Below are 56,836 nucleotides of genomic sequence, written 5' to 3'. Positions count from 1 at the left end.
CGACGATTGCGACGTTGGTCATTCAGACGCTCGCGGGATTCACGCAGATTGGCGCTGGATCGGTGTCGCGCACGCCGCAAGACAAGATGACCGACGTCATTTGCGTATTCGACAAGATGTCGTTCGTAATGCAGCTCGACGTCCGCGCTGGCAATCGAGCATACGATCACACCGCCGCAATCAATGCAGCCGTTGCGACCGGTAGACCAGTGCTGCTCCCGTACGGCGACTACAACTACTCTGGCGAGCTAAACATCACGCAAGGTGGTTTGATCGGAGAAGGTTGGGGATTCGACAATAACGCCAAATGCACGCGGATCTGGTTCAGCAATCTCAACGGCGTGCGGGGAGGGGTCACCACGCGTATCGCAACACGGGCGCAGCAACGCCCTGTCCTTCGAAAGATGTGGATTAAAGGTGCCTCGTGGGATCCGGTGACGGGCGCAAATGCAAATGGCCTGGATATTGAAGCGCCCATCGATATTGAGGACGTTTACGTATCGAATTTCAATGGGTATGGCGCGTATTTCCACAACGACAAGAGTGGCAACGGTCCGTATCAGTCGTTCATGCGCAACTTGCGCTGCGACTACAACGCAAAGCATGGGGTAGTCGTCGGTACCGGTGCAAACGTCCTCGCATTCATCAATCCGGTAGCATTCTGGAATGGTTCGCCGAGCTATGGTGTCGCGCCGACTGTCGCTGGAACGGCCGATGGCTTCCACGTCGAACGTGACGGTGACGGAAATACGGGTGACGGATCGGGGCTCTATTATTCGTACCTTCCAGAATCGTTGACGGTCATCGGCGGTGACTGCTCGTATAATGCAAATTACGGTTGGAACTTCAAGCAACTGTTCAACTCAGGGAATATCTGCCCCGGGTATGCCGAAGGGAATCTCTCGGCAAGCGGTAAGCAGGCTGCGATCGGGAGCGCTGCGCAAAACTGCACAATTCGGTTCGCTCAACTTGCTGGGGGTGCGGCAAGTTTGGACACGAGTGCGGCAACCTATACCCCATACTGGCCGTACCTTCAACTCTGGGTCGGCGGCACGCAAGTTTTGATGAGCGGCGGGGGGGTGCTCCAAAACTACAGCCTTCGGGCCAGTGGGCCGGCTGTCGCGCAAAACACGATGCTCACGGATGACGGTTCTGGGAACTGGACGTACTTGGCTCAGAATGCGACTCCTGACGGCACGACGATTGCTGCGAGTGGCTACAACACTGTCGCAACATTTCGAGGCTTCGGGAACGCCGCATTTGGGATCGGATGGGGTTCGTTCTTCCTGAAGATCGCTGGCAACTTCGTCGGTTTGCCGGTGCGCTGGTATCAGTCGCAAGGTAACAACTGGAACTCGCCCTACAACCTTCGTGGATCGTCTGCTTCGATGCCTTCGTCCGGCGCATTCACGCAGGGCGATTGGTTTGACAATTCTGCGCCGTCTCTCATGGGATCGGCTCCGAATAACTACTCAGTACGAGGATGGACTCGCTTCACCACTGGTTCCGGTAACGCCTCATTGACGGATTGGGGAACCGCTTATACGTTGCACGTCGCCCCGGGCACGATGGTGTCACAGAACGCAAACGCAGTAAGCGTGACCGGAGGAACCATCGATGGCGTGACGATCGGAGGCATCACCCCCGTCCCCGTTATCGGAACATATCTCAGGCCGACGGCGAAATACAACCCATCTGGCGTCGGAGCGGCCGGCACTCTTGAGCAGGATTCCAGCATCCCGGGATCGCGCATCCTTACTGGCGATGGAACCGGCTATCAGTTCCGAGTTGGAAGCCGAAATTCGTCCGGCGTGGTCACTGACTACCTGGCTATCACCGAGTCATCCGGCGTCAATTTTCTCGGCGCCGTGAAGCTCGCTAGCTTTGTCGTCGCGACGTTGCCGACAGTGGGAACGAACGGACAAATTGCATACGCGTCGAACGGCCGAAAAACTGGCGAGTCGGCTGGATCTGGAACCGGCGTTATTGTCTATTACAGCAATTCCGCATGGCGCGTGTTCAGCACCGACGCAGCGGTCGCCGCTTAACGAAGTAATTGGAGAAAGTGAATGGCTGCAAAGATGGTACGAGTCTTGAACGAGGTTCTGGTCAGGTACAACTTGGGAGGGCAATTCCAAGGCGCACACGCACGGTATGTCACCTACCTGACGCAGGACGACGGAGTGACACCGGCTGGCCAACCTGTTCTTGACGAAGCAACGCCAGCCGATTGGTCAGACCCGGAGCTATTGGCGTATTTGAACAAAGCGACGTTGCAGATGCAGGCGGACAACGCGGCTTTGTCTCAATCTGCCGAACAAACGCAGGCTGAAAACGCTGCATTGAAGTCGCGGGTTTCCGGATTGCAAGCGGAGGTCACGTCGCTTAACGCGCTCGTCTCAACGCTTCAAGCTGAAAAGGAAGCGCTGACCACGCCAAGCGCGACCGATTTGTCGCAAGGGGCTGACACAATCAAATCGGTCGCGTAATTACCGCATCTATCAAGACGTAAAGGTCTGCGGTGCGGCGGGGGATTCGCTGGCATTTTCGATAGAATCCCACCGCCGAGTGACGTAACGTCCAGCGCGCGCACGCGCTGCATCGTCGCTAATGACTTTCGCCGGGCAGCCTGCCACGGTCACGTTAGGCGGTACATTACGCGTGACAACGCTACCCGCACCGATCGTGACGTTATCGCCAATCGTGACGTATTCGACGATGCAGACATTCGGGCCGATATAGACGTTGTTTCCGATCGTCGCCGCCTTCCCATCGTTCGATCCGATCGTCACACCCTGCGAGATATTGCAGTTTGCGCCAATGACGGCGGTCGGATTGATCACGATATTGCCTACGTGTCCGATATAGAAGCCTGGGCCGATCTTCGTGCCCGGCGAAATCACGAACCCGTATTTCCGCTGCTTTAGGCGAACGACGTGATTCATGATCATGCGTGGCAGTCTGCCCCGCGCTGCATTTGCAACGCGATACCAGAACATGAAATTGAAGCCTTCGTTTATGAGGAACTGCTTGACGAATGCCTTGACGCTGGTATTCCCGGTATGTCGGTACAGGTCGCTTTTGATGAGGTCGGCAGTTTTCATTTTTGAGTCTCCAGTGGTCTGCGCATTCTACACGCTCACAACCTCGAATTGCTCGCCCTCTTCCCGCAATCGAGTCAACTGTAAGAAACGGCCTAGCGCCATCTATTGCTGGCGCTGACATCCCCCCGCCACAAACCACAGCCGCCTCCGCGCGGCTTTTCTTTTTCCCGGTCGCGCGCCGGGTTTTTCGTTTCTATGACCCAAGCACATACCGAGCGCGAGACGCTATCAGTCGAAGTGAATATCCCTTCGCATGAAGATCGCAAGACGACTGCGCTGTTCGAGCGCACGCGCAAGCAACTGATCGAGCGGGAAGGTGGCCGCTGTTTCGTCTGCAACGCGACCGCCGAGGAATCCGGACATCCGCTTGAAGCGCATCACCATCCGATCGAGCGGTCACTGGCCGAAATGATCGACTGGGAGCGTTTCAAGTTCGACGCTCAGGCCGGTTACTGGGGCTCGCACATCAAGGCCTTCGACTGGACCAGCTTCAGCAACTGGGAGCAGTTCGTCGACGACATGACCGTCAATGGGCTGCTGCTCTGCAAGGCGCATCACATCGGCAAGGACGAAGGCATCCATGCGCTGCCCTTCCCAATCTGGATCGCCCAGCGCTACGCGCGCGAGGGCTACCAGTTCAGCGACGTCGAGATCATCCACCACGCAACGTAGGAGCACCGCACCATGCCCCAATCAAGCATTCAGACCGGCGCCATCACGCTAACCGCCGCGTCGCTCGTCCCGATCATCGACTGGGCCGCGCAGGCCATGCATGTGTCGATTCCGGTCGACGCGCAATTTCAGATCGCAGCCGTGCTGATCACCGTCGGCCACGCCGTATCCAACGTCATTCGCGCGCGCATCGGCGCGAAGTCGGCTGCAGCCGCACCGGCCGCTCAGCAGTAACCCGCCCGCCGCAGGTCGCGGCACCTCTCCCGAAAGGACTCACCCATGAAGAAGCTCATGCTGCTCGCGGCAGGCATTGTCGCGTCCATCGCACTCATCGCCGGCTGCACGTCGGCGCAACAGCAGAATCTCGCGCAGCTCGCCGCGACCGCCAAGTCGCAGGTCGCGCAGGCATGCGCGGTCGTGCAGCCGACGCTGCTCGACCTGAGTGCGACGCTGCCGGCCGATGCGAACCTGAAGCTGCTCGCTGACGACAACGGCAAGCTGTGCGCCGCCGCGGCCACGCTCGACTCGACCAACGTGCAGAGCCTGGTCAACACGGTCATCCCGCAGGCGATCGGCTTGGTTGGGCTGCTGCCGGTCGATCCGGGCGTGCAGGCGACGATCCGGCTCGCGTTCGGCGCTGCGTCGATCGCGCTGTCGAACTGGTTGGCGGTGTATGGCGCGCCGGCGGCGACTGCGCCCGCATCCGCGCCGGCCGCCGCGTCGACGCCGCTCGCAGGCGCGCCGCTGCAATGACCCCGCGCGATTACGCACTGCTCGCGCAGGAGGCGTACACCGCAGCGCCCGACATCGGCATAGCGGACAGCGCCTCGCGCGCGATCGTGCGGCAGACGGCGGCCGGTCTTTGCGTGGCCTTTCCCGGAACCAACAACGTGGACAGCGTCGGTGCGGATCTCGACGTTATGCCGATCGAGGTGCCGGGCATCGGCATGGTGCATCGTGGGTTCTGGGAGGCATGGCAGGCGATCGCAGTGCCGGTGCTCGCCGCGATCGGCGGCCGGCCGGTGACGCTGGCGGGGCATTCGCTCGGCGCGGCGATCGCGATCATGGCCGCGGCGTCGATGACGGTCGGCGGGAACGCACCGGCGGCGGTCTATGGCTTCGAACCACCGCGCGTGAGTCCGTGCGGGAACGTCGCGACGCTGCTCGCGCGCGTTCCGCTGAGCCTGTACCGGAATGGGAATGACATCGTGCCGGATCTCCCCCTGGACTGGGAGCACGCCGGTGCGCTGACGCAGATCGGCAAGCCATCCTTCCCGTTTCCGAATGTAACCGACCATGCGATCTCGCGGGTGATTGCGGCGCTGGCGGCGTAGCGTTTTGCGGAACAAATCGCAGATTGCGGAACTGGGTTGACCGCCAAAATATCTCGCAAAGGCTCGCCAGTATTGCTTAATCCCGATTCTCATCAGACGCAATTCAGCGGACGGTCAGTCCGCTGCGTTTCGCCAGTTCTCCCACTTTCAGTCGCATTCGGGCCTCCGTTCAGTGCGCACGCTGAAGTCTGGAACGTTACGCTACGTGAGGGTCAAGCGGGAAGATGGGCAGGGCGCGCGGGCGGCGGCCCCGATGCGACGGGCACGGCCACGCAGGCGCCGCAGTCGCGCGCCTGCGTGGCGATCGACGCGTTACTGCGGCGTGGGTGCCGCGTCCACGCCGGCGGCGCGGGCTTCCTTGGCGGGCGCCGGGCTGCCGGGCGCAGGGTGGTCGGACGGCGCGGGGGCGGACGCCGCGTCCCCAGGCGGCGTGCCCATCGCCTGATAGAGCCGTGCCGTATCGGCCAGCCGCGCGCCCGTCGCGCGGATCTCGTCCAGCCGTGCATTGCGGTACTGCAGCTCGCTCGCCCGGGAGGACGACGGCGGCAGCGCGCCGAGCCGCACGCGCGCGGCCGTGTCGTCGTACGCGCCGCGCGCGGCGCTCGCGGCGCGGCCCGATGCGTCGAGCGCCTGCGCGTCGTGCTCGAGCGCCGCGAGCGAATCGGCGACGTTCTGGAACGCGCCGAGCACCGTCTGCTTGTACTGGTCGACCGCGGCCGCGTAGGTTTCCTTCGCCGCGCGGCGCTGCGCGAGCAATGCGCCGCCGTGGAAGATCGGCTGGCTCAGCGACGCACCGACACTCCAGATCGCGCCGGCGCCCGACAGCATCGCCGGCCAGCTGAAGCCGCCTTGTCCCATCGACGCCGACAGCGACAGCTGCGGGAACAGCTGCGCGGTCGCCACGCCGACTTCGGCCGCGGCGGCCTTCAGCGCCGCGTCGGCTGCGCGGATGTCGGGCCGGCTCTGCAGCAGGTCCGACGGCACGATGACCGGCACCTGCTGCGGCAGATGCAGATCAGCGAGCGAAATATCGGCGGGCGGCTGGTCCGGCGTGCGGCCGACCAGCACCGCGAGCGCATGGCGCGCCGAGTCGCGCTGCTGGCGCAGCGCGGGCAGGCTGGCCGCGAACGTGTCCGCGCTCTGCCGCGCATTCAGCGCGTCGGTGCGCGACGCGGCGCCGAGCGCGTAGCGGCGCTCGGCGTCGTGCGCCTGCGCGTCGGCGAGCGCGACAAGCCGCTCGGTCGTGTCGATCTGCGCATTGAGCACCGACGCGGTGATCGACGCGGTCACGATGTTCGCGGCAAGCGCGCGCCGCGCGGATTCGAGCTGGAACGCGCTGACGTCGACGCGTTTTGCGAGCGCGCGGTTCGCGAAGCGCGCGGCGCCGAACAGGTCGATCGTGTAGTGCGCTTCGAGCTGGCCGACGAACGTGTCGTACAGCAGCGTTTGCGCGCCGAGCGCGGGAATCGGCACGCCGAGCGCACGCTGGCGCGCGGCCTGGCCGCCCGCGTCGATCGATGGCAGCAGCGAGCTGCCGATCTGCGCGCGCAGCTGCTCGCGCGCGGCGTTCAGCGTGTGCGACGCGGCGCCGAGCGTCGGGCTGTTGCGCAGCCCTTCGTCGACGAGCGCGTTCAGCGCGTCGGAACGGTACTGCTTCCACCAGTCGGGCACCGGCTGCGCGCCGACTTCAAACTGTTGCGCGACGCCTTGCGCGGCGACGGTCTGTTCGACTTGCGGCACAGCGCCGTAATGGGCGGGCGACGGCATCGCGGGCGCCTCGCCGCTCGGCGCGAACCACGCGCAGCCGGCGAGCGACACGAGGCCGGCGGCCGTTATCGCGCACGCGGTTTTCGTCATCAGGTTCTTCGACAGTTCCATGATCAGACTCCCGATGGCGTGGCAGGTGGCGTGGCGCCGCCGGACGGACCACCGTTGCCCTGGGCGTCGCGCTCGCTGCTCTTCACGCGGAACCACGTGGCATACAGCGCGGGCAGGTAGAACAGCGTCAGCACGGTCGCGCTCGTGATGCCGCCCATCAGCGCGGTCGCCATCGGCCCGAAGAAGTTCGAGCGCAGCAGCGGGATCAGCGCAAGCACGGCGGCCGCGGCCGTCAGCGTGATCGGGCGGAAGCGCCGCACGGTCGCGCCGACGATCGCGTCGAAACGCCCGTGGCCGGCCGCGATGTCCTGCTCGATCTGGTCGACGAGGATCACCGAGTTGCGCATGATGATCCCGAACATCGCGATCACGCCGAGCATCGCGACGAAGCCGAATGGCTGCCCGAACAGCAGCAATGTGCCGACGACGCCGATCAGCCCGAGCGGCGCGGTCAGCACGACCATCAGCACGCGCGAGAAGCTCTGCAGCTGGATCATCAGCAGCGTGAACACGGCGATCGCCATCAGCGGCATCTGCGCGTTGATCGACTTCTGTGCCTTCGCGCTTTCCTCGACCGAGCCGCCGATGTTGATCTGATAGCCGACCGGCAGCTGCGCGCGCAGTGCATTCAGCTTGCCGTCGATCGCGTGCGTGACGTCGATGCCCTGCGCGCCCGCGCGCACGTCCGACTGCACGGTGATCGTCGGCTGGCGGTCGCGCTCCCACACGACGCCGTATTCGAGCGTCGGCTTGAAGCGGCCGAGCGAGCCAAGCGGCACCGGGCCGTTCGGCGTCGGCAGCGCGAGGCCGGCAAGCTTCGCGGGATCGACGCGGTCGGCTTGCGGCGCGCGCAGGTCGACCGCGATCAGCTTGTCGCGCTCGCGATACTGCGTGACCGTCGTGCCCGACAGCGTCATCGCGAGGAAGCTCGACACGTCCTGCGACGTCACGTTCAGCTCGCGCGCCTTCTTCTGGTCGAGCTCGAAGCGCACCGAACGCTCGGCCGGCTCGTCCCAGTCGAACTGGACGTTCACCGTGCGCGCGTCGCCGCGCATCGTCGCCGCGACTTTCTCGGCAATGCCGCGCACGGTCGCGATATCGTCGCCGCTCACGCGGAACTGCACCGGATAGCCGACCGGCGGCCCGTTCTCGAGCCGCGACAGGCGCCAGCGCACGGCGGGGAAGCGGTCGCGCAGCGTGGTTTCGAGCCAGCTCGCGAGCTTCTCGCGATCCGCGACGGATTTCGCGGTGATCACGAACTGCGCGAAGTTCGGCAATTGCAGCTGCTGGTCGAGCGGCAGGTAGAAGCGCGGTGCGCCGCTGCCGACGAAACTCACCGCATGGTCGATTTCGGGGCGCTTGTCGATCACCTTCTCGAGGCGCTCGGTCTCGCGCAGCGTCGCCGCAAACGACGCGCCTTCGGGCAGCCGCAGGTCGACCAGCAGCTCGGGCCGGTCGGAACTCGGGAAGAACTGCTGCGGCACGAGCGAGAAGCCCATCAGCGACACGACGAACAGCGCGCCGGTGATCAGCAGCACGACGAAGCGCCGCTCGATGCACCAGTGGATCCAGCCGCGCAGCCGCGTGTAGAAGCGCGTGTCGTAGATGTCGTGTTCGTGGTCGTCGGGCAGATGCGCTTCGTGCGCGTGCTTCTTGCGCTCGGGCAGCATGTGGAAGCCCAGCAGCGGGATCAGCACGACCGCCGCGAACCACGACGCGATCAGCGCGATCGCCGACACCTCGAAGATCGAGCGCGTGTACTCGCCGGTGCTCGACTTCGCGAGCGCGATCGGCAGGAAGCCCGACACCGTGACGAGCGTGCCCGTCAGCATCGGGAACGCGGTGCTCGTGTAGGCGAACGCGGCGGCGCGCGCGCGGCTGTAGCCCTGTTCGAGCTTCACGGCCATCATCTCGACCGCGATGATCGCGTCGTCGACGAGCAGGCCGAGCGCGAGCACCAGCGTGCCGAGCGACACCTTGTGCAGCCCGATGTCGAACAGGTACATGAAGAGGGCGGTGACGGCGAGCACCACGGGAATCGAGATCACGACGACCATCCCGGTGCGCAGGCCGAGCGACACGAGGCTCACGACCAGCACGATCGCGACCGCTTCGGCGACGGCTTCGAGGAAATCGTCGACCGAGTGCGACACCGCGTGCGGCATGCTCGACACCTCGGTCAGCTTGAGCCCGGCGGGCAGTTGCGCCTGCAGTGCCTGCGATTGGGCATCGAGCGCCTTGCCGAGCCGGATCACGTCGCCGCCCGGCTGCATCGTCACGCCGATGCCGAGCACGGCCTTGCCTTTCGCCGCTGAGCCGGCCGCGCCTGAGGCGGCCCCGCCTGAGCCGGCCGCACCTGAGGCGGCCCCGCCTGAGCCGGCCGCGCGCATCTGCGTGACGGGTGGGTCGTCATAGCCGCGCTTCACAGTCGCGAGATCGCCGAGCCGGAACGTGCGGCCGTTGATGCGCAGCAGCGTATCGGCGATCGCGGCGACGTTGTCGAACTGGCCGCTCGGACGCACGAACACGCGGTCGTCCGCGGTCGTCAGCACGCCGGCCGACGACACGTCGTTCTGCGCGTTGATGGCCTGCCCGAGCTGCTGCGGCGAGATGCCGAGGCGCGTGAGCTGCGCGTTGTTGACCTCGATGAAGATCCGCTGGTCGGGGTCGCCGAAATAGTCGACCTTGCCGACGCCCGGCACGCGCAGCAGCACGGTGCGCAACTGGTCCGCATAGTCGTGCAGCTGCGCGGGCGAGAAGCCGTCGCCCTCGAGCGTCCAGATGTTGGTGTAGACGTCACCGAACTCGTCGTTGAAGAACGGCCCCTGCACGCCGGGCGGCAGCGTGTAGCCGATGTCGCCGACCTTCTTGCGGATCTGGTACCAGGTCTCGGGCACGTCCTTTGCGGGCGCCGAATCCTTCATCGTGAAGAAGATCAGCGATTCGCCGGGGCGCGAGTAGCTGCGCAGGAAGTCGATCGCCAGAGTTTCCTGCAGCTTGCGGCCGATCCGGTCGGTGACTTGCTCCTGCACCTGGCGCGCGGTCGCGCCGGGCCAGAACGTGCGGATTACCATCACGCGGAACGTGAAAGGCGGGTCTTCGGATTGCGCGAGGCGCGTGTACGCTAGGATGCCCGCGAGCGTCGCGAGCACGATCAGGTAGACGACCAGCGCCTGGTGGCGCAGCGCCCATGCGGACAGGTTGAAGCGGCCTTCTTCGCGAACCGTGCTCATGACGCGAAGTCCTCCGGGTGCAGCGGCGCGATCGCGCGGACCTTCTCGCCCGCGCTGACCGTGTGCACGCCCTGCAGCACGACGCGCTCGCCCGGCTGCAGCCCGTGCGACACGGTGACGGTGCGCTCGTTGAAGCGCGCGACGTCGACGCGGCGCAACTCGAGCGTGTCGTCCTTCGCGCGCACGACCCACACGGCCGGATGCTGGCCGTCATGGAACAGTGCGGTCGCGGGCAGCGTGATGGTCGCGGCGCCGTCGGCGGCCGCGGCGCCGTCGAACGCGACGTCGGCCGTCATCCCGAGGCGGATCGCCGGATCGGGCGGTTCGAGCGACAGCTTCACGCGGTACGTGCGGCTTTGCGGATCGGCGGCCGGCGCGACTTCGCGCACCTTCGCGGCGAACTGCCGGCCCGGCAGCGACGGCAGCGTGACGGCCGCCGCGTGGCCCGGCGCGAGCGACGCGAGGGCCGCTTCCGGCACGTCGCTGACGACGTCGACGTCGCCCGCCCACGCGAGCTGGTAGACGGGCTGCCCGGCGGATACGTTCTGGCCCGTATCGGCCTGCTCGGCCGTGATGTAGCCGTTGTGATCGGCGACGAGCGTCGCGTAGCGGAGCTGGTTCTTCGCGAGCGCGAGTTGCTGCTGCGCCTGGTCGCGCTGCGCGAGCGCCGACGCGTATGCGTCCTCGGTCTGCTCGAGCTGCGCGGTCGCGATCAGGTTTTCGCGGGCCTGCGCGCGGTCACGGTCGAGCTGCTGCTTCGCGAACGCGAGGCGGTGCGACGCGGCGTCGAGCTGGGCCTGCGCGCTCGCGGCGTTCTTCTCGACATCGGACGGATCGAGGAGCGCGACGACCTGGCCGGCCTTCACGGTGTCGCCGAGCCGCACCTTGCGTTCGACGATCTTGCCGGCGATGCGGAACGACAGCGGCGTCGCGTAGCGCGGCTGGATCTCGCCGGGCAGCGTGCGGGCGGCCGCGACACCGTCGGCGTGGGCCGGCAGCGCGACGACCGGGCGCGGCGCGGGCGGATCGGTGTCTTTCGGGTGACAGGCGGCGACGAAGAGCGCGACGCCGATCAGCAGCGCAGCGCGGGAACCGGAGCGATTCACGAAACCCCCAGATGACGAAACAACGGAGCGAAGCCGGCAAACGGCGGGCGCTTGCCTGGAGCAGCGCACAACGGCGCGCGGACACGATCTTTCGGATACTTGGGCGGATTCTAATACACACCTGTATCCGAATGCAAAGATGAATTTGAAAGCAAATTGGTGCTAGACTTCGCGCCATGAAACCAACGCGCTTAACACGGGAACAGAGCAAGGATCAGACGCGAGAACGTCTGCTGAATGCCGCGCAGGAGATTTTTCTGACGAAAGGCTTCGTTGCCGCGAGCGTCGAGGACGTTGCGGCCGCGGCCGGCTACACGCGCGGTGCGTTCTATTCCAATTTCCGCAGCAAGGCGGAGTTGCTGCTGGAGTTGCTCGAGCGCGACCATTCGGCCGTGCAGGCTGAGTTCCAGGCCATCTTCAACGGCGGCGGCACGCGCGAGCAGATGGAGGCGACGGTGCTCACGCATTACAGCCGGCTGCATCGCGACGACCGCTGCTATCTGCTGTGGGTCGAGGCGAAGCTGCAGGCCGCGCGCGATCCGAAGTTCCGCGTGGACTTCAACCAGTTCCTGCAGGAAAAGCGCGAGCAGATGGCCGAATACATTCGCCTGTTCGCGGAGCGTTCGGGCACGCCGCTGCTGCTGCCCGCCGAGACACTCGCACTCGGGCTGATGGGCCTGTGCGACGGCGTGCAGTCGTACTACACGGCCGATCCGCAGCATGTGTCGGCCGATGCGGCCGAGGCCGTGCTCGCGGGGTTCTTCGCGCGGGTGGTGCTGGGGCGCGCGCCGGGCTGACAGGGGCGTCTGGCTGGGGAGGTGCCGAGCCGTGCACGGAGAGTGGCGCACGGCCAGGGGTGAGCGGCCAGTGGCGCACCAGACAACTCACGCACGGTACGCGCCGTGCCGCGCGCTGTAACGGTTGCGTCAGCGCTCGCCGGTCATCCGCCGGTACGCGTCGAGCAGCGACGTCTTGTAGACGACGCCCGCGAGCGTCGGCTCCGCCTCGCTTTCGATCACCGGCAGCCGCTCCCCCTGGAAGCACATGAAGTGCTCGAGCGCGGTGCCGAGCGGCATGTCGGGCGTGAGCAGCGGAAATGGCGTGTGCACGTAATGGGCGGCTGTCTTGTCGGCCGTATCGCGTTTGTCGAGCAGGTCGGACGTGATGTCCTTCAGCGCGACCGCGCCGCGGAAGCGCCCGGTGTCGTCGGTCACGTACAGGTATTTCACCGGGTATTCGAGGAACACGCGCGTCATGTCGGCGACGCTCGCGGTGAGCGGCACGACCGTCTGCGCCGGCTGGATCAGCTCGCGCATCTGCGTGGTGCGGATCCGCAGGCGTTCCTGCGCATCCTGGTGGTGGCGCAGCGTGATCTCGTACATCGACGTCGTGCCGGTCGCACGCGCGACGAAATACGCGACGACGCACGACACCATCAGCGGCAGCACGACCTGGTAGCTGAGCGTCATCTCGAAGATCATCAGGATCGCCATCAGCGGCGCCTGCGTCGCGCCGGCCATGAATGCGCCCATGCCGACCATCGCGTACGCGTAGTACGCGGACGTGTGGCCGGGCCACAGCATGTCCATTCCGAGCCCGAACAGCGAGCCGAACACCGCGCCGACGAACAGCGTCGGCGTGAAGACCCCGCCGATCGCGCCGGAGCCGGCCGTCGCCGCGGTCGCGAGCACCTTGAAAACGAGCACCGCGACGAGCGCCTGCCAGGTCCACGGTGAATGCAGGATGTTGTTCACGACGCTGTAGCCGTTGCCCCACACGTCGGGCACCCACACCGAGATCACGCCGACGACCAGGCCGCCGATCGCGAGCCGCACCGGCAGCGGCACCGGCAGCCGCTTGAACTGGTTCTTCGACGCGTCGAGCAGGTGCAGGAACTGCGGCGCGAGCACGCCGCACAGGAGCCCGAGCACGACGAACAGCAGCACCTCGGGCCCGGCGACGGCCGGGAACACCGGCATTTCATAAGGCGGCTTGTAGCCGGCGAATTCGCGCATCGTGATGTTCGCGACGACGGACGCGACGACCATCGGCCCGAAGCTCTCCATCGCGATCGCGCCGAGCACGATTTCCGACACGAAGAATGCGCCGGCGATCGGCGCGTTGTATGCGGACGTGATGCCGGCCGCGGCGCCGCACGCGACGAGCAGGCGCAGGCGCGGCGGGTCGAAATGCGCGAAGCGGCCAACGAGCGATGCCGCGAGCGCGGCGAGCTGCACCATCGGGCCTTCGCGGCCGATCGAGCCGCCGCTGCCGATCGTCAGCAGCGACGACACGCTGCGCCACAGGCTTTGCCGCACCGGCACGACGCCGTTGCCGAGCGCGACCGCTTCCATGTAGTCGGTCTTCCTTGCCTTCGAATCCGCCCGGCTCGCGAGCAGCAGCACGCAGCCGGCAAGAAAGCCGCCCGCGGCCGGCAGCCAGAAACGCACGTACCACGGCAGGCTCTTCGCCATCATGACGAAGCTGCCGCTGTGGCCCGAGATCACGCGCTGCATCAGCTCGATGCCTTCGCGGAACGCGATCGTGGCGAACGCGCCGCCGATGCCGACGATCACCGACCAGATCAGCATCGTGTGGGCGTCCGACAGGCGGAACAGCGTTTGGGCGCGGGTGCGCAGCTTCAGCAGGAACGAGAGCACGACTGAGCGGGGACCGTGGAAAACGACGCGAAGCATAGCACTGCGCCGCGCCCCCGGGAGAACCTTCCCGGCGGGCGCGGCGCGTGCCACGGAGGGGCGGTGCGGCTCAGCCAAGCCAGTGCTGCACGGCCCACGTGATGCCGTAGCCGCCGGCGATCAGCCACACGTACAGGATCAGGCCTGTCGTCAGCGCGCGGGGGCCGGCCTGACGGATCTGCGACACGCGGGTCTCGATGCCGAGCGCCGTCATCGCCATCGTCAGCGCGAACGTGTCGAGCACGTTGAGCGTGTGCGTGACGTCGGCCGGCAGCACGTTCAGCGAGTTGACGATCACGAAGCCCAGGAAGCCGAGCGCGAACCACGGCACCGCGACCTTGCGCTTGCCTTGCACGCCGTCGGCCGATGCGTTGGCCGATGCGTTCGCCGAACGGGCGAGCCACCAGCCGAGCACGAGCAGCACCGGCACGAGCAGCATCACGCGGGTCATCTTGACGATCGTCGCGATGTGCGCAACCTGCGGGCTCACGTCGGTCGCTGCGCCGACCACCTGCGCGACCTCGTGGATCGTGCCGCCGAAGAACAGGCCGAGGCCGGCGGGGTCCAGGTTCAGCAGCCCGGCGTGGTACGCGATCGGGTACAGGAACATCGACAGCGTGCCGAACAGCACGACACTGCCGACCGCCATTGCGCTCTGGTGCGGCTTCGACTGCAGCGTCGATTCGAACGCGAGCACCGCGGCCGCACCGCAGATCGCGCTGCCGGCGGCGGTCAGGAGCGCGGAATCGCGGTCGAGCTTCATCACTTTCATGCCGACCCACGTGCCGATCGCGAGCGTGCTGACGACCACCAGCACCGACACGGTCAGGCCCGGCAGGCCAACCTGCGCGATTTCCTGCAGGCTCACGCGCAGCCCGAAGAACGCGACCGCGATGCGCAGCAGCTTGCGCGCGGAGAAGTTGACGCCGGCCGCCCAGCTGGCGGGCATGCCGTCGCGTAGTGCGTTGCCGTACAACGCGCCTGCGACGATGCCGACGATCAGCGGCGACAGGCCGAGCCCGGCGATCGCGGGCAGTTGCGACAGGCTCGTCACGGCGGCGGCGAACAGCGCGACGAACAGCACGCCGTTCAACTGGCCGCGCATCGACGGCGCGGCGTGATTCAGATGTGGAGAAGGAGCGGTAGACATGATGGAACCCGGATCGGATCGTCATTTCAATGCCCTAATGCTAGTTTGGTTATATCGATATGAGAAATTGTGATTTGTGACGTAAACTATCCGGAAAGCCGATAATTCATCCCCATGACCCCGGATCAACTGATAACTTTCGCGGCCGTTGCCGAGCACCTGAACATCAGCCGTGCGGCGCTCGCGCTGCACCTGTCGCAGCCGGCGGTGTCGGGCCAGCTCCGCCTGCTGCAGGACGAGTTCGGCGAACCGCTGTACCAGCGCGATGGGCGCGGCATCCGTCTGACGCCGGCCGGCGAGCAGCTCGCGCAATACGCAAAGGCGCTGCGCGACACGTTCGCGCAGGCGCGCGCGTTTCGCGATGCGGTGCGCGGGCTCGAGGCCGGCACGCTGAGAATTGGTGCCAGCACGACGCCGGCGAGCTATCTGCTGCCGTACCTGATCGCCGAATTCCAGCCGCGCGCGCCGCGCGTCGCGATCCAGACGATGAGCGGCAACACGGCAGACGTGGTTGCCGCGTTGCCGTCGCTCGACATCGCGATGATCGAAGGCCCGCCCGGCGAAGCGCTGCCGCCCGGCACGGCCGTGCACACGTGGCACGAGGACGAGATCGTCGCGATCGTGCCGGCCGGGCATCCGCTCGCGGAACCCGCGCACGAAGGCGGCGTGACGCTCGATGCGCTCGCGCCGTACCCGCTCGTGCTGCGCGAGGAGGGCTCCGGCGTGCGGCAGCTCGTCGAGCGCGCATTCGCGCACGCGGGCGCGCCGATGCGCGTCGCGTTCGAGATCCCCGGCGTCGAGGCCGTGAAGGAGGCCGTGCGGGCCGGGATGGGCGTCGGCTTCGTGTCCGCGATGTCGCTGCGGCATGACGACGCGGCGCTCGTGATGCGCCCGTTCGCGCCCGCGCCGCTCACGCGCCATTTCTCGATCCTCGTGCCGCACGGCGGCGCGCCGTCGCGGGTCGCCGCGCAGTTTCTCGCGTTGAGCCTTGCGCAGAATGCCGCTTGATGTCGCTTGATGTCGCGTGAGGGGACGATGATCGATCTCGTCGCCGTTCCCTAGGGATTTCCTCTATGGCGCGCGTCCGAAGCGAAGCGCACCATCCGTCTCACGTAAATGGAACCGGTTCCATTTCGGTAATAAAGGGCAAAATGGCAGACATCGTGATCGTGGCGAGCGCATTCGGGATGGACCGGGTGCGTCAGGAGGGCCACCGGGCATTCGTGGCGACCGCCGCGCAGGCGGGCGCAGCCGGGTTCGAGGTGCGGCGCGAGCTGTTCGCGTCCGAAGCGGACGCGGCGCACGACGCGCTGGCGGCACTCGGCGCGCACGTCGCGGCGCACGGGCTGTGGTCGGTCTATTCGACGCCTGCCACGCTGTACACCGACGCCGGCGCGCTCGATGCCGACGCGCTGCGCGACACGCTCGCGGAAGCCGACGCGCTCGGCGCGCGCTTCGTGAAGTTCCAGCTCGGCGGTTTTGCCGGCGATGCGCACGCAGCCGACATCGTCGCGCTGTCGAAGCAGGCGCGCGCGCGGGTTGTCGTCGAGAACGGCCAGCTGCCGGTCGGCGGCTCGCTCGCGCAGTTCCATGAGCTGTTCACGGCGCTGGATGCAGCGGGCGCGGCCCGCGCGATTGGCATGACGTTCGACATCGGCAACTGGCAATGGCCGGGCGAAGCGCCGCTCGAATGCGCGCATGCGCTCGCGCCGCATGTCGAATACATTCACTGCAAGGCCGTCGAAGGCGAGGGCGCGCGCCGCTTCGCGGTGGCGCCCGCCGCGCACGATCCGCTCGTCGCCGCGGTGCTGGCCGTGCTGCCGCAGGATGCGCCGCGCGGGATCGAGTTTCCGTTCGACGCCGCCGACCCGGCGGGCGATGCGCGTCATCGCGTCGCGTGGCTCGAAGCCGCCTGAAGCGTAAAGGAAAGCGCGAAGGTTCCGGAGGAATTCACACATGCACAAGCAACTCGATGTCGTCACCTACGGCGAAGCGATGGCGATGTTCGTCGCCGCCGAGCCGGGCCACCTCAAGCACGCGTCGCAATTCGCGAAGCGGATCGCGGGCGCCGACCTGAACGTCGCGATCGGCCTGTCCCGCCTCGGATTCCGCGTCGGCTACATGAGCCGCGTGGGCCACGATTCGTTCGGCGGCTACGTGCTCGACACGCTCGCGCGCGAACGCATCGACGCGTCGTGCGTGACCGTCGATCCGCGCTACCCGACCGGCTTCCAGCTGAAGTCGCGCAACGACGACGGCAGCGATCCGACCGTCGAGTATTTCCGCAAGGGCTCGGCCGCGAGCCACCTGTCGTGCGCCGACTATGTGGCCGACTACGTGCTCGGCGCGCGCCACCTGCACCTGACGGGCGTGGCGCCGGCGATTTCGGCGTCGTCGTGCGAGCTGGCGTTTCATCTCGCCCGCGAGATGCGCGCGGCCGGCAAGTCGATCTCGTTCGATCCGAACCTGCGCCCGACGCTGTGGCCGTCGGCCGACGTGATGGCGAAGACGCTGAACGCGCTCGCCGCGCTGGCGGACTGGGTGCTGCCGGGCCTCGCGGAAGGGCGGCAGCTGACCGGGCACGACACGCCGGCCGACATCGCACGCTTCTACCTCGCGCAGGGTGCGCGCGGCGTCGTGATCAAGCTCGGCGCGGAAGGTGCGTACTACCTGACCGCCGATGGCCACGAAGGCACGATTGACGGCGAGCGCGTCGCAAATGTCGTCGACACGGTGGGTGCCGGCGACGGCTTCGCGGTCGGCGTGGTCAGCGCGCTGCTGGAAGGCAAGGCCGTCGAGCAGGCGGTGGCACGCGGCAACCGGATCGGCGCGCTCGCGATCCAGGTGATCGGCGATTCGGAAGGGCTGCCGACCCGCGCGCAGCTCGATCGGCTCGAAAACGTCAGCAATCACGCCGATCGCTTGGAAGAAACCTTCGTTGCGCAATGAGATGCCGAGGACGGCACAATCGCGAACTCATTCTGTGCGTCACGCACAGCTTTGCATGGGATCAGACCACGCGCTGAAGCGCCGACTCTGGTCGATATAGGAGACACATCCATGGCAGCCAATCTCGCCGCTCGTCGCTGGTGGATGATCATGCCGATCATCTTCATCACCTACAGCCTCGCCTATCTCGACCGCGCGAACTACGGGTTCGCGGCGGCGGCCGGCATCAACCAGGATCTCGGGATCAGCAAGGGCCTGTCGTCGCTGATCGGCGCGCTGTTCTTCCTCGGCTACTTCTTCTTCCAGATTCCCGGCGCGATCTACGCGGAGCGCCGCAGCGTCAAGACGCTCGTGTTCTGGAGCCTCGTGCTGTGGGGCGCGTGCGCGGCGCTCACGGGCGTCGTCAGCAACATTCCGTCGCTGATGGCGATCCGCTTCGTGCTCGGCGTCGTCGAGGCGGCCGTGATGCCGGCGATGCTGATCTACATCAGCAATTGGTTCACGAAGAGCGAACGCTCGCGCGCGAACACGTTCCTGATCCTCGGCAACCCGGTCACGGTGCTGTGGATGTCGGTCGTGTCCGGCTATCTGGTCCATCAATTCGGCTGGCGCCACATGTTCATCGCCGAAGGCGTGCCGGCGATCGTCTGGGCCGTGTGCTGGTGGTTCCTCGTGCAGGACAAGCCCGCGCAGTCGACGTGGCTCACCGACCAGGAGAAGCGCGACCTCGAAGCGGCGCTCGCGGCCGAGCAGGCGGCGATCAAGCCGATGCGCAACTACGGCGAGGCGTTCCGCTCGCCGGCCGTGATCAAGCTGTGCGCGCAATACTTCTGCTGGAGCATCGGCGTGTACGGCTTCGTGCTGTGGCTGCCGTCGATCGTCAAGAACGGTTCCGAACTCGGGATGGTCGCAACCGGCTGGCTGTCCGCGCTGCCGTACCTGGCCGCGACGATCGCGATGCTCGCGGCGTCGTGGGCGTCCGACAAGGTCGGCTCGCGCCGCGGCTTCGTGTGGCCGTTCCTGCTGATCGGCGCCGCCGCGTTCGCCGCATCGTACGCGCTCGGCTCCACGCATTTCTGGATCTCGTACGCGCTGCTCGTCGTCGCGGGCGCCGCGATGTACGCGCCGTACGGTCCGTTCTTCGCGATCGTGCCGGAACTGCTGCCGAAGAACGTCGCGGGCGGCGCGATGGCGCTGATCAACAGCATGGGCGCGCTCGGTTCCTTCGTCGGTTCGTATTTCGTCGGCTACCTGAACGGCGCGACCGGCTCGCCCGTCGCATCGTATGCGTTCATGAGCGCGGCGCTCGTCGTCGCGGTGATCCTCACGCTGTCCGTCAAACCCCAGGCGCAGGATGCGCATCCGCTCGCCGCGCCGCTGCAAGGAAAATGAATCGATGAAGCCTCGTATCGTCGCCTACAAGCCGCTGCCCGACGACGTTCTCGCGACGCTGCGCGCGCATGCCGACGTCGTGCAGGTTGACGGCGCCGCGGCGCTCGCCGATGCGCTCGAGACCGCCGACGGTGCAATCGGCGCGAGCGTCAGGATCCCGCCTGAGATGCTCGATCGCGCGCCGCGGCTGAAGGCATGGTCGACGATCTCGGTCGGCTACGACAACTTCGACGTCGCGGACCTGACGCGGCGCGGGATCGTGCTCGCGCACACGCCGGACGTGCTGACCGAATCGACCGCCGACACCGTGTTCTCGCTGATCCTCGCATCGGCGCGGCGCGTGGTCGAGCTGGCGGAATGGGTGAAGGCCGGCCACTGGCAGCGCAGCATCGGACCGGACCTGTACGGCACCGACGTGCAGGGCAAGACGATCGGCATCGTCGGGCTCGGGCGGATCGGCGCGGCGGTCGCACGCCGTGCGGCGCTCGGCTTCCGGATGCGGGTGCTGTACACGAACCGCAGCGCGCATGCCGACGCCGAGGCGCAATACGGCGCGCGCCGCGTGACGCTCGACGCGCTGCTCGCCGAGTCCGATTTCGTCTGCCTGCAGGTGCCGCTGTCGTCCGACACCCATCACTTGATCGGCGCGGCCGAACTCGCGAAGATGAAGCGTGGTGCGATCCTGATCAACGCGTCGCGCGGGCCGGTCGTCGACGAGGCCGCGCTGATCGACGCGCTGCGCGCGGGCACGATTCGCGGCGCGGGCCTCGATGTGTTCGAAAAGGAGCCGCTCGCCGCCGATTCGCCGCTGCTGCAGATGAAGAACGTCGTTGCACTGCCGCATATCGGTTCCGCAACGCACGAAACGCGGCACGCGATGGCGCGCTGTGCCGCCGAAAACCTGGTCGGCGCGCTGGCCGGCACGCTGCGCACGAACATCGTGAACCCGGACGTGCTGACGTCGGCGCGCGCGGGCTGAGCAGGCCGCCGGCGGCTGACGGGCAGGGAACGGGCAGGGACGTGCGCCGTGAACGGCTTCCGGGGGCGGTTAGAGTCGATGGTCTTGGTGCCCGACCGCTGGCTGCGTTATGATCTCGCCCGCTCGTCGCATCGAAGCATGGGCACGGCTGCCGCCGGCTCCGATGCGGCGCGTATCCGCGCCGGGTCCGGCGCGGCCGACTGCGTTGCGTGGGACCGGAGCAGGAAGCGTGGGGCCGGACGAAGCGCTGAAGCGCCAAGCCCGGTCGAGATCTGGCCGGCTGCCATGCATGGGACCGGCGTCATCGCTGAAGCGTTGATGCCGATCGACAGGAGAGTCCGACAGTCGGCTTTCGTCACCAACAACAAAGGTCCGTCCGCTCACGAAGCGGCGCGGGCCGCACGTCGCGAGGCACGACAGTGACCGAATCGCAAACTTCCACGCCGCGTCCCGCAACGATCAGCGACGTCGCCCGCGAGGCCGGCACCGGCAAGACCAGCGTGTCGCGCTATCTGAACGGCGAGACACATGTGCTGTCCGCCGATCTGCGCCAGCGGATCGAAGCGGCGATCGCGCGGCTGAACTACCGGCCGAACCAGATGGCGCGCGGGCTGAAGCGCGGGCGCAACCGGCTGCTCGGCATGCTCGCGGCCGACCTGACCAATCCGTACACCGTCGAAGTGCTGCAGGGCGTCGAGGCTGCGTGCCACGCGCTCGGCTACATGCCGCTCATCTGCCACGCGGCGAACGAAGTCGAGATGGAGCGCCGCTTCCTGCAGCTCCTCACCACGTACCGCGTCGAAGGGCTGATCGTCAACGCGCTCGGCGCTGAGGAAGACGTGCTGCGTCCGTTGCGCGGCGGCGGAATTCCGGCGGTGCTCGTCGACCGGACGGTCGAGGGTTTCGAGGCCGACCTGATCGGTCTCGACAATGCCGACGCGGTCGAGACGGGCGTCGCCCACCTGGTCGAGCGCGGCTTCGACGCGATCCATTTCGTCGTGCAGCCGTACGCGCACGTCAGTTCGCGGCGGTTGCGCGAAGCGGCGTTTCATGCGGCGCTCGCGGCGCACGGCCGGCCGGCGTCGGCGACCGTCGTCCTCGACCTGAATGCACCCGATGCGGCCGCCGCGGCCCTCGCGGAACTCGACGCACGTGTCGACGCCGCCACGCAGCGCGGCACGCGCGCGGCGTTGTTCGCCGCGAACGCACCGGTCGCGCTCGCGATTGCGCGGCACCTGCGCGCGCGCTTCGGCGCCGCGTGGCAGGCACACGCGGCGCTCGTCTCGATCGACGATCCCGAATGGGCGGAGCTGATCGGCATCACGGCGATTCGGCAGCCGACCTACGAAATCGGTTACAAGGCTGTCGAGTTCGTCCACGAGCGGATCGACGGCGCGGCAGGCGACGTGCGCGTCGCGATGCTGCCGGGCGAGCTGATCGCGCGCGCGTCGACCGCAAGCTGAGTATCATTCGGGGCACGCAGCGCGCCAGTGCGCTGCCCCGAACAAGGAAATTCATGACTGTCGCTCCCGTCACGCTGGCGGTGCTGATCGCCGCCACGCTGATCATCGCGCTGCTGCCGCTCGTCCTCTTCCGTTACCTGCGCAAGCCGCTGTCGCTCGACCGGCGCGATGCGATCGTCGGTGTCGCGGTCTTCACGCTGTTTGCGATGATCCTCGAGCGTGCGTTCCACGGCGTCGTGCTGAGCCAGGCATCCGCCGGCGGCTGGCTCACGCAGCCGGTTGCTTTCATCGCGTACGGTGCGCTCGCGGCCGGCGTGTTCGAGGAGGTCGGCCGCTATCTCGGCATGCGCTTCCTGAGTCGCCGCTACGGCATGACGGCCGGCGATGGCCGCGCGATCGGCTACGGGCTCGGTCACGGCGGTGCAGAAGCGTGGTTCGTCGGCGTGCTCGTGTGGGGGCAGTGGGTGTATCTCGCCTGGCTCGCGAACCGCGGCCAGCTCGACACGGTGCTCGCGGGCCTGCCGGGCGAGGCCGCGCTGCGCATCCACGTGTTGCTGGCGACGCTGTCGGTGCCGTCGATCGCGCTGCTGCTGCTCGAGCGCGGCGCGGCGTTCGTGCTGCAGGTCGCGCTGTCGGTGCTGATGTGGCGCGGCGTGCGTGCCGGCCGGCTTGCCGTGCTGCCGCTCGCGATCGTGCTGCACGCGCTCGCCGACGTGCCGGCGATGCTGTATCAGGTCCGCATGCTGCCGGCCGCATGGGTCGAGGCCGTGTATTTCGTGCTGGCCGCGGTGCTGGTCGGCGTGCTGGTGAAGACGTGCCGCCCGTCGCGCGCGGCAGCCTGACGGGAGGCTTGGGATGGAAGACTATCTGATCGAATGCCAGAGCGCCGAATTCGACGCGCTCGCACGCGTGATCTGCGATCTCTTTCCGGAGCAGACCCGCTTTGTCGAAAGCAGCGACGAACGCGGCCGCTTCCTGTCCGTGCACTGGGTTGCGATGCGTTTCGGCGCGACGCCGAAACGGATGACGCTCGACGTGCGTTTTGCGCCGGCTGCATTCGCGCGCTATCTCGCGATGAAGCCGATGCAGCGTGCGCGCAGCCATGCGGTGCTGCATGCGTATGTGGAAGCGACGCTCGGCTCGCTCGAGGAGCGTCACGCGGCGGGCCAGGCGGTGCCGCGCGACGAGGAACTCACGCTCGACGACGACTTCGCATGAGCGATGCCGCCGGCGCCGTCAGCGCGCCGGCCGGTCAGCCAGCGTCGCGGTAGACCTGCGCGAAACGCTGCGCCTGCACGACGCCGTAATCGCCGGGCGCGTACTGCATCACCCAGTCGCCGGCAGCGCCGCGCAGCGTATCGCCGTTCGCGGAGCGCGCGATCGAAAACGGTTCGTCCATCCGCTTCGCGAGCACCACGGCCGGACGGTTCCGGTAGGCGCCCGGCTCGCCGTGCGCGAGCGCCGGATCGGCGGGCAGGTACTTGGCGTCGAAGCGCGCGCGAGAGACGACCCAGCGGTCGCCGGTCGAGCCGGTGATCAGCGCGTCGCCCGCCACATAGCGGTTCGGGCCTTCGAGGCTCATCAGTTCGCCGTCCCCGGCCGCGAAGGCGACCGTGACGGTCTCGTCCTTGACGACGCGACGGGCCTGCGGATCGGTACTGAGATCGGGTTGCTTGAGTTCGAGCATGGAGAGGAAGTGCGGGAAGTGCGGGAAAAGCGTGGAGCTTATCCCGAAATGGCGCGCTGTGAAACCGGCGCCGTCCGCCGGGGTGAATCGCGCCGCTGCCGGGGCCGGCGAACGCCGGGCGGCGGCGCGTGATGCGTCAGGGCTTCGCCGGTGCGCTGGCTGCGGCGCCTGCCGCGGCCTTGCCCTTGCCGTGGTGCTCGCCGCCCTGGTGCATCCAGCTGCGGAACGTCGTGTCGGCCAGCGCCTTCTGGTCGGCCGGGAAGCTCGCATAGAGCGGCTCGAACGCATCCGCGAGTTTCTTCGCGCCGTCCGCGTTGGCCTGCGCAAGTTCTGCGTACTGCTTCATGTCGTCGATCGCGGACGCGTTGTGGCTTTCCATCCGCGCGCGATACAGGCGGCCCATCGTGTCGCCGTTCTCGCGCATCGTGTCCGCGAACGTCTTCCACTGCGGCTCCTGCGCCGGCGTGATCTTAAGCTGGTTGTGCAGGTACGTGATGCGTTCCTCGATCCGCGCTTCGCGGCGGGCTGCACGTTGCGCGGCGGTCGGGGCCGATGCCGCGGCAGCGGCCGGCTGCGCGGGCGATGGCGTCGGTGCGGCCGGCTGCGGTTGCGTCTGCGCGAACGCGCTGGCGGCAACGGTGAGCGCAGCGAGAGTGAGCGAAATTTTCTTCATGGTGACTCTCCGGGGTGGTGTCGTACGAGCGAGGCGGGCGCTTCTGCGGCGCACGTGCGTCTCGCGTCGCATCGTATTAGTAGCACGCCATGCGCCGCGCGGCACCCAATGCGACACTTGCTTACAACCGATACGAATCGCAATCGATGCGGATACATTTGTCTGCGTCATTGAGCCATGCGCGACCCGTGCGCCGTTTGGGCGGGCGCGCGTTCGGCGCTATCATCGCGTCACGTTCAAATTCCCGTTGCGCTTCGCTCGCGCCCTCAAGCCTCATGCGTCCACCCCGCCTCGATCAACTCGACGACCTCGACCGCCAACTCGTCGCGCTGCTGCAAGCCAATGCGCGCGCCAGCGTCGCCGATCTCGCGCGGCAACTCGACGTCGCGCGCACGACCGTCATCGCGCGCATCGCGCGTCTCGAGCGAACCAACGTGATCGCCGGCTACAGCGTGCGGCTCGGGCAGGACGTGCTCGATGCGAGCATCTATGCGTATGTGGGCATCATCCTCGCGCCGAAGTATGGCAAGGACGTGCTGAGAAAGCTCGACCGGATGCCTGAAGTGCAGCTGCTGTGCGCAGTGAGCGGCGAATACGACTACGTCGCTTGGCTGCGTGCCGATTCGCCGGAGCGGCTCAACGACCTGCTCGACCAGATCGGCGCGCTCGAAGGCGTCGAGCGCACGACGACGTCGATCATCCTCGCGCGCAAGATCGATCGCGGCACGGTCAGCAGCTGACGATCGGCGGCTGGCGTTCGCGGTCAGTGCGCGCGGCGGTCGCGATCGATTGCGATCGATTGCCGCGGGCTGTGCGTTGCCGTCAGGCGGGCCGTCGTATCGGATTGCCGGAGACGTCGCGCGAAGCGGTCAGCCAAGCGGAATCCGCAAGACCACGCGCAGCCCGCTGCGCTGCTGTTCGTCCGCATAGCCCAGCGTGACATCGGCCCCCATCCGGTCGGCGATCGTTTTCACGATCGACAGGCCGAGCCCCGAGCCGATCTGTTCGTTGCCGGGCACCCGGTAGAACGGATCGAACACGCGCTCGCGCTCGTGCGGCGCAATGCCGGGCCCCGTGTCGGCGATCGTCAGGAACACGTGCGACGCGCTCGCGTGCGTCGACAGGTCGACGCGGCCGCCGCGCGGCGTGTAGCGGATCGCGTTGTCGACGAGGTTCTTGACCAGCGACTCAAGCTCGATTTCGTCGGCGCACACGTTGGTATCCGGGCCGTCTTCGACGCCGATGTCGAGCGCCTTTGCTTCGGCGAGTGGTATCAGGTCTTCGAGCACGTGGCGATACACCGCGTGCACGGACACGGCGCCGCATGCTGCTGCCGCTTCCGCCGACGCACTTTGCACTCGCGCGAGCGCAAGCAACTGTTCGATCAGGTTGCGGCTGCGGTCGAGCCCGCCGCGCAGCGTCGCGAGCCGCGCGCGTGCGTCGGCCGGCAGCTCCGTGTCGGCGAGCCGTTCGGCCTGCAGCGACATCGCCGTGAGCGGCGAGCGCAACTCGTGCGCGGCATCGGCGACGAAGCGGCGCTGCGCGTCGACCGACTGCGCGACGCGCGCGAGCATCCGGTTGATCGCGACGACGAACGGACGGACCTCGACCGGCACGTGCTCGGGCGGCACCGGACGCAGGTCGTGCTCGAGGTGCGCGTCGCGCGCGTCGATTTGGGCGGACAGCGACGCAACCGGGCGGAACAGCTTGCGCACCAGATCGGCGACGAGCAGCAGCAGGATCGGCACGAGGATCAGGAGAGGCAGCGCGGTGCGCCACGCACTTTCGCGTGCGACGTCGTCGCGCATGCCGGCTTCCTGCGCGACCGCGATGCGTTCGCCGTTCGCGAGCGTATGGATCATCACGCGATACGGCTTGCCACCGGTATCGAGCGTATGCAGGCCGTCCGCGAGCGTCGCCGGCAATGCGAGCCGCGGCTCGCCGCCGTCTGTCTGCGGCATGTCGCCGGAAAGTGGCTGCACGATCACGCGCGACACCTCGTCGCTTTCGTGGGGTTCGTTGCTTTTGCGCGCATGATCGGCGCCCGCGGCGTGGGGTGACCAGATGCGCTGGCGGTCGAGCAGCATTGCGACTTCGCGCAGCACGTCGTCCTGCAATTCGTGCGCCTCGTCGAACGCCGACGAAAACGCAAACGCGGCCGCGACCGTCGCGACAGCCAGGATCGCGACCGACAGCGCAACCGACAGGCGGAACTGGATCGACTCGCTCAGGCGCTTCTTGAAACCATCCATCCCACCCCCCTGACGTTCTTGATCACGGTGCTGCCGAGCTTGCGGCGCAGCGAGTGGATCAGGAATTCGACCGCGTTGCTCTCGACTTCTTCTCCCCATCCGTACAGCCGGTCCTCGAGTTCGCGCCGCGACAGGATTGCGCCCGGGCGCACCAGCAGCGCGCGCAGCAGCGAGAATTCGCGATTCGACAACTGGACAGGCGCGTGCCCGTCGACGGCCGCTTCGCGCGTCGACGGGTCGAGCGACACGATGCCGTTGCTCAGCACCGGCGCGGCCGAGCCAGCCTGGCGGCGGATCGCGACGCGGATCCGTGCGAGCAGTTCGGCCATCTCGAACGGCTTGACGACATAGTCGTCAGCGCCGCCGTCGAGGCCGCGCAGGCGGTCGTCGAGGCCGTCGCGCGCGGTGACGACGATGAGCGGCACGGTGCTGTCCTGCGCGCGGATGCCGGCCAGCACGTCGAGGCCGTCGCGGCCGGGCAGGCCGAGGTCGAGCAGGATCAGGTCGTAACGCTGCGCGGCGAACGCCGTCAATGCACGCGCGCCGTCGGTCACCCAATCCGTCGCATAGGACGCGTCCTTCAGTGCAATGTGGACCGCGTCGCCGATCATCGGGTCGTCTTCAACAAGCAGGATTCGCATGCGTCCTCTGTACGCCAGGTCATGGCCGCCAGCGTATGCGATTCCCGGCCGGGCGTCACGTGCGCTGCGGACGCGCGGCCGGGATGAGGACGGCAAGCTGGCGGGACGAGGCCCGGACGGGCTTACTTGCCGCCGAACCGGTCGAAGGCCGCGACGAGATCCTTCATCGCGGCGGCCGAATCGGCCTGGGTCGGATGATCGGCGCGCAGCGCCGCGAGCGCCCGGTCGATCGCCTTGTCGACGATATGCCAGTCGTCGGCCGCGCGCGGCTTCAGGCCGGCCTCGGCCGAATCCCACGCGATCTCGAGATCCTTGATGCGTGTTTTCGCGCCGGGCAGGTCGTTCTTGCCGACGAGCGTGTTCACGTCCGTGGCGATCGTACGGAACTGCGACAGGTCGCCGAGCTTCGATGCGACAGTCGCGGAAGACGCCGATGCGGACGGCGCCGGGGGCGCGCTCGACGCATTCGCGTCCTGATGCTTCGAACAGCCGGCGGCGACGCTCAGGGCGGCAACCGCGATCGTGATGAAGGAGAGGCGGGAAAGGAAGTGCGGAAAGCGCATGACGGGTCCTCGATTCATTGAAGAAGGGAAACTGGCGTATGTCACTCGGCGGCGCGCGTGCTGTGGCTGCTGCCGAATTGCGCGGCGGCGACGAGCAGCACGATCACGGTCAGGAACAGCAGGCTCGTCCATGCGGCGCCGATACCGAGCCCGCCATACGTGCGTGCCTGCGTGAGAAGGTCGCCGAGCGAGGCGCCGAACGGTCGCGTGAGGATGTACGCGATCCAGAACGCGAGCACGGCGTTCGCGCCGAGCCGCCACAGCACGAATACGGCGGCGATCAGCGCGCCGAAGCACAGTGCGCCGACGGAGAAGCCGAGGCCGAGCGCTTCGGTCGCCAGATCGCCCGCTGCGGTGCCGAGCGCGAACGTGCAGAGGATCGCGGCCCAGTAGAACAGCTCGCGTCGTGGCGTGACGACCTCGGCGATCGACAGCGTGCCTTCGATCCGGTGCCAGACGAAGAAGATCGCGGCGAGCGCGACGGCGAACGCGGCGGTGCTGGCATACAGGCTGACGTTCAGTCCGTCGGTGAGCAGATCGGTGATCTGCGTGCCGACGATGCTGACCAACACGACGGTGAGCCAGTAGATCCACGGCGTATAGCGGCGCGTGCGCAATTGCAGCCACAGTGCGATCGCGAGCAGCGACGCCATCGCGACGCGCGTGACGGTCTGGCCGAGCCCCGCGTTGACCGCGAGAAAATCCGCGCCGGTTTCGCCGACCGTGGTCGACATGATCTTGATGAGCCAGAACGACAGCGTGACGTCGGGCACCTTGTTCAGCCAGTGAGACGCGCGATTCACGGAAAGGGATTGCATGCCGATGCCTCCTTGGAAATCGGGTGATCGGCAGCAGTCTGAAGCGGGAAACTTAGGCCACCCATAGCGTGGCCGATCGACGGAAAAATCGCGATTTCGACGAATCGACGAAATGTGTCGTCATAACGTCGAAATTATCAGTCGTTTCGCATCATTATTCGTCTTGGAACTGATTTTGGGCGTCCTTAAACTGTGTTCATGGCTCGACGCCGTACACAACACCAACCCATCCTCCAGGAGATAAGCCCATGAAAATCGCCATCGTCGGCGCAGGTCTGATCGGCCACACCATTGCTCACATGCTGCGTGAAACGGGCGACTACGAAGTCGTCGCGTTCGACCGCGACGCGGATGCGCTCGCGAAGCTGTCCCGCGAAGGCATTGCGACGCAACGTGTCGATTCGGCTGACGCCACCGCGATCCGCGAAGCAGTGAAGGGCTTCGATGCGTTGATCAATGCGCTGCCGTACTATCTCGCGGTCAACGTCGCCGCTGCTGCGAAGGCCGCTGGCGTTCACTACTTCGACCTGACCGAAGACGTCCGTGCGACGCACGCGATCCGCGAGCTGGCCGACGGCTCCGACCGCGCGTTCATGCCGCAGTGCGGCCTGGCGCCGGGCTTCATCGGCATCGCCGCGCATGAACTCGTGAACGGCTTCAGCGAAGTGCGCGACGTGAAGATGCGCGTCGGTGCGCTGCCCGAGTACCCGACGAACGCACTGAAGTACAACCTGACGTGGAGCGTCGACGGCCTCATCAACGAATACTGCCAGCCGTGCGAAGCGATCCGCGACGGCCGCAAGCAGTGGGTGCAGCCGCTGGAAGGCCTCGAGCACTTCTCGCTGGACGGCACCGAATACGAAGCGTTCAACACGTCGGGCGGCCTCGGCACGCTGTGCGAGACGCTGTCGGGCAAGGTCGAGACGCTCGACTACAAGTCGGTGCGTTACCCGGGCCACCGCGATCTCGTGCAGTTCCTGCTCGAAGACCTGCGCCTGTCGACCGACCGCGACACGCTGAAGTCGATCATGCGCCGCGCGGTGCCGTCGACGAAGCAGGACGTCGTGCTCGTGTTCGTCACGGTGACGGGCGTGAAGGACGGCCAGCTCGTGCAGGACGTGTTCACGCGCAAGATCTTCGCGAAGGAAGTGTGCGGGATGCCGATGAGCGCGATCCAGATCACGACCGCTGGCGCAATGTGCGCGGTGCTGGACCTGTTCCGCGAGAAGAAGCTGCCGCAGCACGGTTTCATCCCGCAGGAAAAGGTGTCGCTGAAGGCGTTCCTCGAGAACCGCTTCGGCAAGCTGTACGACGGCGGCACGATGGAGCGCGTGCACGCGCTGGCCTGATAGCCGATTGCACGGCACAGCCAGGCACGAGGGTCAATGCAACGCCGGGGGCGCACGACGCCACCCGGCGTTGTTTTTTTCAGGTGGCGGTGTGTTGTCGGCGCGGTGCCGACGCGTTCAGGCCGGCAGCGGCGGGACGATCGGCGCCTGCGGCGGCGGCACGATGCGGTGCAGCAGCGCGTCGATGTCCGCATCGGTCGGCGCGGTGTTGTCGAACATCACGAGGCCTTCGCATTCAGCGCCGGTCGGCGCGAAGCGGCGCTGCCGGTATTCGTCCCAGTGCGTGAGCTTGTAGGCGTCGTTCGGATTGCCGCGCGCGACGATCCGCTGGTGCGCGACGTCTTCCGACGTATGGACCCAGATGACTGTCAGCGTGACGTTCGGCGCGATGCCGAGCCACGCGCGGTCGAAGATGCGCCGGTCGCGCACCTCGCGCGACAGCGGCCCGACGACGATCGCGCTGATGCCGAGCGCGAGATTTTCGCGTGCGGTGTCGAGCAGGCCGTGATATTCGGGATCGCGCAGATGCTTCAGGTAGAGCGGGCTGTCGCGGTCGTTCGGATCCTGGGTGAGGGCGCCCATGGCGGCCGAACTGTAGCGGCCGTACAGCGTGTCCTTGTCGAGCAGGCAGAAAGCCTCGCCGGTCGCGCGCATCAGCGGCCCGATGAGCCGCTTCGCGAGCGTGGTCTTGCCGGTACCGGCGTGGCCACAGAAAAACACCAGGTGTGTCACGAACGCGTACTCCCCGATCCTGCCCGGCCTGCATCACTGCGTTTCGCGTCGCGCGAGAAGACTTCCGCTTCCAGCCACATCGCGTTGATGATGCCGAAACCGAGCGCAACGCCGATGCCGAGTATCCACGAGAAATACCACATAGGTCCGTCTCCTTGACCATCGTTGACGATAGGGCCGCGCGGCCGGGCCGCAGGCGGGCGTGCTGCGGCGCACGCAGTCCGATCATGACCAATATCGGCACGGCGCGCAAGCCGGGCGGCGCGGGACTGGCTGCGCGACAAACCGGTAAACTGCGCGGCGTATACGCAACGACGGGTAACACGACGGAAGACATGCTGATCAACTGCGCTGCATACCAGGACGGCCGCAAGCTGGCCGATATCGAGATCGACGCCATCAGCGACTACGTGTCGAAGCCCGAGTGCTTCGTGTGGGTCGCGCTGAAGGACCCGACGCCCGACGAGCTCGAGCTGATGGGCGAGGAATTCCAGCTGCACGAGCTCGCGCTCGAGGACGCTCGCAAAGGGCATCAGCGCCCGAAGATCGAGGAGTACGGCGATTCGCTGTTCGCGGTGCTGCACACGGTCGAGCTCGACCGTGACGACGAATTCAAGGTCGGCGAGCTGAACGTATTCGTCGGCCCGAACTACGTGCTGTCAATCCGCAACCATACCGAGCAGGATTTCCGCGCGGTGCGCACGCGCTGCGAGCGCGAGCCGCATCTGCTGCAGGAGGGCTCCGCGTTCGTGTTCTACGCGCTGATGGACCAGGTCGTCGACCGCTATTTCCCGACGCTCGAAGCACTCGGCTCGGAGCTCGAGGCGCTCGAAGACCGCATCTTCACGAAGGCGACGCCTGCGTCGTCGCGCGCGATCATCGAGGACCTGTATTCGCTGAAGCGCCGGCTCGTGTTGCTGCACCAGCACACGGCGCCGCTGCTCGAGCCGCTCGCGAAGCTGACGGGCGGACGCATCCCGCAGGTCTGCAGCGGGATGGAGCATTACTTCCGCGACGTGTACGACCATCTGCAGCGGATCGTGAAGACGATCGAAGGGCGGCGCGAGATGGTCGTGACCGCGATCCAGGTCAATCTCGGGATGATCTCGCTCGCGGAGAGCGAGGTGACCAAGCGCCTCGGGTCGTTTGCCGCGCTGTTCGCGATTCCGACGATGATCGCCGGCATCTACGGGATGAACTTCGCGAACATGCCCGAGCTGCACCTGAAGTACGGCTTCTACGGCTGTCTCGGCGCGATGCTCGTGGCCGATCTTGCGCTGTGGTGGCGCTTCAGGCGGGCAGGGTGGCTGTAGCCGGCCAGCGCCTGTTCCCGCCAATAACGGCCCCCTAGCGCGGCGCGTGCTTGCCGATCACGACGCGCCACGGACGCACGCGCCACGATTTGACGAGGCCATTCTGCACGTACGGATCGGCGCGCGCGAACGATTCGGCCACTTCGGGTGAGTCGCCTTCGAAGACGAGCACGGCCTGGTCGGCCGGGTCCGTGAACGCGCCCGCAAGCACCAGTTCGCCGCGCTCGGTGGCGGCGTGCGCGAGCGCCAGATGTTCGGCGCGGAACGGTTCGCGCCTCGACAGGTAGTCGTCGACGAGTTCGTAGATCAGCTGGTAATGCATGCAGGGCTCCATGAGTCGGCGGACTGCCGGCCAGTCATGAACGGCCGGCGGCGCGGCGTTCGGGGGCAGACACCGAGGTCAGTATAGGGCACGCATGCGATTCGTCCATTCGCTGCCGACTGATCGACAGACGACCGATAAATGCAACTAACGGTCGAATTATTTACCGCCCGTCGATTGTCCCGGTTTTTGTGGTGACGGATTTTCCCGTGATTCGTCTTCACGGAAGGGGGCTCGTCCGGATCGGATTCCATCGGTCGGCATCGGGCAGCGCCCGGCCTTTCTAAGCCTTGTATCCGATCGTGCGCAGCAGGTCCTTGCGCCAGCGCACGTCGTCGTCGTTCTCGACGCCGAGCGGCGGAAAACCGTCGACGACGCCGACGATCGCGCGGCCTTGCGCGGTTTCCGCGACGATCACTTCGGTCGGGTTCGCGGTCGCGCAATAGATCCGGCAGACCTCCGGCACGGCCTTGATCGCGTTGAGCACGTTGACCGGAAAGAAGCCGTCGCCGAGGAACACGATGAACGCGTGACCGGCGCCGATCGCGCTGGCGTTCCGGCAGGCGAGTTCGACGAGGTCCGCATCGGTGCCGGAACGGCGCACGAGCCGCTTGCCGGACGCCTCGCAGAACGCGAGTCCGAACCGGATGCCGGGCACGGTGCCGACCAGCGCCTCGTGGATGTCCTCGACGGACTTGATGAAATGCGACTGGCCGAGGACGAAGTTCAGCGTCTCGGGCTTGTCGACGGCTACGGTTTGCAGCTGCAGCATGGCGGACCTCGTCTGGCGGTGCGGCGCGAGCGTCGCGAAGGGCTCTCCAAGCTTAGTACGCGGCAGTGTGCAACAGAAGCCACGAAAGCCACGAAAGCCACGAAAGCCACGAAAGCCACGAAAGCCACGAAAGCGGCGGGCCGGGCGGCCGCGTCCTATCCTTCGTTCTGTGGCGCGACAGCGATGCGCAACGGGAAGGAGGCAACATGAACGTCCAGGACGTGCGACACGGCTTCGTCGACTGCGTGGGGCGCACGCCGCTGATCCGGCTGGCGAAGCTCAGCGCGGAGACGGGCTGCGAGATCCTCGGCAAGGCGGAATTCATGAATCCGGGCGGGTCGGTCAAGGACCGCGCGGCGCTCTACATCATCCGTGACGCCGAGCGGCGCGGCACGCTCAAGCCGGGCGGCACCGTCGTCGAGGGCACGGCCGGCAACACGGGCATCGGTCTTGCACACATCTGCGCGGCGCGCGGCTATCGCTGCGTGATCGTGATTCCGGAAACGCAATCGCCGGAAAAGATGGAGATCCTGCGCACGCTCGGCGCCGAGGTGCGTCCGGTGCCGGCGGTGCCTTACCGAGACCCGAACAACTATCAGAAGATTGCCGGGCGGCTTGCCGACGAACTCGACAACGCGGTATGGGCCAACCAGTTCGACAACGTCGTCAACCGGCAGGCGCATTACGAAACGACCGGGCCGGAAATCTGGCGCGACACGGCGGGCACGGTCGATGCGTTCGTCTGCGCGACCGGCACGGGCGGGACGCTGGCCGGCGTGAGCCGCTACCTGAAGGAGCAGAATCCGGAGGTCAGCATCGTGCTCGCCGACCCATGCGGCAGCGGGCTCTACAGCTACGTGAAGACGGGTGAAATCAAGGCCGAAGGCAGCTCGATCACCGAAGGCATCGGCTCGACACGCGTTACCGACAATCTCGCGGGCGCGCCGATCGACGATGCGGTCCGGATCGACGATTCGCAGTGCGTGACGATGGTCTACCGGCTGCTGCGCGAAGAAGGGCTGTACGTCGGCGGCTCGAGCGGCATCAACGTCGCGGCGGCCGTTCGGCTGGCCGGCCAGATGGGTCCAGGCCATACGATCGTGACCCTGTTGTGCGATCGCGGCGACATCTATCGGGCGCGACTGTTCAATCGCGAATGGCTTCGCGAAAAGGGGTTGGAGCCCGCATGAAACAAAAGGTCGAAGGGGGGCAGAGAGGATTTCCATCCGCACGAATGCGACCTATTCTGAACAAATCCGGTGCGAACGCCGTTCGCCCGATTCGCCCAGACGAGGTGTGCCATGTCTATGTCTGCCACGTTGCAGGATTGCCTGCGCCAGAAGTCCTCGCGGTACGAAGTCGTGTACCACCCTTATAGCCATACGAGCATGGAGACGGCTGCGGCCGCGCATATCCCCGGCGATCGCCTCGCCAAAACCGTGCTGCTCGAAGATGACGAAGGCTACGTCGCGGCCGTGTTGCCGACGACGCATGCGGTACGTTTGTCTGATCTTTGGGCGAAAACCGGCCGTCGTCTCGTGCTCGCGAAGGAGGGCGAGCTGCGCGAACTTTTCAAGGACTGCGATGCAGGCGCGGTGCCGCCGGTCTGCATGGCCTACGGGATGCAGACGTTCCTCGAGGACAATCTGGCGACGCAGCCGGAAGTGTATTTCGAGGCCGGCGACCATGAAGCGCTGATCCACATGACGCAGGACGAATTCCTGTCGTTGATGGAAACGGCCGAGCGCGCGCATTTTTCGCACAAGATGCAAGGCATGGTGTCCTGACGGGCGTCAAGCGCCCGGCAGAGGCGGATGCAAGAGGCATCGGGCAAGCGCTCCTTGCGCCCGAAGCAGGGCGCAAGGAGCGCTTGTGCGTGCGGGTGAAGCGATGGTGTGGCCACGCCATCCGTCATCGAAGTTCGTGCTCGACAAATCAATTCGGGATGCGAAATTCGCCGACGTGGTCAGTCGAATGTCGCGACGGCCCGAAATTTGGTTTGAATTCCTTCCGAAGAGCATGAAGGCGCTGCGAGCGCCCGCAGCGCCCATCCATCAATTCCAGAATGAATCAATTTGGTGCAATGCACGAATTATTTGGTGCGGTGCGCTAAACCGGTGCGTATTGATACCGAAGACACTTTAAAAGCGGAATCACCATACAAATCAATTACCGCTTCAATAATAAATGTTTGATTCCTGCTTACTAAAATATTATTTGAATAAACACTCCAAACTTTGTATTCAGGCATCAAATAAAGTTTGACGACAAAATTTATTCCTTGCTATCTTCTGCACCCAAGATGAACGGCGAGATTGACATCAACGTGTAACGAACCCGGATTCGTCATACGAAACATGGCGACCCGCCCGCTCAGCTGACAATTGCCTGAACGTGCGGGTGCGGGGATGCAGACGTAACGTCGAGCCGCGCCGGCCGAAACGATTCCTTGAAAACGAAAGAACTGGAATCTGAACTTGAATCTTTCAATTCGGATTGCCAATTGAATTTGAAATGTAATTTCGGGTTTATGTGGAGGCGGCGCCGACCGGGTTCCGTCGCCGGCTGAAACCGCGAAACTGGGCGAATCGCTTGGGGGAAGGATGGTGGGCATGAAAGTCGAAGAACATCTGGCTGCTTCGAACAGCGGGCTTGCCACGCTGGGGCGTCCGCGAGAATTCGGCAGGAAGCAGCAGAATCCAGTGCGCCGCTTCGGCGGCATCGCGATTGTCCTGCTGCTGCACGTCGTGCTGATCTATGCGTTGCTCAACGGCCTCGCGACGAAAGTCGTGCAGGTGATCCAGCATCCGATCGAAACCCGCATCATCGAGCCGGTCAAGCCGCCACCGCCTCCGCCGATGCCCGTCGTCAAGCTCCCGCCGCCGAAATTCGCGCCGCCGCCGCCGCCGTTCGTGCCGCCGCCGGAGGTGCAGGTGCAGGCGCCGCCGCAGGCGACGATCACGCACCAGTCGGCCCCGGTGCCGTCGGCGCCGGCCGTGCAGGCGCCGGTCGTGGCGCCCGCGACCGCGCCGGCCAAGCCGGTCAGCCATGACGTGGGCGTCGTCTGCCCGAATTCGGACACGCTTCGCGCGTCGATCCAGTATCCGAAGGAAGCGCAGGAAAACAACATCACCGGCGACGTGACGATCGAATTCGTCGTGGATGCGGAAGGGAACATCACGAACGAGCGCGTGGCCCAGTCGGCGGACCCCGTCCTCGACCGCGCGGCCTACAACACCGTGAAGCGGTTCAAGTGCGTCGCGCAAGGCCAGGCAGTACGGGTTCAGGTGCCGTTCTCGTTCAATCTGAATTGATGCAGTGGGCGATCCGGCGCGCGCGCCGGATCGGGGAAAACCGTCTCGAACGGTAATCTTAAGTTCAACGAAAGAATCGGAGTGGGGTATGACGAAGCGTTCTCTGGCCGCGCTGGCGGCAAGCATGTTGATGTCCGTCGTGGCAGTCGACGGGTTCGTTGCACCGCAGCCCGCCCACGCGCAGGCGAGCGCGTCGACGGTGGCGGCCGGCGCATCGACGCAGGCCGCGGCGCCAGCGCCAGCGGCAGCCGAGCCGGCTCCGCCGCCGGCGCCGGCCACGACCGAAGCGGTCGAGAATCCGTACGGGCTGGGGGCGCTATGGAAGAACGGCGACTTTGTCGCGCGCTTCGTGCTGATCCTGCTGGTGATCATGTCGATGGGGAGCTGGTACATCATGATCACCAAGTTCCTGGAGCAGTTGCGTGCGAACCGCCGCGCGAAGCTGGCGGACGCACAGCTCTGGTCCGCGCCGTCGCTGGTGGAGGGTGCGAAACTGCTCGACGAAGCGTCGCCGTTCCGGTTCATCGCCGAAACCGCGATCGAGGCCGGCGAGCATCACGACGAGGCGCTGCTGGAAGCGGTGGACCGCAACACGTGGATCGACGTGTCGGTCGAGCGCTCGATCACGAACGTGTCGAACCGCATGCAGGACGGCCTCGCGTTCCTGGCAACGGTGGGGTCGACGGCGCCGTTCGTGGGGCTCTTCGGCACGGTCTGGGGGATCTATCACGCACTGACGGCGATCGGCATCGCGGGGCAGGCGTCGATCGACAAGGTCGCGGGCCCGGTGGGCGAGGCGCTGATCATGACGGCGATCGGCCTCGCAGTCGCGGTGCCGGCCGTGCTCGGCTACAACTTCCTGGTCCGCCGCAACAAGTCGGTGATGGAGCGGGTCCGCAACTTCGGTGCGCAGCTGCACACGGTGCTGCTGGCCGGCAGCAGGCGTCCGGCGCGTGTGTCGTCGCGCGCGGCGTCGCTGGTGAACTGATCGGCTGACGGAGAAGCGCGATGGCCATGAACGTCGGGCAGGACGATAGCGACGAGGTGATCGCCAACATCAACACGACGCCGCTCGTCGACGTGATGCTGGTGTTGCTGATCATCTTCCTGATCACGATTCCGGTCGTGACGCACACGATCCAGCTACAGCTTCCGAAGGAGACGATACAGCCGCTGCAGACCACGCCGAAGAGCATCGAGATCGCGGTGAACCGCGATGGCGACTTCTTCTGGGGCGAGCAGCTGGTGGACGGGCCGACGCTGCTCGCGAAGCTGAAGGACGTGTCGCAGCAGCAGCCGCAGCCGAGCGTCCACGTGCGGGGCGATCAGAACACGCGCTACGAGTTCATCGGCCGGGTGGTCACGATGTGCGAGCGGGCGGGGATCGCGAAGCTGTCATTCATTACGGAACCGCCGGCACGCGGCGGCTAGCTTTGGATGGGATCAGAGCAAGCGCTGAAGCGCCGACTCTGACCGACAGGAGTCAATCATGGGAATGAACGTGCCTTCGGGCGGAGGCGGCGCAGAACCGGACGTGATGGTCGACATCAACACCACGCCGCTGATCGACGTGATGCTGGTGCTGCTGATCATGCTGATCATCACGATCCCGATCCAGATGCATTCGGTGAAGATGGACCTGCCGGTGGGCAATCCGCCGCCGCCGGCGACGCCGCCGGAAGTCGTGCAGATCGACATCGACTTCGACGGCACGACGACGTGGAACGGTGCGCCGGTGCCGGATCGCGCGGCGCTCGAGTCGAAGCTGACGCAGGTGGCGGCGGAACCCGTGCAGGCCGAGATCCATCTGCGGCCGAACAAGCTGGTGCCGTACAAGGACGTGGCGGCCGTGCTGGCGTCCGCGCAACGCGTGGGCGCGACGAAGATCGGCCTGATCGGAAACGAGCAGTTCATGCAATGACGAAACAGGCGAGCCGATGAACCAGCGACGATGGAAACGGATGATGGTGCTGACGGCGCTCGGCGCGGCGTGCATGGCAGGCCGGCCGGCGTGGTCGGCGGATGCGCTGCGGCCGGACGTGGCGAAGCCGTTGGCGGCGGCACAGGAGCTGTACCGTGCGCACAAGTATCGTGACGCGCTCGGCAAGATCGCGCAGGCGGCCGCCGTGCCCAACCGGACGCCGTACGAAACGTACATGGTGGAAGAGATGCGCGGCGCCGCGGCGATGGCGGCCGGCGACACCGGAACGGCCGCGCAGGCGTACGAGACCGTGCTGAATTCGGGGCGGCTGTCGGGCGAGGACGAGCAGCGGACAACGGCGGCGCTGGCGGGCATCTACTTTCAGCAGAGGAACTATCCGCTGGCGATCCGGACCGCGCAGCGCTACCTGAAGGCGGGCGGAACGGATCCGGAAATGCGCACGCTACTCACGCAGTCGTACTACCTGTCGAACGACTGCAACCAGGTCGTGAGCCAGCTGAAGGCGAGCACGGATGCGCAGGCGAATGGCGGACACGCGCCGGACGAAGGGCAGTTGCAGATGCTCGCGACGTGCGCGCAAAAGGTGAAGGACCGCAACGCCTACCGTGGCGCGCTCGGCCTGCTGGTCGCCTACCACCCGAGCCCCGCGTACTGGGACGAAATGGTGTCGGCCATTCGCGGCAACCCTGGCTATCTGTCGTCGCTGGATCTCGACATCTTCCGGTTGCGCAGGGCGACGGGTTCACTGACGACGGCCGACGCCTATATGGAGATGACGCAGCTCGCGCTGGTGGCGGGGTCTCCCGCTGAAGGCAAGCAGGTGATCGATCAGGGGTTCACCTCCGGCGTGCTGGGCAAGGACGCGCAGGCGGACCGCGAGAAGCGGCTGCAGGCGCTCGCCGCCAAGCGCGCGCAACCGGGCGCGGACGCCGCGAATCCGGTCGCGCCGATCGACGCAGGCATGAACCTCGTTTTTGCCGGACAGGCCAGACAGGGGCTGTCGATGATGGAGCAGGCGATCGCGAAGGGCGGGCTCGAGCACCCCGACGCGGCCCGGCTGAGACTCGGCGAGGCGTACTACGTGGCAGGCGAAAAGGCGCGTGCGGTACAGGTGCTGCGCACGGTGAAGGGCACGGACGGATCCGGGGATCTGGCGAAGCTCTGGACGGCGGTTGCGTCCAGGTAGCGGAGGCGTGAGCGACAGCGTGCAACGCGGGCTTGGCTGACGAGCGCCATCCCGCGTGCCGTTGACGGACGCGAAGCAAGCCGAGCGGGCGCGCCGCCGTGGCAGCGCAATCGCATGGCATTCAGACCGGACGAGGAAAAGGGGAAGCCTTGTTAGTTAGTAAACCGAATGAACGGGATGCTGGCCGGGCAGACGCGCAGCAGGGGCGCCGCTTTGCACAGCGCCCCTGCTGCGCTCGGCGTCGAAAGGCGGCCGGTAATCGCACCGGGAGTCGCACCGGTAATCGCGCCGGGCCGGCCATCGCATGGCATCGGGCAGGGTCCGCTGACATCAAACCGATTTCGACTGCGAGGGTCCGTCTTTCCATGGTTTTGCCACCCGATGAGTCGGTGCTCGTCGCCGTATCGCTAGGTAACAAGATCCGGGCGCTGCGACAGCGCTTGAACCTCACGCTCGATGAAGCGGCTGCGACGGCGGGTATCTCGAAGCCGTTCCTGTCGCAGGTCGAGCGAGGACGCGCGACGCCGTCGATCACGTCGCTGGTCCGGATCGCGAAGGCGTTGGGCGTGACGGTCCAGTATTTCATCGACGCGCCGACGGAAGCGCGATCGGTGTGCCGCGCGAACGCACTGCAATATTTCCAGTTCGCGAACTCGGCCAGTTCGTTCGCCCGGCTGACGAATCTCGTGGATAGCCGGAAGCTCGACGCGATTCTGGTCAAGATGCCGGCGGGACAGTTGCCGTCGGAAGTGACCACGCATGCCGGCGAGGAGTTCCTCTACGTGATGCGCGGACAGGTCGCGCTCACGCTGGAGGATCGCACGTTCACGCTGAATGCCGGTGATACCGCGCATTACGAATCGACGATGGCGCATGCGTGGCACAACACGGCCGACGAAGAGGCGCTGATCGTCTGGGTCGGCACGCCGCGGTTGTTCTAGCGGGACGGCGCGCAAGTCCGCGCGGCATGCCGCAGTTGCGATCCATCGAATCAAAAGAAGAAAGCAGAAAGCAGAAAGAAAAGAGAAGTGCGCTCAATGTAAGTAATTAGTATGGCGAAGTAAAAATGAACGGTAGCACCGTGCGGCCTTCGTGCCTTGCGGCCGATCCGTTCGCATCACGGCGGTTGGCAGGGGCAATGGCGGGTTCCGGTACACGGGCGCCCAGGACGCGCGAAGGAGTTCACAAGGTTCCGACGCGTATCGGGTGGGGTCTTACTGACGAGCGAGAGGGAAAAAGATGAAGCAAAGAGCATTGGCGTTGGCCATCAAAAGAATAGTCTGGGCGGAACTGGCACTGACGGCCGTATTGGCGCCGCCGGCGTTCGCCCAGAGCCAGCCGGCGCCGGGCGCCGTCGCGGTCGCGGATGCGGTCGCGAACGGCGCGCCCGTGACCGTCGCCCAGGCGGGCGGGACGGCCGCCCAGACGGGTGGCACCGCGGGCGCGGCGGCGCCCGATGCCGCATCCGGCGCGGCTGCCGGTGAGGCGGCCCCGGCCGCGCCTGCGGCAAACGGGCAGGGCAAGGTCGCACAGATCAAGCGGTTCGAAGTGACGGGCTCGCTGATCCGGCAGTCCGACAAGACCGGGTTCCAGCAGGTGCAGACGATCACGCCGAAGGAGATCCAGGCCAGCGGCGCTGTGACGGTCACCGACTTCCTGCGCGATGCGTCGGCCAACTCGGCGAACAGCTGGGGCGAGGGGCAGTCGGGCAACTTTGCGGCCGGCGCCGCCGGCATTGCGCTGCGCGGGCTGTCCGAGAAATACACGCTCGTGATGATCGACGGCCAGCGTGTGGCGCCGTACGCGTTCTTCTCGAACAGCGTCGATTCGTTCTTCGACCTGAATACGCTGCCGCTCAACGACATCGAGCGCATCGAAATCGTGAAGACGGGCGCCGTGTCGCAATACGGCTCGGACGCGATCGGCGGCGTCGTCAACATCATCACGAAACACAATTTCCGCGGCCTGCAGCTCGACGGCAGCATCGGCAGCGCCATCAACGCAGGCAACGGCGACGGCACGACGAAGTTCGGCATCCTCGGCGGCTTCGGCGACCTGAATGCCGACCGCTTCAACGTGACGGCAGCGCTCAGCTATTACAAGTCGAACGGCTTCACGCTCGCCGACCGCGATTCGACGCGCGACCAGGACTTCACGGGCAAGCCGGGCGGCCTGTCGCTGCTCGCGCCGTCATACTGGAACATGCCCGGCGGCGTCGCGCAGGCGCTGAACGGCTGTCCGTTCGGCGGCTCGTTCCACTCGGCCGCGTCGAATTCGCTGTCGGCCGGGTCGCCCGGCACGGTCTGCGCATTCAACACGGCCGAAAGCACGTCGATCCTGCCGATGACCGAACGCCTGAACGCGAAGCTCCATGCGGACTTCAAGGTCAACGACACGACGACGGCGTTCGCGGATTTCCTCGAGAGCTACAACACGACCACGACCAACGACGGCCTGTGGAACAACGTGATCGGCAACCCGCAGAACCCGGCGCTCGTCTGGAATCCGCAGACGCAGCTGCTGTCGCCGTTCAACACGGTCGTGCCGGTGACCAATCCGTACAACACGACGGGGGCGGCCACGCCGCTCACGTACGCGTTCCCGAACACGGTCGCGCAGAAGACGTGGGCCAACTACTGGCGCGCGGCCGCCGGCATCAAGGGTTCGTTCACGCTGCCGTACGGTGACTGGGATTGGGCGACGTCGGTCAGCCATTCGCAAAGCACGGTGTCGAATGTCTTCACGAACCAGCTGAACGTCAATGCGCTGAACAACATCTACCAGAACGGTACGCTGAATTTCGCGAATCCGGCGGCGACGCCGAACGCGTTCAACGGCCTGTACCAGGAAGCGAACAACCTCGGCATTTCGAAGCTCGATACGATCGACGCGACGCTGTCGACGCCGAACCTGTTCCACCTGCCGACGGGCGACGTCGGTATCGGCTTCGGCGCGCAGTTCACGCACCAGAGCGAAACGCTGACGCCGGGCTCCGAGTACCTGAGCGGCGCCGTCATTACGCCGGACCTGGAGACGGTGGACGGCCAGCGCAACGTCGCGGCCGTCTACTACCAGATCAACATCCCGATCCTGCAGAACCTGACGTTCAGCCAGTCGGGCCGCTACGACCACTACACGGACGTCGGCGGCGCCTTCTCGCCGCGCTTCGCGTTGCGCTATCAACCGATCCAGGCGCTGACGCTGTATACGTCGTACAACCGCGGCTTCCGCGCGCCGACGTTCGTCGAGGACAGCAAGTCGCAGACCCTCGGCATCCAGGTCGACCCGGCCACCGGCCAGAACTACACGTCGATCACCGTCGGCAACCCGAACCTCGCGCCGGAGCGCACGCGCAACTTCAACATCGGCTTCCAGCTGTCGCCGAGCCGCTACACCGACTTCGGCTTCGACTGGTACAAGATCCGCATCGACAACGTGATCGGACAGGGTGCGCCGTCGAAGATCGCGATCGACCCGACGACGGGCCAGCTGCTGTACAAGGTGATTCCGTACCAGAACCTCGGCTACCTCGATACGAACGGCTTCGAAGGCACGTTCCGCCAGGGCGTGCCGATCAAGGGCTGGGGCACGGTCACGCTGTCGGGCGACTGGGCGTACATCAACAGCTACAAGATCGGTTTCCCGGGTGGCACGCCGATCAACGGCGCGGGCAACAACTTCACGATCACGCAGCCGTTCGGCGGCAGCTTCCCGCGCTGGCGCGGCAACACGACGCTCGACTGGAACTATCGCGGCTTCGATACCGCACTGACGTGGGAATTCACGGGCCCGTACGCGCAGAACCTGCTGCCCGCGCCGGCGCCGCAGAAGGTCGGCTCGTACAGCCAGTTCAACCTGATGATGACGTACACCGGGTTCAAGAACTGGACGATCTACGGCGGCATCAACAACATCTTCAACCGCACGCCGCCGTACGACCCGATCTTCGCGAACGGCACGCTGGACCAGAGCGGTTACGACACGTCGCTGTATTCGTACATCGGCCGTTTCGCGCAGATCGGCGCGACGTACAAGTTCTGATGACGAGCGCGGAGAACTGACAGGCTTACGATAGGCCGCTCCACATGCCTGAATCCACCCCTTCGGAGCGGCCTCTTTTTGCCTGGCGCCGCAGCGGCCCGCAACCGGGACGCGCGACGGCGCACAGCGGTACCCGATCTTCGGGAACACGGACACAACGCAGGGCGAAGCCGCCCGGTGCCGCGACGGCGCCACCGGCATGCGTCCGGCATGGGCATCGACCGCGCGCGGGCCGCGAACCGGCGCGCTTCTGGGCAGGCTGACGATGAGACTGTTGAAGTGGCGAAGGCCACGCACGCCGCACATGCCGCAAACGCGTCACTCACCGCGTTTGACGCCGCGTTTGACCCAAGCCGCGCGCCCCGCGACGCGTGCACGCGCATGCGTGCCGAACGGCGTGCGCAAGGGCGTGCGCAAGGGCGTGCGAGCCGCACTCATCGCATGCGCGGTGTTGGTTGTCAGCGGCGCGATGAGCCAAGCGGCGCTCGCCGTGCCGGCGATCGCGCAATATGGCCAGCCGAAGTATTCGCCGGACTTCACGCATTTCGACTATGCGGACCCCGACGCGCGGGACGACGGCACGCTCAACTTCGAGAACTACAACGAGGCGCAAAGCTACGACTCGCTGAATCCGTTCCTCGTGCGCGGCTCCCCCGCGCCGGACATCCAGAACCTGATGTTCGACACGCTGATGCAGCGCAGCTGGGACGAGCTCGCGTCCGAATACGCGCTGATCGCCGACGACGTCGAGGTGGCGCCTGACCGGAGCGCGGCGACGTTCCACCTGAACCCGGCCGCACGCTTCTCGAACGGCGACCCGATCACCGCGGCCGACGTCAAGTACTCGTTCGACACGCTGACGAGCCCGCAGGCGTCGCCGCTCTTCAACGCGCAGTTCTCGGTGATCCGGCGTGCGGTGATCGTCGACGGCCGCACGATCCGCTTCGAGTTCAAGCATCCGGAGCGCGATGCCGCGCTGATCGCGGGCGACCTGCCGGTGTTCTCGCCGAAGTGGGGGCAGCGCGCGGACGGCACGCGGCCGCCGTTCGACCAGATCGCGACCGTGCCGCCGATTGCGAGCGGCGCGTACCTGATCGAGCAGCGCAGGAACGACAAGCAGATCAGTTACGTGCGCAATCCGCACTACTGGGCGGCGAACCTGCCGTCCCGGCGCGGGATGTTCCGCTTCGCGCGCGTGTCGTTCAAGCTGTACCTCGACCAGTACACGCAGCTCGAGGCGTTCAAGGCCGGCGACACCGACGCGCGGATGGAATACAGCTCGACGCAGTGGGCGCGCAAGTACGTCGGCAAGAACTTTCGCAACGGGATGCTGAAGAAGGGGGAATTCCCGGACGGCCCCGCACAGATGCAAGGGTTCATGGTGAACATGCGCAAGCCGATGTTCCAGGACGTGCGCGTGCGGCACGCGCTCGCGCTGGCGTTCGACTACGACTGGATGAACCGGATGATGTTCTACGGCCAGTACCGCCGCACCAACAGCTTCTGGGAGGCGAGCCCGTTCGCGGCGTCGGGGACGCCGAGCGACAAGGAGCTGGCGCTGCTCGAGCCGTATCGCGCCGAGCTGCCGCCGGAAGTATTCGGCCCGATGATCAAGCAGCCGTCGACGCTGCCGCCCGGCTCGCTGCGCGAGAACCTGAAACAGGCGCGCGACCTGCTCGCGTCCGCCGGCTGGCACTACAGCGACGGCGCGCTGCGCGACGCGAACGGCACGCCGATGACGATCGAGATCATCGACGACCAGCCCGGCATGGACCGCCTGATCCTGCCGTATATCCAGGCGCTCGCGACGCTCGGCATCCACGCGTACATGCACGAGATCGACAGCGCGGTCTACCAGAAGCGCCTCGACAGCTTCCAGTACGACATGACGACGTACATCTATTCGCCGGTCACGATCCCGGGCGCGGAGCTGACACGCCGATTCGGCAGCGCGGCGGCATCGCAGCCCGGCTCGGAAAACTATCCGGGCGTGAAATCGAAGGCGGTCGACGCGCTGATCCGCGCGGCACTGTCGGCCGACACGCTCGACGATCTCGAAACCGCGACGCACGCGCTCGACCGCGTGCTGATCAACCTGTACGTGCTCGTGCCGCAGTACTACCTGCCGAACGCGCGGATCGCGTACAAGTCGACGTTCGGTCATCCGCGGATCGTGCCGGCTTCCTATCTGTACGAGGACTGGATCGTCGACTACTGGTACATGAAGCGGCCGCCGGCTGAATCGGCGAAAACGCCGGCGGCGAATCCGGGTCCGGCGGCCTGACGAGGGGGCAACGATGCTGGCATACATACTCAGACGGCTGCTGCTGATGATCCCGACGTTGATCGGCGTGGTGACGATCACGTTCGTGGTCACGCAGTTCGTGCCGGGCGGCCCGGTCGAGCAGGTGCTGACGCAGCTGCGCCACGGCGGAGCGCGCGGTGGCGAGGCGGGCAGCGGCTCGGGCGGCTACCACGGCAGCCAGGGCGTCGATCCGCAGCAGATCGAGCAGATCCGCAAGCAGTTCGGCTTCGACAAGCCGCCGCTCGCGCGCTACGTGCTGATGCTGAAGAGCTATGCGACGTTCGACCTGGGCCAGTCGTACTACGCGCATCGAAGCGTGTGGGAGGTGATCCGCTCGAAGCTGCCCGTATCGGTCACGCTCGGGCTGTGGACGGTGATCCTCACGTATCTGGTGTCGGTGCCGCTCGGCATCGCGAAAGCGGTGCGCAACGGTTCCCGGTTCGACACCGCGACGAGCGTGATGGTGCTGGCCGGCTATGCGGTCCCGGGCTTCGTGCTTGGCGTGCTGCTGCTGATGCTGTTCGGCGGCGGCACGTTCTGGCAGGTGTTTCCGATGCGCGGGCTCACGTCGGACAACTTCGACGAGCTGACGCTCGTCGGCCAGGTGCTCGACTATCTGTGGCACATCGTGATGCCGGTGACGGCGTCGGTGATCGGCAACTTCGCGATCGTCACGATCCTGACGAAGAACACGTTCCTCGAGGAAATCGGCCGGCAGTATGTGCTGACCGCGCGCGCGAAAGGCGCGCCGGAGCGCGACGTGCTGTGGAAGCACGTGCTGCGCAACGCGGCGATTCCGCTGCTCACCGGGCTGCCGGCGGCGTTCGTCGGCGCGTTCCTGAACGGCAACCTGCTGATCGAGACGCTGTTCTCGCTCGACGGCATGGGGCAACTGTCGTACGACTCGGTGATCCGCCGCGACTATCCGGTCGTGCTCGGCTCGCTGTTCCTGTTCACGCTGATCGGCCTGCTGACCAAACTCATTGCTGACGTCTGCTATGTCCTCGTCGACCCCCGCATCCAATTCAGCCGCCTGGACCACTGACCAGGCGTGCGCCGCCTGCGCGGCATCGCCGTCGCCGTGGCGGCGCACGTGGCAGCGTTTTCGCGCGCAGCCGCTCGGCTACTGGAGCCTCGTGATCTTCGCGGCGCTGTTCGCGCTCAGCCTGGGCGCCGACGTGCTGTCGAACGACCGGCCGCTGATCGTGCGCTATGACGGGCACTATTACTTTCCGATCGTGAAGGACTATCCGGAGACCGAGTTCGGCGGCGACTTCCCGGCGAAGACGAACTACCTCGATCCGACCATCCGCACGAAGATCGAGTCCGGCGGCAACTTCGCGGTCTACCCGCCGAACCGCTACCGCTTCGACACGATCGACTATTTCGCGTCGCGGCCGTATCCGGCGCCGCCGTCGGCGAGCAATTGGCTCGGCACCGACCAGTTCGGACGCGACGTGCTCGCGCGGCTGCTGTACGGGTTCCGGCTGTCGGTGCTGATGGCGTTCGCGCTGACGGTGTCGGGCGTGCTGGTCGGCGTGCTCACCGGCGCGCTGCAGGGCTTCTACGGCGGCCGCACCGACCTGATCGGACAGCGGCTGATCGAGATCTGGAGCGCGCTGCCGGACCTGTACCTGCTGATCATCTTCGCGTCGATCTTCACGCCGTCGCTGTGGCTGCTGTTCATCCTGCTGTCGATGTTCGGCTGGCTCGTGCTGTCCGACTACGTGCGCGCCGAATTCCTGCGCAACCGCGCGCTCGATTACGTGAAAGCGGCGCGCACGATGGGGCTGACGAACGCGCAGATCATGTGGCGCCACGTGCTGCCGAACAGCCTCACGCCCGTGATCACGTTCCTGCCGTTCCGGATGAGCGCGGCGATCCTGTCGCTGACGAGCCTCGATTTCCTGGGCCTCGGCGTGCAACCGCCGACCCCGAGCCTCGGCGAGCTGCTTCAGGAGGGCAAGAACAATCTCGACGCGTGGTGGATCTCGATCTCGGCCTTCGCGGCGCTGGTGGTGACGTTGCTGCTGCTGACGTTCATGGGCGACGCGCTGCGCAACGCGCTCGACGCGCGCGCGCGCGGCTCGGCATTCGGCGGGGAGCAATGATGACGAACGCGTTGCTGCAGATCGACCGGTTTTCGGTGCGCTTCGGCGCGAAGGTGGCCGTGCAGGACCTGAGCCTGTCGATCGGCCGCGGCGAGCGCGTGGCGCTCGTCGGTGAGTCGGGTTCGGGCAAGAGCGTGACCGCGCTGTCGATCCTGCGGCTCGCGCAGCAGGCGACGCTGTCGGGCCGGATGCTGTTCGACGGCGAGGACCTGCTCGCGAAGACCGAACAGCAGATGCGCGGGATCCGCGGCGCCGATATCGCGATGGTGTTCCAGGAGCCGATGACGGCGCTGAATCCGCTGTACACGATCGGCAAGCAGATCGCCGAAAGCCTGCGTTTGCACGAGGGGCTGCGGCCGGGCGACGCGCGCGAGCGCGGGATCGCGCTGCTGCGGCGCACCGGGATTCCGGAGCCGGAGCGGCGGATCGACAGCTTTCCGCATCAGCTGTCGGGCGGGCAGCGGCAGCGCGCGATGATCGCGATGGCGCTCGCGTGCCGGCCGCGGCTGTTGCTGGCCGACGAGCCGACGACGGCGCTCGACGTGACGGTGCGCCAGCAGATCGTCGACCTGCTGATCGAACTGCAGGAACAGGAGGCCGCCGCGCGCGGGATGGCCGTGCTGCTGATTACGCACGACCTGAATCTCGTGCGGCGCTTCGCGCAGCGCGTGGCCGTGATGGAAAAGGGCGTGCTTGTGGAGACGAACACGACCGATGCGCTGTTCTCGAACCCGCAGCATGCGTATACGCAGCGGCTGCTCGACAGCGCGCCGCAACGGGCCGTCGAACCGGTCGCTGCCGGCGCGCGGACGATCCTCGACGTGAAGGACCTCGCCATCGATTACCGCATTGCGGCGAAAGGCTGGCGCTCGGTGCTGGGAAAGACGACGTTCCGGGCCGTGCACGACGTGAAGCTGAGCCTGAAGCGCGGCGAGACGCTCGGGATCGTCGGCGAGTCGGGCTCGGGGAAATCGACGCTCGCGTCGGCCGTGCTCGGATTGCAGCGACCGGCGGCCGGCGGGATCGAGATCGACGGCATGCCGCTCGACGTGCTGCGGACGACGCGCGGCCGGCGCACGCTGTACGGCAGGATGCAGGTCGTGTTCCAGGATCCGTTCGGCTCGCTGTCGCCGCGGATGACGGTCGAGCAGATCGTCGGCGAGGGGCTCGCGGTGCACCGGCCCGAGGTGGACGGGGATGCGCGGCGTGCGCGGATTGCCGCGCTGCTTCAGGAAGTCGGCTTGCCCGCGGAGTCGATGCTGCGCTATCCGCACGAATTCTCCGGCGGCCAGCGGCAGCGGATCGCGATCGCGCGGGCGCTCGCGGTGGAGCCGGAACTGCTGGTGCTGGACGAGCCGACGAGCGCGCTCGACGTGTCGATCCAGAAGCAGGTGCTGAATCTGCTGACGAATCTGCAAAAGAAGTACAAACTGAGCTACTTGTTCATCACGCACGACCTCGCGGTGATGCGCGCGATGGCGCACCGGGTCATCGTGATGAAGGCGGGGCGCGTGGTCGAGGAGGGCGATACGCTCGACGTGCTTCACGCGCCGTCCCATCCGTATACGCAGGCGCTGCTCGCGTCGTCGATGCTGGCACCCGAACGCGGCCTGCAAGAGAGCGCAGATGATTGACGAGAACTGGGCGAAGCGCGCCCAAGGGTTACGCAGCGATGCCGATTTCTGGTCGCTGCGCATCGTCGACGAGACGATCGACGAGCACGCGGTGCGCAACGACGTCGCGCAGCCGTTTTCGCGCACGCGCGAACGCGGCGCGATGCTGACGGCGTGGGCCGGCGCGGGCGCCGGCTACGCGGCAACGGCCGACCTGTCCGCCGCCGGGCTGCAGGCGGCGCTCGATGTCGCGACGGCGCGCGCGCAGGCGAGCGCGCCGTGGTCGCTGGTCGATCATCGGCAGGCTGCACGTCCGCAAGCGGGCGGCACCTATGCATCGCCGGGCGTCGACAGCGCGTTGCCGTCCCGCACCGAATGGATCGAGCGGCTCGCGCACGAATGCGCGGCCGCGAACCTCGACGCGCGCATCGTCGAGCGCACGGCGAGCGTGATGGTCACGCACACCGAGCAGTTTTATCTGACGAGCGACGGCGTGCGGATCGACCAGCGATTCCGCTTCCTGATGCCGGAGCTGCAAGCCGTCGCGCACGGCGATGGCGACACGCAGGTGCGTTCGCTCGGCCAATCGGGCACGCTTGCGCAGGGCGGGCTCGACGTGCTCGCGCGTTACGGCTTCGACGGCGCCGGCGCACGCGTCGCCGACGAGGCGCTGCAATTGCTCGCGGCGCCGAACTGCCCGTCCGGCCGTCGCGACCTGTTGCTGATGCCGGACCAGATGATGCTGCAGATCCACGAGTCGATCGGCCATCCGCTGGAGCTCGACCGGATCCTCGGCGACGAGCGCAACTTCGCCGGATGGAGCTTCGTGAAGCCGGAGATGGTCGGCCAATACCAGTATGGATCGCCGCTGCTGAACGTCACGTTCGATCCGGAGCCGGTTGCCGAGGCCGCATCCTATGCGTTCGACGACGACGGCACGCCCGCGCGCAAGCAGTACCTGATCCGCAACGGCGTGCTCGAGCGGCTGCTCGGCGGGGCGCTGTCGCAACAGCGCGCGAGCCTGCCGGGCGTCGCCAACTCGCGCGCGTCGAACTGGAACCGGGCACCGATCGACCGGATGGCGAACCTGAACGTCGAGCCCGGCGACCAGCCGCTCGACGCGCTGATCGCGGGCATCGAGCGCGGGATCCTGATGCGCACCAACACGTCCTGGTCGATCGACGATCACCGCAACAAATTCCAGTTCGGCTGCGAATTCGGGCAACTGATCGAGAACGGCCGGCTCACGCAGGTCGTCAAGCGCCCGAACTACCGCGGCATCTCCGCACAGTTCTGGCGCAGCCTGCGCGCGGTCGGCGACGCCAGCACGTTCGGCATCTACGGCACGCCGTACTGCGGGAAGGGCGAGCCCGCGCAGATCATTCGTGTCGGCCACGCATCGCCGGCCTGCGTGTTCGCCGACGTCGACGTATTCGGAGGCGCGTGATGACGGGATTCAATACGACGGCGCCACGCGGCGGGATCGACTGGCATGCGCATTTCGCCCGGCTCGCCGACGAGGCCGAGCGGTTGACGAAGCCGACGGAAACCGTGTTGCTCGGCTTCTCCGGCGAAACCTCCGATTTCATCCGCTTCAATGGCGGCAAGATTCGCCAGACGGGGCGCGTCACGCAGGGGCGGCTTGCCGTGCGGCTCGTCGACGGCGCACGGCAGGCGCGCTCGTCACTGACCGTCTGCGGCGATCCGGCTGCCGATCTGCCCGAACTGGCGGCCGCGCTCGCCGTGTTGCGCGACGGGCTGCGCGATGCGCCGGACGATCCGCATCTGCTGTTCGACACGTCGGCCTGGAAGCAGGAGACGCGCCGCGCCGGCCGCCTGCCGGATGCGGACGGGCTCGCGCGCGTCGTCGCCGAATGCGCGCGCGGGCTCGACTTCGTCGGCTTCCATGCGGGCGGCACGCTCGCGCGCGGCTTCGCGTCGTCGACCGGCAGCCGTGGCTGGTACGAGGTCGCGAACTTCGACTTCAGCTGGTCGCTGTACGACCCGAGCGGCCGCGCGATCAAGACCGTCTATGCGGGCGACGACTGGAGCGACGCGGCGTTCGCGGCGAAGGTCGACGCGGCCGCCGCGCGGCTGCCGGTGCTTGGACGCACGCCGAAAGCGCTGGCGCCCGGACGCTACCGCGCCTATTTCGCGCCGGACGCCGTCAACGAGATGACGGGCCTGCTCGGCTGGAGCGGCTTTTCGGCGCGCGCGCTCGCGAGTGCGCGCAGCCCGCTGCACCGGCTTTATGCGGGCGACGTCGCGCTCGACCCGCGGGTGTCGATTGCCGAGGATTTCTCGCTCGGCATCGCGCCGGCTTTCAACGCGGACGGCTACCGGCGCGACAGCGTGCCGCTCGTCGTTGCGGGGCGGGGCGCCGGGCAACTCGTGTGCGCACGCACCGCGCGCGAGCACGGGCTCGTGCCGAACGGCGCGGGCGACGACGAAACGCCACATTCGTTGTCGATCGCAGGCGGCACGCTCGCCGACGTCGACGTGCTTGCTGCGCTCGACACGGGGCTTTATGTCGGCAATCTCTGGTACCTGAATTTCTCGGATCCGATCGCGTGCCGGATGACGGGCATGACGCGTTTCGCGACGTTCTGGGTCGAAGGCGGGCAGATCGTCGCGCCGGTCGACGCGATGCGGTTCGACGACAGCTTCTACCGGCTGTTCGGCCCGGAGCTCGAACAGCTCGGCGCGGCGCCAGCGCTGCTCGCGAACGACAGCACGTACGGCGAGCGCGCGACGGGAGGCGCGAAGGTGCCGGGCCTGCTCGCGCGATCGTTCGAGCTGACGCTGTAGCGCGATGAGTTCCTCAGTCACGATGCGGCGTCCCGCCGGTTCGACGCGCGGTGCGCGCGGCGCGGCGGCATGCGCCGCCGGGCCGCTGGCCATCCGCTGACCCCACCGTTCACCGCACGCCGATGCCGTCATTCTTCATCGACCGTCCCGTCTTCGCATGGATCGTCGCACTCGCGATCGTCGTCGCGGGCGTGCTCGCGATTCCGCAGCTTCCGATCGCGCAATACCCGCGCCTCGCGCCACCGCGGGTCGTGATCACCGCGACGTATCCGGGCGCGTCGACGGAGACGGTCGACGGCGACGTCGGCAGCATCATCGAGGAAAGCCTCGACGGCGCCGACGGGCTGCTGTACTACGAGACCAGCAGCGACGGTCACGGTGACCTCGAGATCGACGTGACGTTTGCGCCCGGCACCGATCCGGACATCGCGCTCGTCGACGTGAACAACCGGCTGAAGCAGGTCGAGCCGCGGCTGCCGCAGCAGGTCGTCCAGCAGGGGATCAGCGTGTTCAAGGCGGCGAACACGTTCCTGATGCTCGTCACGCTGACGTCGACCGACGGCACGCGCGATTCCGCGCAGCTCGGCGACTACCTGAACCGCTACGTGCTGCGCGAACTGAAGCGTGCGCCGGGCGTCGGCGCGGCCGAGCAGTGGGACGCCGACGAGGCGTTGCGGGTCTGGCTCGACCCGCAGAAGCTGCGTGAATACGATCTCGGCGCCGACGACGTGATCGCGGCGATCGGCACGCAGAACGCGACGGTGACGGCCGGCGCGATCGGCGATGCGCCGTTCGTGCGCGGCCAGCAGCTCACCGCGTCGATCATCGTCAAGGGGCAGCTCGTGTCGCCGGAGGAGTTCGGCCGGATCGTGCTGAAGTCGAAGCCGGACGGTTCGGCGGTGCGCGTGGCCGACGTCGCGCGCATCGAAATCGGCCGCGACGACTATTCGTTCTATTCGCGGCTGAACGGCAAGCCGGCGGCAACCGTCGGCATCCAGCTCGGCCCGCGCGGCAACGCGCTCGAAACGTCGAACGCGATCCGCGCGCGGCTCGCCGAACTGTCGAAGACGCTGCCGCCCGGCGTCGCGGTCGAGATTCCGTTCGACGGCGCGCATTTCGTGAAGATCGCGATCCGGGAAGTCGTGCTGACGCTCGTCGAGGCCGTCGTGCTGGTGTTCTGCGTGATGTGGCTGTTCCTGCGCGACCTGCGCTACACGCTCGTGCCGACCGTCGTGATTCCCGTCACGCTGATGGGCGCGTTCGTCGCGATGTGGGCGTTCGGGTTGTCGATCAATGTGTTCACGATGTTCGGCCTCGTGCTGGCGATCGGCATCCTCGTCGACGATGCGATCGTCGTCGTCGAGAGCGTGCACCGCGTGATGGAGGAGGGCGCGTCGCCGCGTGATGCGACGCGCCGTGCGATGAAGCGGATCGGCGGTGCGATCGTCGGCGTGACCGCGGTGCTGACCGCCGTGTTCGTGCCGATGGCGTTTTTCCCGGGCAGCGTCGGCGGCATCTACCGGCAGTTCGCGGTGTCGATGATCGCGTCGATGCTCGTGTCGTCGTTCATGGCGTTGTCGCTGACGCCCGCGCTGTGCGCGAACCTGCTGAAGCCGGTGCCGCGTCACGACGGCAAGGCCGGCCGCGCACGCCGGCGCGGCTTCGGCGCGCGTCTGGCCGACCGTTTCGGCACGGCCTTCGCACGCGCCGAATCCGGCTATCGTCGTGTCACCGTGTTCGCGGTGCGCCGCACCGGCGTGGTCGCGGCCGTCTACGCCGCGCTCGTGGCCGCATGCGGACTGCTGTACTGGATGATGCCGGGTGGCTTCCTGCCGACCGAGGACCAGGGACAACTGCAGGTGATGATCCAGTTGCCGGCGGGCGCCACGCAGGGGCGCACGCTTGCCGTCGTCGAGCGCGTCGAAGCGATCCTGCACGCGCAGCCGGCGATCGCGAACGTGACGAGCGTGATCGGCTGGAGCTTTGCGGGCAGCGGGCAGAACGTCGGGATGGCGTTCGTCGAGCTGAAGGACTGGGCGCAGCGCGACGTCGACGCGATCGCGTTGCGCGACCGGTTGAACGAGCGCTTCGGCACGATCCTCGACGGTGATGTCGAAGCGGCGCTGCCGCCGTCGGTGCGCGGCATCGGGCACGCGGACGGATTCACGTTCCGGCTCGAGGATCGGGGCGGCGTCGGGCTCGACGCGTTGAAGGCGGCTCGCGAGCAGCTGTCCGAACGCGCGAAGGCGGACCCGGCGCTCGCGTCCGTGCATTCCGAAGACCTGCCGGACGCACCGCGCATCGAACTCGACGTCGATCGCGCGAAGGCGTATGCGCTCGGCGTGCCGTTCGAGCGGATCACGGGTCTTCTCGGCGGCACGTTCGGCTCGAACTACGTCAACGATTTCCCGGCGTCGGGCCGGATGCGTCGCGTGATCATCGAGGCCGATCCGGCCGCGCGCGCGACCGACGCGGAGCTGATGGCGCTGACGGTGCCGAACCGGACGGGCGACATGGTCCCGCTGTCGGCCATCGCCGCGCCGCACTGGACGATCGGCCCCGTAATGCTGAATCGCTACAACGGCTATCCGTCGCTCGACATCAGCGGCAGGGCGGCGACCGGCACCAGCTCGGGCGTGGCCATGGCGGAACTGGAGCGGCTCGCTGCCGCGTTGCCGACCGGGATCGGCTACGACTGGGTCGACGCGGCGCGCGAGGAGCAGACCGCTGCGCGGCAAACGCCGCTTCTCGTTGCGTTGTCGGTGCTCGCGGTCTTCATGGCGCTTGCTGCGCTGTACGAAAGCTGGACGATCCCGCTGTCCGTGCTGACGATCGTGCCGCTCGGCATGGTTGGCGCGATTGCGGCAGCGCTCGCGCGCGGCATGCCGAACGACGTGTACTTCAAGGTCGGGATGATCACGGTGATCGGGCTGTCGGCGAAGAACGCGATCCTGATCGTCCAGTACGCACGGGATCTCGTCGGACGCGGCGTGCCGCTGCGGCAGGCGGTGGTCGACGCGGCCGCCGCGCGGTTCCGGCCGATCGTGATGACGTCGATGGCGTTCCTGCTCGGCGTCGTGCCGCTCGTGCTCGCGACGGGCGCTGGCGCGGAAAGCCGTCGCTCGATCGGCACCGGTGCGTTCGGGGGCGTGCTTGCCGCGACGGTGTTCGGGCTCGTGTTCGCGCCGGTCGCGTTTCGCGTCGTCGCGTCCGTCGGCCGGCGTGGCCGGCGCGTCGCGATGACGCGGCGCGATGCGCGTCAGGCGGAGACGGTCGGGGAGTGATTTTCGGCGGTGGCGGGCCGGGGTGCGGTTCGACGCTCGATGTTCACGGCTCCGGGTTCAGGCGGTTCGCAATCTCGAGGAAATTGGCGGTCTTTGCCGTTGTCGCGTCCTTGCGTGACGCAAGCGCCAGACGGATCGCGATATTGCCACCGACGACATCCGCATAGACGACGCCTTCAACATGGATCCGGCAAACCGATGCCGGCACCAGCGACACGCCGAATTCCGCCGCGACGAGATTGACGACCGACGAGAGTTGCGGAGCCTGTTGGCCCATGATGGGTTCAAACCCGGCGTCCCGACACGCGCCGACGATCACGTCGTGCAACGTCGGGCTCGCTTCGCGAGGAAGCAGGACAAATGGCTCCTCCGCCAGCGCAGCAAGCGGGATCTTCCGTTTTTTCGCGAACGAATGCGTGGCAGGCAGGACGAGCCTCATCGGCTCGACGGCAATATGGTGGAATACAACCCCTGCCGGCGATTGACTCCCGAGGCGCACGAAGGCGACATCAAGACGGCCGTCATCCAGATACGCAAGCAATTGCGCCGTGTTGCCTTCGACCAGGGTAAGCGACACGGCCGGATATGACTGACGAAACTGACGGATCAGATTGGGTACGATCGGGTTGAAGGCGGCGGATCCGGTAAAACCGATGTTCAGTTGCCCGGTTTCGCCACGCCCGGCGCTTTGTGCGTTCTTGATTGCATGACGCGCATCGTCCAGCAACCGTTTTGCATCGACCGCGAACGCTTCACCCGCTTCGGTGAGCAGGACGCCATGGCCGGTCCGGCGAAACAGACGGACACCCAGTTCGTCCTCCAGCGCATGGATCTGCTGACTGAGCGGCGGCTGACCGATTCCCAGCTTTTCCGCGGCGCGGGTCACGTTGCGTTCCTCCGCGACGGCGAGGAAATAGCGGATATGGCGAAGTTCCATCCTGATATCTGTGAAAACTATTTCAGAAAGATGAGATAGATATTGGACAGAATATCACTACGGAAAGACAATGGCGCAAATTTGCCGGCGCACGGAATGCCGGCAAGCATCTGGCGTGTGCCGCCGTCCCCGCTCCCCACGACATCGCGACATGACGCGGATGGCGCAACCATTCATGCATGGCAACATGCCCAGATGCGATCTGTCATCCAATCAG

51 protein-coding genes (1 of these 51 cut by a window edge) are annotated in these 56,836 nt (G+C 66.6%); 34 read left to right on the top strand and 17 right to left on the bottom strand.

From position 1 onward, the window contains the following. Both ACV22Z_RS32970 and ACV22Z_RS32965 read left to right on the top strand, forming a co-directional pair. On the top strand, positions 1-2,048 hold the 3' portion of the coding sequence (locus ACV22Z_RS32970; RefSeq protein WP_448080436.1) for a hypothetical protein. Its footprint begins 247 nt before the window's first position; the window shows 2,048 of its 2,295 coding nt (coding positions 248-2,295); the start codon falls outside the window, past its left edge; it ends in the stop codon at positions 2,046-2,048. 21 nt (positions 2,049-2,069) lie between these two features. Then, entirely contained in the window at positions 2,070-2,489 is a 420-nt protein-coding gene (locus tag ACV22Z_RS32965) for a hypothetical protein (RefSeq protein ID WP_448080435.1), read from the top strand. 12 nt (positions 2,490-2,501) lie between these two features. On the opposite strand, the gene ACV22Z_RS32960 is transcribed toward ACV22Z_RS32965, so the two are convergent. Continuing rightward, positions 2,502-3,104 (bottom strand): serine O-acetyltransferase, encoded by a 603-nt coding sequence (locus ACV22Z_RS32960; protein ID WP_448080434.1) that lies wholly within the window; start codon positions 3,102-3,104, stop codon positions 2,502-2,504. Positions 3,105-3,209: 105 nt separating this feature from the next. Between ACV22Z_RS32960 and ACV22Z_RS32955 the strand changes: the two genes are divergently transcribed. From ACV22Z_RS32955 to ACV22Z_RS32940, 4 genes are read left to right on the top strand one after another with little or no spacing between them, the layout of a single operon-like run. Continuing rightward, positions 3,210-3,776, top strand: coding sequence for a hypothetical protein (locus ACV22Z_RS32955; RefSeq protein ID WP_448080433.1), 567 nt, complete (start codon positions 3,210-3,212; stop codon positions 3,774-3,776). A gap of 12 nt (positions 3,777-3,788) precedes the next feature. Further along, positions 3,789-4,010 (top strand): hypothetical protein, encoded by a 222-nt coding sequence (locus tag ACV22Z_RS32950; RefSeq protein WP_448080432.1) that lies wholly within the window; start codon positions 3,789-3,791, stop codon positions 4,008-4,010. A gap of 45 nt (positions 4,011-4,055) precedes the next feature. After that, positions 4,056-4,529: a hypothetical protein gene (locus ACV22Z_RS32945; protein ID WP_448080431.1), complete on the top strand. Its 474-nt coding sequence runs from the start codon at positions 4,056-4,058 to the stop codon at positions 4,527-4,529. Next, positions 4,526-5,110, top strand: coding sequence for a lipase family protein (locus ACV22Z_RS32940; RefSeq protein WP_448080430.1), 585 nt, complete (start codon positions 4,526-4,528; stop codon positions 5,108-5,110). The genes ACV22Z_RS32945 and ACV22Z_RS32940 overlap by 4 nt, the downstream gene beginning before the upstream one ends. Positions 5,111-5,422: 312 nt before the next feature. Here the strand turns inward: ACV22Z_RS32940 and ACV22Z_RS32935 are convergent, their stop codons facing one another. From ACV22Z_RS32935 to ACV22Z_RS32925, 3 genes are read right to left on the bottom strand one after another with little or no spacing between them, the layout of a single operon-like run. Further along, positions 5,423-6,988 (bottom strand): efflux transporter outer membrane subunit, encoded by a 1,566-nt coding sequence (locus ACV22Z_RS32935; RefSeq protein ID WP_448080429.1) that lies wholly within the window; start codon positions 6,986-6,988, stop codon positions 5,423-5,425. 2 nt (positions 6,989-6,990) lie between these two features. Next, the gene (locus tag ACV22Z_RS32930) at positions 6,991-10,221 is read right to left on the bottom strand and encodes an efflux RND transporter permease subunit (protein WP_448080428.1); all 3,231 of its coding nucleotides are present in this window, start codon (positions 10,219-10,221) and stop codon (positions 6,991-6,993) included. Then, the gene (locus ACV22Z_RS32925) at positions 10,218-11,327 is read right to left on the bottom strand and encodes an efflux RND transporter periplasmic adaptor subunit (protein ID WP_448080427.1); all 1,110 of its coding nucleotides are present in this window, start codon (positions 11,325-11,327) and stop codon (positions 10,218-10,220) included. Before ACV22Z_RS32925 ends, ACV22Z_RS32930 begins: the two co-directional genes overlap by 4 nt. A 176-nt stretch (positions 11,328-11,503) precedes the next feature. Here ACV22Z_RS32925 and ACV22Z_RS32920 point away from each other — a divergent pair, with 176 nt between their 5' ends. After that, on the top strand, positions 11,504-12,124 hold the full coding sequence (locus ACV22Z_RS32920; RefSeq protein WP_448080426.1) for a TetR/AcrR family transcriptional regulator: 621 nt from the start codon (positions 11,504-11,506) through the stop codon (positions 12,122-12,124). A gap of 129 nt (positions 12,125-12,253) precedes the next feature. Here ACV22Z_RS32920 and ACV22Z_RS32915 read toward each other — a convergent pair whose 3' ends face one another. Then, a complete protein-coding gene (locus tag ACV22Z_RS32915; protein WP_448080486.1) occupies positions 12,254-13,987 on the bottom strand; it encodes a ClcB-like voltage-gated chloride channel protein in 1,734 nt (577 codons plus the stop codon). Between the two features lie 106 nt (positions 13,988-14,093). Further along, on the bottom strand, positions 14,094-15,173 hold the full coding sequence (locus ACV22Z_RS32910; RefSeq protein WP_448080425.1) for a YeiH family protein: 1,080 nt from the start codon (positions 15,171-15,173) through the stop codon (positions 14,094-14,096). A 114-nt stretch (positions 15,174-15,287) separates the two neighbouring features. Between ACV22Z_RS32910 and ACV22Z_RS32905 the strand changes: the two genes are divergently transcribed. The 8 genes from ACV22Z_RS32905 to ACV22Z_RS32870 all read left to right on the top strand — a co-directional run bounded on the left by ACV22Z_RS32905 (position 15,288) and on the right by ACV22Z_RS32870 (position 23,174). After that, positions 15,288-16,181: a LysR family transcriptional regulator gene (locus ACV22Z_RS32905; protein WP_448080424.1), complete on the top strand. Its 894-nt coding sequence runs from the start codon at positions 15,288-15,290 to the stop codon at positions 16,179-16,181. Positions 16,182-16,324: 143 nt separating this feature from the next. Continuing rightward, on the top strand, positions 16,325-17,089 hold the full coding sequence (locus ACV22Z_RS32900) for a TIM barrel protein (protein ID WP_448080423.1): 765 nt from the start codon (positions 16,325-16,327) through the stop codon (positions 17,087-17,089). 40 nt (positions 17,090-17,129) lie between these two features. After that, a complete protein-coding gene (locus tag ACV22Z_RS32895; protein WP_448080422.1) occupies positions 17,130-18,122 on the top strand; it encodes a sugar kinase in 993 nt (330 codons plus the stop codon). 111 nt (positions 18,123-18,233) lie between these two features. After that, positions 18,234-19,514, top strand: coding sequence for an MFS transporter (locus tag ACV22Z_RS32890; RefSeq protein ID WP_448080421.1), 1,281 nt, complete (start codon positions 18,234-18,236; stop codon positions 19,512-19,514). 4 nt (positions 19,515-19,518) lie between these two features. Further along, positions 19,519-20,493 carry an NAD(P)-dependent oxidoreductase gene (locus ACV22Z_RS32885; protein ID WP_448080420.1) on the top strand — a complete coding sequence of 325 codons (975 nt, stop codon included), beginning with the start codon at positions 19,519-19,521 and terminating at the stop codon, positions 20,491-20,493. A 419-nt stretch (positions 20,494-20,912) separates the two neighbouring features. Next, on the top strand, positions 20,913-21,956 hold the full coding sequence (locus ACV22Z_RS32880) for a LacI family DNA-binding transcriptional regulator (RefSeq protein WP_448080419.1): 1,044 nt from the start codon (positions 20,913-20,915) through the stop codon (positions 21,954-21,956). A 53-nt stretch (positions 21,957-22,009) separates the two neighbouring features. Beyond that, positions 22,010-22,798 carry a YhfC family intramembrane metalloprotease gene (locus tag ACV22Z_RS32875; protein WP_448080418.1) on the top strand — a complete coding sequence of 263 codons (789 nt, stop codon included), beginning with the start codon at positions 22,010-22,012 and terminating at the stop codon, positions 22,796-22,798. 13 nt (positions 22,799-22,811) lie between these two features. After that, positions 22,812-23,174 carry a DUF3022 domain-containing protein gene (locus ACV22Z_RS32870; RefSeq protein ID WP_448080417.1) on the top strand — a complete coding sequence of 121 codons (363 nt, stop codon included), beginning with the start codon at positions 22,812-22,814 and terminating at the stop codon, positions 23,172-23,174. A 34-nt stretch (positions 23,175-23,208) separates the two neighbouring features. On the opposite strand, the gene ACV22Z_RS32865 is transcribed toward ACV22Z_RS32870, so the two are convergent. Both ACV22Z_RS32865 and ACV22Z_RS32860 read right to left on the bottom strand, forming a co-directional pair. After that, the gene (locus ACV22Z_RS32865) at positions 23,209-23,643 is read right to left on the bottom strand and encodes a PGDYG domain-containing protein (protein WP_448080416.1); all 435 of its coding nucleotides are present in this window, start codon (positions 23,641-23,643) and stop codon (positions 23,209-23,211) included. 136 nt (positions 23,644-23,779) lie between these two features. Further along, complete coding sequence (locus ACV22Z_RS32860; RefSeq protein WP_448080415.1) at positions 23,780-24,316, bottom strand: Spy/CpxP family protein refolding chaperone; 537 nt, start codon at positions 24,314-24,316, stop codon at positions 23,780-23,782. A 275-nt stretch (positions 24,317-24,591) separates the two neighbouring features. Between ACV22Z_RS32860 and ACV22Z_RS32855 the strand changes: the two genes are divergently transcribed. After that, positions 24,592-25,056 carry an Lrp/AsnC family transcriptional regulator gene (locus tag ACV22Z_RS32855; RefSeq protein WP_448080414.1) on the top strand — a complete coding sequence of 155 codons (465 nt, stop codon included), beginning with the start codon at positions 24,592-24,594 and terminating at the stop codon, positions 25,054-25,056. 129 nt (positions 25,057-25,185) lie between these two features. Here the strand turns inward: ACV22Z_RS32855 and ACV22Z_RS32850 are convergent, their stop codons facing one another. The 4 genes from ACV22Z_RS32850 to ACV22Z_RS32835 all read right to left on the bottom strand — a co-directional run bounded on the left by ACV22Z_RS32850 (position 25,186) and on the right by ACV22Z_RS32835 (position 28,590). Beyond that, positions 25,186-26,568, bottom strand: a complete 1,383-nt coding sequence (locus ACV22Z_RS32850; RefSeq protein ID WP_448080413.1) for a sensor histidine kinase — start codon at positions 26,566-26,568, stop codon at positions 25,186-25,188. Continuing rightward, positions 26,544-27,209, bottom strand: a complete 666-nt coding sequence (locus tag ACV22Z_RS32845) for a response regulator transcription factor (protein WP_448080412.1) — start codon at positions 27,207-27,209, stop codon at positions 26,544-26,546. Before ACV22Z_RS32845 ends, ACV22Z_RS32850 begins: the two co-directional genes overlap by 25 nt. A gap of 122 nt (positions 27,210-27,331) precedes the next feature. Beyond that, on the bottom strand, positions 27,332-27,772 hold the full coding sequence (locus ACV22Z_RS32840; protein WP_448080411.1) for a hypothetical protein: 441 nt from the start codon (positions 27,770-27,772) through the stop codon (positions 27,332-27,334). A 41-nt stretch (positions 27,773-27,813) separates the two neighbouring features. Beyond that, complete coding sequence (locus ACV22Z_RS32835) at positions 27,814-28,590, bottom strand: COG4705 family protein (protein WP_448080410.1); 777 nt, start codon at positions 28,588-28,590, stop codon at positions 27,814-27,816. 248 nt (positions 28,591-28,838) lie between these two features. Between ACV22Z_RS32835 and ACV22Z_RS32830 the strand changes: the two genes are divergently transcribed. Next, positions 28,839-29,939, top strand: coding sequence for a saccharopine dehydrogenase C-terminal domain-containing protein (locus ACV22Z_RS32830; protein WP_448080409.1), 1,101 nt, complete (start codon positions 28,839-28,841; stop codon positions 29,937-29,939). Between the two features lie 117 nt (positions 29,940-30,056). Here ACV22Z_RS32830 and ACV22Z_RS32825 read toward each other — a convergent pair whose 3' ends face one another. Further along, the gene (locus ACV22Z_RS32825; RefSeq protein ID WP_448080408.1) at positions 30,057-30,671 is read right to left on the bottom strand and encodes an AAA family ATPase; all 615 of its coding nucleotides are present in this window, start codon (positions 30,669-30,671) and stop codon (positions 30,057-30,059) included. Next, complete coding sequence (cydX, locus tag ACV22Z_RS32820) at positions 30,668-30,814, bottom strand: cytochrome bd-I oxidase subunit CydX (protein WP_448080407.1); 147 nt, start codon at positions 30,812-30,814, stop codon at positions 30,668-30,670. Before cydX ends, ACV22Z_RS32825 begins: the two co-directional genes overlap by 4 nt. Positions 30,815-31,006: 192 nt before the next feature. On the opposite strand from cydX, the gene corA reads away from it, so the two are divergent. Beyond that, complete coding sequence (gene corA / locus ACV22Z_RS32815) at positions 31,007-31,984, top strand: magnesium/cobalt transporter CorA (protein WP_448080485.1); 978 nt, start codon at positions 31,007-31,009, stop codon at positions 31,982-31,984. Between the two features lie 34 nt (positions 31,985-32,018). Here the strand turns inward: corA and ACV22Z_RS32810 are convergent, their stop codons facing one another. After that, complete coding sequence (locus ACV22Z_RS32810; RefSeq protein ID WP_448080406.1) at positions 32,019-32,306, bottom strand: YciI-like protein; 288 nt, start codon at positions 32,304-32,306, stop codon at positions 32,019-32,021. 283 nt (positions 32,307-32,589) lie between these two features. Further along, positions 32,590-33,078: an adenosine-specific kinase gene (locus ACV22Z_RS32805; protein ID WP_448080405.1), complete on the bottom strand. Its 489-nt coding sequence runs from the start codon at positions 33,076-33,078 to the stop codon at positions 32,590-32,592. 206 nt (positions 33,079-33,284) lie between these two features. Between ACV22Z_RS32805 and ACV22Z_RS32800 the strand changes: the two genes are divergently transcribed. The 16 genes from ACV22Z_RS32800 (at position 33,285) to ACV22Z_RS32725 (ending at position 55,682) form a co-directional block, all read left to right on the top strand. Continuing rightward, a complete protein-coding gene (locus ACV22Z_RS32800; RefSeq protein ID WP_448080404.1) occupies positions 33,285-34,268 on the top strand; it encodes a cysteine synthase A in 984 nt (327 codons plus the stop codon). Positions 34,269-34,379: 111 nt separating this feature from the next. Then, a complete protein-coding gene (locus ACV22Z_RS32795; RefSeq protein ID WP_448080403.1) occupies positions 34,380-34,865 on the top strand; it encodes an aminoacyl-tRNA deacylase in 486 nt (161 codons plus the stop codon). 825 nt (positions 34,866-35,690) lie between these two features. Then, positions 35,691-36,392 (top strand): energy transducer TonB, encoded by a 702-nt coding sequence (locus ACV22Z_RS32790; RefSeq protein ID WP_448080402.1) that lies wholly within the window; start codon positions 35,691-35,693, stop codon positions 36,390-36,392. 88 nt (positions 36,393-36,480) lie between these two features. Then, positions 36,481-37,380, top strand: a complete 900-nt coding sequence (locus ACV22Z_RS32785) for a MotA/TolQ/ExbB proton channel family protein (RefSeq protein WP_448080401.1) — start codon at positions 36,481-36,483, stop codon at positions 37,378-37,380. Between the two features lie 20 nt (positions 37,381-37,400). Continuing rightward, positions 37,401-37,823 (top strand): ExbD/TolR family protein, encoded by a 423-nt coding sequence (locus ACV22Z_RS32780; RefSeq protein WP_448080400.1) that lies wholly within the window; start codon positions 37,401-37,403, stop codon positions 37,821-37,823. A 58-nt stretch (positions 37,824-37,881) separates the two neighbouring features. Then, positions 37,882-38,313 (top strand): ExbD/TolR family protein, encoded by a 432-nt coding sequence (locus ACV22Z_RS32775; protein WP_448080399.1) that lies wholly within the window; start codon positions 37,882-37,884, stop codon positions 38,311-38,313. A 16-nt stretch (positions 38,314-38,329) separates the two neighbouring features. Next, positions 38,330-39,520, top strand: coding sequence for a tetratricopeptide repeat protein (locus ACV22Z_RS32770; protein ID WP_448080398.1), 1,191 nt, complete (start codon positions 38,330-38,332; stop codon positions 39,518-39,520). A gap of 365 nt (positions 39,521-39,885) precedes the next feature. Further along, the gene (locus ACV22Z_RS32765; protein WP_448080397.1) at positions 39,886-40,461 is read left to right on the top strand and encodes a helix-turn-helix domain-containing protein; all 576 of its coding nucleotides are present in this window, start codon (positions 39,886-39,888) and stop codon (positions 40,459-40,461) included. Between the two features lie 298 nt (positions 40,462-40,759). Further along, entirely contained in the window at positions 40,760-43,561 is a 2,802-nt protein-coding gene (locus ACV22Z_RS32760; RefSeq protein WP_448080396.1) for a TonB-dependent receptor, read from the top strand. Positions 43,562-43,865: 304 nt separating this feature from the next. Continuing rightward, positions 43,866-45,845 carry an extracellular solute-binding protein gene (locus ACV22Z_RS32755; RefSeq protein ID WP_448080395.1) on the top strand — a complete coding sequence of 660 codons (1,980 nt, stop codon included), beginning with the start codon at positions 43,866-43,868 and terminating at the stop codon, positions 45,843-45,845. A 13-nt stretch (positions 45,846-45,858) separates the two neighbouring features. Then, a complete protein-coding gene (locus ACV22Z_RS32750) occupies positions 45,859-46,911 on the top strand; it encodes a microcin C ABC transporter permease YejB (RefSeq protein ID WP_448080394.1) in 1,053 nt (350 codons plus the stop codon). After that, complete coding sequence (locus tag ACV22Z_RS32745; protein WP_448080393.1) at positions 46,865-47,977, top strand: ABC transporter permease; 1,113 nt, start codon at positions 46,865-46,867, stop codon at positions 47,975-47,977. Before ACV22Z_RS32750 ends, ACV22Z_RS32745 begins: the two co-directional genes overlap by 47 nt. Further along, positions 47,977-49,611 (top strand): ABC transporter ATP-binding protein, encoded by a 1,635-nt coding sequence (locus tag ACV22Z_RS32740; RefSeq protein WP_448080392.1) that lies wholly within the window; start codon positions 47,977-47,979, stop codon positions 49,609-49,611. Before ACV22Z_RS32745 ends, ACV22Z_RS32740 begins: the two co-directional genes overlap by 1 nt. After that, positions 49,604-51,037, top strand: coding sequence for a TldD/PmbA family protein (locus ACV22Z_RS32735; RefSeq protein WP_448080391.1), 1,434 nt, complete (start codon positions 49,604-49,606; stop codon positions 51,035-51,037). Before ACV22Z_RS32740 ends, ACV22Z_RS32735 begins: the two co-directional genes overlap by 8 nt. After that, positions 51,037-52,398 (top strand): metallopeptidase TldD-related protein, encoded by a 1,362-nt coding sequence (locus tag ACV22Z_RS32730; protein ID WP_448080390.1) that lies wholly within the window; start codon positions 51,037-51,039, stop codon positions 52,396-52,398. The genes ACV22Z_RS32735 and ACV22Z_RS32730 overlap by 1 nt, the downstream gene beginning before the upstream one ends. Positions 52,399-52,520: 122 nt before the next feature. Beyond that, positions 52,521-55,682 (top strand): multidrug efflux RND transporter permease subunit, encoded by a 3,162-nt coding sequence (locus ACV22Z_RS32725; protein ID WP_448080389.1) that lies wholly within the window; start codon positions 52,521-52,523, stop codon positions 55,680-55,682. A 43-nt stretch (positions 55,683-55,725) separates the two neighbouring features. On the opposite strand, the gene ACV22Z_RS32720 is transcribed toward ACV22Z_RS32725, so the two are convergent. Then, positions 55,726-56,619, bottom strand: a complete 894-nt coding sequence (locus ACV22Z_RS32720; protein WP_448080388.1) for a LysR family transcriptional regulator — start codon at positions 56,617-56,619, stop codon at positions 55,726-55,728. Between the last annotated feature and the right edge of the window lie 217 nt (positions 56,620-56,836).

Source organism: Burkholderia sp. PU8-34 (assembly GCF_053427725.1).
The sequence above is the reverse complement of the archived record's forward strand: the minus strand, read 5'-3'. Positions and strand labels throughout refer to the sequence as shown.

Excerpts from the sequence above, each read along its gene's own strand:
- ACV22Z_RS32760 (WP_448080396.1), top strand. The coding sequence starts at position 40,760 with ATGAAGCAAAGAGCATTGGCGTTGGCCATCAAAAGAATAGTCTGGGCG.
- ACV22Z_RS32960 (WP_448080434.1), bottom strand. The coding sequence starts at position 3,104 with ATGAAAACTGCCGACCTCATCAAAAGCGACCTGTACCGACATACCGGG.
- ACV22Z_RS32910 (WP_448080425.1), bottom strand. The coding sequence starts at position 15,173 with ATGTCTACCGCTCCTTCTCCACATCTGAATCACGCCGCGCCGTCGATG.
- ACV22Z_RS32810 (WP_448080406.1), bottom strand. The coding sequence starts at position 32,306 with ATGCATTACCAGCTGATCTACGAACTCGTCGACGACTACCTGTCGAGG.
- ACV22Z_RS32775 (WP_448080399.1), top strand. The coding sequence starts at position 37,882 with ATGGGAATGAACGTGCCTTCGGGCGGAGGCGGCGCAGAACCGGACGTG.
- ACV22Z_RS32795 (WP_448080403.1), top strand. The coding sequence starts at position 34,380 with ATGTCTATGTCTGCCACGTTGCAGGATTGCCTGCGCCAGAAGTCCTCG.
- cydX (WP_448080407.1), bottom strand. The coding sequence starts at position 30,814 with ATGTGGTATTTCTCGTGGATACTCGGCATCGGCGTTGCGCTCGGTTTC.
- ACV22Z_RS32840 (WP_448080411.1), bottom strand. The coding sequence starts at position 27,772 with ATGCGCTTTCCGCACTTCCTTTCCCGCCTCTCCTTCATCACGATCGCG.
- ACV22Z_RS32900 (WP_448080423.1), top strand. The coding sequence starts at position 16,325 with ATGGCAGACATCGTGATCGTGGCGAGCGCATTCGGGATGGACCGGGTG.
- ACV22Z_RS32855 (WP_448080414.1), top strand. The coding sequence starts at position 24,592 with ATGCGTCCACCCCGCCTCGATCAACTCGACGACCTCGACCGCCAACTC.
- ACV22Z_RS32735 (WP_448080391.1), top strand. The coding sequence starts at position 49,604 with ATGATTGACGAGAACTGGGCGAAGCGCGCCCAAGGGTTACGCAGCGAT.
- ACV22Z_RS32785 (WP_448080401.1), top strand. The coding sequence starts at position 36,481 with ATGACGAAGCGTTCTCTGGCCGCGCTGGCGGCAAGCATGTTGATGTCC.
- ACV22Z_RS32725 (WP_448080389.1), top strand. The coding sequence starts at position 52,521 with ATGCCGTCATTCTTCATCGACCGTCCCGTCTTCGCATGGATCGTCGCA.
- ACV22Z_RS32745 (WP_448080393.1), top strand. The coding sequence starts at position 46,865 with ATGTCCTCGTCGACCCCCGCATCCAATTCAGCCGCCTGGACCACTGAC.
- ACV22Z_RS32920 (WP_448080426.1), top strand. The coding sequence starts at position 11,504 with ATGAAACCAACGCGCTTAACACGGGAACAGAGCAAGGATCAGACGCGA.
- ACV22Z_RS32800 (WP_448080404.1), top strand. The coding sequence starts at position 33,285 with ATGAACGTCCAGGACGTGCGACACGGCTTCGTCGACTGCGTGGGGCGC.
- ACV22Z_RS32770 (WP_448080398.1), top strand. The coding sequence starts at position 38,330 with ATGAACCAGCGACGATGGAAACGGATGATGGTGCTGACGGCGCTCGGC.
- ACV22Z_RS32870 (WP_448080417.1), top strand. The coding sequence starts at position 22,812 with ATGGAAGACTATCTGATCGAATGCCAGAGCGCCGAATTCGACGCGCTC.
- ACV22Z_RS32860 (WP_448080415.1), bottom strand. The coding sequence starts at position 24,316 with ATGAAGAAAATTTCGCTCACTCTCGCTGCGCTCACCGTTGCCGCCAGC.
- ACV22Z_RS32790 (WP_448080402.1), top strand. The coding sequence starts at position 35,691 with ATGAAAGTCGAAGAACATCTGGCTGCTTCGAACAGCGGGCTTGCCACG.
- ACV22Z_RS32935 (WP_448080429.1), bottom strand. The coding sequence starts at position 6,988 with ATGGAACTGTCGAAGAACCTGATGACGAAAACCGCGTGCGCGATAACG.
- ACV22Z_RS32905 (WP_448080424.1), top strand. The coding sequence starts at position 15,288 with ATGACCCCGGATCAACTGATAACTTTCGCGGCCGTTGCCGAGCACCTG.
- ACV22Z_RS32830 (WP_448080409.1), top strand. The coding sequence starts at position 28,839 with ATGAAAATCGCCATCGTCGGCGCAGGTCTGATCGGCCACACCATTGCT.
- ACV22Z_RS32950 (WP_448080432.1), top strand. The coding sequence starts at position 3,789 with ATGCCCCAATCAAGCATTCAGACCGGCGCCATCACGCTAACCGCCGCG.
- ACV22Z_RS32835 (WP_448080410.1), bottom strand. The coding sequence starts at position 28,590 with ATGCAATCCCTTTCCGTGAATCGCGCGTCTCACTGGCTGAACAAGGTG.
- ACV22Z_RS32750 (WP_448080394.1), top strand. The coding sequence starts at position 45,859 with ATGCTGGCATACATACTCAGACGGCTGCTGCTGATGATCCCGACGTTG.
- ACV22Z_RS32765 (WP_448080397.1), top strand. The coding sequence starts at position 39,886 with ATGGTTTTGCCACCCGATGAGTCGGTGCTCGTCGCCGTATCGCTAGGT.
- ACV22Z_RS32945 (WP_448080431.1), top strand. The coding sequence starts at position 4,056 with ATGAAGAAGCTCATGCTGCTCGCGGCAGGCATTGTCGCGTCCATCGCA.
- ACV22Z_RS32845 (WP_448080412.1), bottom strand. The coding sequence starts at position 27,209 with ATGCGAATCCTGCTTGTTGAAGACGACCCGATGATCGGCGACGCGGTC.
- ACV22Z_RS32875 (WP_448080418.1), top strand. The coding sequence starts at position 22,010 with ATGACTGTCGCTCCCGTCACGCTGGCGGTGCTGATCGCCGCCACGCTG.
- ACV22Z_RS32895 (WP_448080422.1), top strand. The coding sequence starts at position 17,130 with ATGCACAAGCAACTCGATGTCGTCACCTACGGCGAAGCGATGGCGATG.
- ACV22Z_RS32865 (WP_448080416.1), bottom strand. The coding sequence starts at position 23,643 with ATGCTCGAACTCAAGCAACCCGATCTCAGTACCGATCCGCAGGCCCGT.
- ACV22Z_RS32930 (WP_448080428.1), bottom strand. The coding sequence starts at position 10,221 with ATGAGCACGGTTCGCGAAGAAGGCCGCTTCAACCTGTCCGCATGGGCG.
- ACV22Z_RS32940 (WP_448080430.1), top strand. The coding sequence starts at position 4,526 with ATGACCCCGCGCGATTACGCACTGCTCGCGCAGGAGGCGTACACCGCA.
- ACV22Z_RS32965 (WP_448080435.1), top strand. The coding sequence starts at position 2,070 with ATGGCTGCAAAGATGGTACGAGTCTTGAACGAGGTTCTGGTCAGGTAC.
- ACV22Z_RS32740 (WP_448080392.1), top strand. The coding sequence starts at position 47,977 with ATGACGAACGCGTTGCTGCAGATCGACCGGTTTTCGGTGCGCTTCGGC.
- ACV22Z_RS32755 (WP_448080395.1), top strand. The coding sequence starts at position 43,866 with ATGCCGCAAACGCGTCACTCACCGCGTTTGACGCCGCGTTTGACCCAA.
- ACV22Z_RS32730 (WP_448080390.1), top strand. The coding sequence starts at position 51,037 with ATGACGGGATTCAATACGACGGCGCCACGCGGCGGGATCGACTGGCAT.
- ACV22Z_RS32850 (WP_448080413.1), bottom strand. The coding sequence starts at position 26,568 with ATGGATGGTTTCAAGAAGCGCCTGAGCGAGTCGATCCAGTTCCGCCTG.
- ACV22Z_RS32805 (WP_448080405.1), bottom strand. The coding sequence starts at position 33,078 with ATGCTGCAGCTGCAAACCGTAGCCGTCGACAAGCCCGAGACGCTGAAC.
- ACV22Z_RS32885 (WP_448080420.1), top strand. The coding sequence starts at position 19,519 with ATGAAGCCTCGTATCGTCGCCTACAAGCCGCTGCCCGACGACGTTCTC.
- ACV22Z_RS32890 (WP_448080421.1), top strand. The coding sequence starts at position 18,234 with ATGGCAGCCAATCTCGCCGCTCGTCGCTGGTGGATGATCATGCCGATC.
- corA (WP_448080485.1), top strand. The coding sequence starts at position 31,007 with ATGCTGATCAACTGCGCTGCATACCAGGACGGCCGCAAGCTGGCCGAT.
- ACV22Z_RS32780 (WP_448080400.1), top strand. The coding sequence starts at position 37,401 with ATGGCCATGAACGTCGGGCAGGACGATAGCGACGAGGTGATCGCCAAC.
- ACV22Z_RS32720 (WP_448080388.1), bottom strand. The coding sequence starts at position 56,619 with ATGGAACTTCGCCATATCCGCTATTTCCTCGCCGTCGCGGAGGAACGC.